We start from the raw sequence: 57,154 nt of genomic DNA on the forward strand, positions 1-57,154 counted from the left end.
AAGTTGGGTGTATTTCTTCATTGTGTGCTTTCCAATTGCGAGTTGAAAAAGTCTAATGATTCTATGAATACACCTAACTTTTTCAACTAACTACAAATGTGTCGCACTTGGGATTTGAATCTGCGTTTTTATAAAATGATATTTCTGCCCAGAATCGCGATAAAGCAGACAATAAAAAACCCATCACTCGGATGGGTCATTTAATATCTTTAAAGCTTAAAGGCCAGCAGCCGCTTTTAAGATATCGACTTTGTCGGTTTTTTCCCAGGTAAAGGCAGTGTCTGAACCTTCGCGGCCAAAGTGACCGTAGGCAGCAGTCTGCTTGTACATTGGTTGTAACAGGTCCAGCATACGGGTAATGCCGTATGGACGCAGGTCAAAGTGTTCACGAACCAGCTGAACAATCAGTTCATCAGCCACTTTACCGGTGTTAAAGGTGTTAATTGAAATTGAGGTTGGCTCAGCCACACCAATTGCATAAGACACCTGAATTTCACATTTGTCAGCAAGGCCAGCAGCCACGATGTTTTTCGCCACATAACGACCCGCATAAGCAGCAGAGCGGTCTACTTTCGATGGGTCTTTACCAGAGAAGGCACCACCACCATGACGCGCCATACCACCGTAGGTATCTACAATAATTTTACGGCCAGTCAGACCACAGTCACCCACTGGGCCACCAATCACAAACATCCCGGTCGGGTTGATGTGGAATTTGGTGTCAGCATGGAACATGTCAGCTGGGATGATCTTTTTCACGATTTCTTCAATCACGGCTTCTTTCAGCTGTGCTTGACTAATTTCAGGATCATGCTGGGTTGACAGCACCACCGCATCTAAACGTACTGGTTTGCCATTTTCATAGGCAAAAGTCACCTGGCTTTTCGCATCTGGACGTAACCAAGGCAGGGCACCGCTACGACGCAGTTCAGCCTGTTTTTCCATTAAGCGATGCGCATAAGAAATTGGCGCAGGCATCAGCACATCCGTTTCACGGCTGGCATAACCAAACATCAAGCCCTGGTCGCCAGCACCCTGATCTTCAGGTTTTTGACGGTCTACACCTTGGGCAATTTCCGGTGACTGCTTACCAATCATGTTAATTACGGCACAGGTTGAACCATCGAAGCCGAGGTCAGAATGATGATAGCCAATACCATTGACAGTTTGACGTACAATCGCTTCAAAATCCACATTGGCTGTGGTAGTGATTTCACCCGCAAGTACGACCGCACCGGTTTTTACAAGCGTTTCACAAGCAACCCGCGCATATGGGTCTTCTTTTAAGATTGCATCCAAAATGGCATCACTGATTTGGTCAGCCATTTTATCTGGATGGCCTTCGCTTACAGATTCCGAGGTAAATACAGCGTACTCGCGCATAAGTCCTATCACAGTTATTTCAAAAGACGCAATATGTTACATCGAGTTAGACTTTAGGACTAGCTCAATACGACCAAATTGGCTGAATTTATTTCAATTCAATGACTTTTTATCTGATATAGGCATTTAAAAAACTGATATAAAATCCAAAACGGTATAGATTCATCATCCGGATAAACTTGAGTTTTAATTCAATAAATCACTATTTTAAAAGCGGCTGTATTCTTATAATTTATATTAGGAATCAAACAATTATCTTGTTTTTAGAGTTTTGGGAAAATGCTGTCTGTCATCTTTTGGTCGGTATCATGCTCTAAAATGAAGTCTGTTGCTGTTGAGCAGGATTGTGCAGTTTTGAATTAAATTGAATGAATTTCACAATGAGCGCTTTTTTGTATAAAAAACCATCCAAAAAGGTCAGTTATGTAACATGAAAATCTGGATAAGCCACCCGGTTATTCGCCAGAAATTCAATTTTCTCATGCCTCTAGCCAGGAATTGTACGAAAATGCGCAGGCAAACGAATAAATACCGAAAAATTACCACTGAGGCTTTACCCCATACGCTTTTTTTAAGACAATAGACGTGTTTTGAATTCCTATTCATCTTCCTTTATTAAACGATTTATTTGGACTCTGACCTATGACGACCCCGCTTAATGAACGTCGTATTGCAAACGCAATTCGTGTATTGGCTATGGATGCCGTGCAAAAAGCAAATTCCGGACATCCAGGTGCGCCGATGGGGATGGCAGACATCGCTGACGTGGTGTGGCGTGAATTTTTAAATCATAACCCGACGAACCCGCAATGGGCTAACCGCGACCGTTTTGTTTTATCCAATGGTCATGGTTCTATGCTGCATTATGCGCTGTTACATTTAACCGGTTATGATCTTTCAATTGAAGATTTAAAAGCATTCCGTCAACTACACTCTAAAACACCAGGTCACCCGGAATACGGCTATGCACCAGGGGTTGAAACCACCACTGGTCCACTTGGTCAGGGTATTGCCAATGCGGTTGGTTTTGCTCTGGCTGAAAAGACACTGGCAGCGCAGTTCAATAAAGATGATATGCAAGTGGTTGACCATTACACCTACTGTTTCCTGGGTGATGGCTGCCTGATGGAAGGTATTTCTCACGAAGTATGTTCACTGGCCGGTACTTTAGGTCTGGGTAAACTGGTGGTTTACTATGATGACAACGGTATTTCAATTGATGGTGAAGTTGAAGGCTGGTTCTCTGATGACACTGAACAGCGCTTCCTGTCTTATGGCTGGCAAGTACTGAAAGTTGATGGTCATGATGCAGATGCTATTCGTGAAGCAACTGTGGCTGCCAAAGCTGAAACCGCTAAACCAACCATTATTATCTGTAAAACCATTATCGGTTTAGGTTCACCAAACAAACAGGGTAAAGAAGATTGCCACGGTGCACCGCTGGGTAATGATGAAATCGTGTTAACCCGCGAAGCGCTGGGCTGGACCGATGAAGCGTTTGTAATTCCTGAAGATGTGTATGCTGCTTGGGATGCGAAAACCAAAGGTGCTGAAACTGAAGCTGCCTGGAATGCTACTTTTGCTGCCTATGCAGCAAAATATCCTGCAGAAGCGGCTGAATTAAAACGCCGTTTAAGCGGTGAATTACCAGCAGAATTCCTGGCACAGGCCGATGCCTATATTGCTGAAGTGAACGCGAAAGCAGAAACCATTGCGACCCGTAAAGCCAGCCAGAATACGCTACAGGCTTTTGGTCCATTATTACCTGAATTATTGGGTGGTTCTGCGGACCTGGCTGGTTCAAACCTGACGCTTTGGAAAGGTTGCCAGGGCGTACAAGACAATGCCGCAGGTAACTATGTACACTACGGCGTACGTGAATTTGGTATGACCGCGATTGCCAACGGTGTGGCGCTGCACGGCGGTTTCATTCCTTATGTAGCAACATTCTTAATGTTCATGGAATATGCGCGTAATGCCGTGCGTATGTCTGCGTTAATGAAGCAACGCGTAATTCATGTTTATACCCATGATTCGATCGGTCTGGGTGAAGATGGTCCTACGCACCAGCCAATTGAGCAGATTGCATCGTTACGTGGTACGCCAAACCTGAACACATGGCGTCCATGTGACACGGTTGAAGCTGCGATTTCCTGGAAATCTGCTTTAAGCCGTGCGGAAGGTCCATCTGCGTTAATCTTCTCTCGTCAAAACCTGCCATTCCAGGCGCGTACTCAAGCACAAATTGAAAACGCGGCCAAAGGTGGTTATGTGCTGGCTGAAGAAAAAGGTGAATTGAAAGCAATCATCATTGCGACTGGTTCTGAAGTGACCTTGGCGATGGAAGCACATGCACAGCTTGAAGGTGTACGTGTGGTATCTATGCCATGTGCTGAAGAATTCATGCAGCAAGATGCGGCGTATCGTGAAGCAGTTCTGCCATCGAATATCCGTGCCCGTGTTGCGGTTGAAGCAGCGCATGTCGATTACTGGTGGAAATTTGTGGGTCTGGACGGCCGCGTGATTGGTATGACCACTTACGGCGAATCTGCACCAGCCAAAGATTTGTTCCAGCACTTTGGTATTACCACGGAAGCAGTGGTTGCTGCAGTGAAAGAACTGACGGCTTAATCGCTCAGACATTTCAAAAAGACGCTCCGAATGGGGCGTTTTTTTATGCTAGTTTAAAAGGCTGAATGATATAAAAGAAGACCCACATGACAGCAATTAGTATTGTGCCTTTGGCACAGACCAGTCAGCCGCAATGGCAAGCACTTTGGGTCGGTTATCAGGCCTTTTATCAAACCAAGTTATCAGATGAATTGAGTGTCCATACCTGGCAGCGTCTGACATCAGCTGAGTCTGCGCATATGTATGGTTTTGCGGCACTGCTTGAACAGCAGATGGTGGGCTTTGTACATGTGATTGAACATGACAGCTGCTGGACGTTCAAGCCTTATGCCTATTTGCAGGATTTATTTACCCACCCCGATTATCGCGGGCAGGGTGTGGCCAGATTACTGATTGAACAGGTCTATATGGAAGCCAAAAAACGCCAGTGCGACCGGGTTTACTGGCTGACACAAGAAGCCAATCAAACTGCACAAATATTGTATGATAAAGTGGCCCACAAGACCGGATTTATTCAATATAAACAAAGTCTGTAACGGCATCCATGCGTTAATCGTTTCATTGCTGCAACAGAACGTTTTATCTGTAGCAATGAACTCTAACAAGAAATCTATACACTAATAAGCATTCAAAAAGCGAGATAAAAGCATGAACTTTAAAGCACTTGTACTTGGTTTGGCGGTTACTTCAGTAGCAACAGCTGCGTTGGCAAAACCAGTGGCGTATCAAATTGACCCGACCCATACTGCAACTGTATTTAGCTGGGATCACTTCGGTTTCTCTACGCCATCAGGTAACTTCTCAAACATTCAAGGCACCATTAATGTTGATGAGAAACAGCCAGAAAAATCATCTGTCAACGTGACTATTCCATTAAACAGCCTGAACACCAACGTCAAAGCGCTGGATGAGCACTTAATGGCAGCAGACTGGTTTGATGCAGCAAAATATCCAACTATTACTTTCAAAAGTACCAAAGTTGAAACTCAGGACAAAAAGAACTTTAAAATCACAGGTGATTTAACTGTGAAAGGTGTAACGAAACCTGTAGTTCTGGATGCGGTACTGAACAAACAAGGTCCACATCCAATGACCAAAGCGGCAACTGTTGGTTTTAATGCCACCACGTCATTTGACCGTTCAGCATTTGGTATCGCCGGTTTTGTACCAAATGTAGGTGATAAAATTACTGTAAACATCACCACTGAAGCTTCTGTTGCTGCGAAAAAATAATCGCAAGAACAGCACAAAAAGCACCCGCTTCAGGGTGCTTTTTTTATGACGATGATAAATGTAAGGACAATTTAAAGCTTTCCGGTCAGCTTTGAGATTTTAAGCCGGCTAGAAACTGACCAAGAACCGTCGCGCTAACCTGTTGCAGTTGCGGCGCGTATTGCTGATGAGCGGCGCGTAAGGTGGGAATATCAATCTGGGCCTGACGTAATTCACAGGTATGGCCAATCAGCCATTTTTCTAAACTGTCTGCTGCAACTTCAGCATGAAACTGTAGTGCCAGAATATGTGGTCCGACCCGGAATGCCTGATTCGGATACAAGTCGGAGCTGGCCAGTAATTCAGCCTGTGCTGGTAAATCAAAAGTATCGCCGTGCCAATGCAAGACCGGTGTGTTGGCTAATGCCGCCAGTGGGTTATGCGCTGCATCTGCCAGACTGAGGCGGCTCCAGCCAATTTCTTTGGCATGGCCAGCATAGACTTTGGCACCCAAGGCATGAGCAATGAGCTGTGCACCCAAACAAATACCAATAGTGGGTAAATTCCTCTCTAAACGTACTTTTAGTAAGTCTATTTCTTGTTGTAAGAAAGGGTAGTCTGTGGTTTCATAAATGCCAATTGGGCCACCCAAAATAATCACTAATCCTTCATGCGCAAACGCCTTTTCTAGATTTTCCACACCAGCTTCAAAATACCGTACTCGTAAACCTTGTTCATACAGGACATCTTCCCACGCGCCGAGGTCTTCAAACGCAAGATGTTGAATGGCATAGACAGTGTCGGGTAAATCGAACATGGCAGATACTTCAGGCTGAAAGGGAGATTTAATGTAACGTGAAATACACTCGAACTAAAGCGTAGCGTATGAATAAAGGATAGATTTTTAACTTGATCTCCCGGTTTATACAACGCTGAAAGAGCGTGCTGCGAAAGTCATAGCATTCCATATTGCAATAAAAACGCCCGATGCAAATACATCGGGCGCAGGTTGAAACGGTAACTTCAACGCTGTTGGAATCCTAAAGACGAGTCTTTAGAAGAAGCCAGCAGGTTTAGTTGAGTAGCTCACCAACAAGTTTTTGGTTTGTTGATAATGTTCTAACATCATCTTGTGGTTTTCACGGCCAATACCTGATTTTTTATAACCACCGAAAGCGGCATGCGCAGGGTAGATGTGGTAACAGTTCGTCCAAACGCGACCCGCCTGAATAGCACGGCCTGCACGGTAAGAAGTGTGCGCAGAACGTGACCAAACACCTGCACCTAAACCGTAAATGGTGTCATTGGCAATTTTAATGGCTTCATCAAAGTCTTTAAATGTAGTCACAGAAAGCACTGGGCCGAAAATTTCTTCCTGGAAAATCTTCATGTCATTGCGGCCTTTAAAGATGGTCGGCTCGATATAAAAACCTTGACCAACTTCATGACGTGCTTCACCACCTGTGAGGACTTCGGCACCTTCGGCACGGCCGGTGGCAATGCAGCCCAGAATTTTATCCTGCTGTTCCTGGGAAGCCTGCGCACCAATCATAGTTTCAGTATCAAGCGGGTGACCTGTTTTAATACGTTTAACACGTTCGATGGCTTTTTCAAGGAAACGGTCAGCAATACTTTCCTGTACGAGCGCACGTGATGGACAAGTACAAATTTCACCCTGATTCAGCGCAAACATAGCAAAGCCTTCGAGTGCTTTGTCTAAGTAGTCGTCATCTTGCGCCATAATATCTTCAAAGAAAATATTTGGAGATTTACCACCAAGCTCCAAAGTCACTGGAATGATGTTTTCAGTGGCGTATTGCATGATCAATTGACCGACCTGGGTCGAACCTGTGAATGCAATTTTGGCAATACGTGGATTGGTTGCCAATGGGCGACCCACTTCTACACCGTAACCATTGACTACGTTTAATACGCCTGCTGGCAATAAATCTTGAATCAGTTCAACCAAAACTAAAATGCTGGCAGGGGTTTGTTCTGCAGGTTTAAGTACGATACAGTTACCCGCAGCCAAAGCAGGTGCAAGTTTCCATGTTGCCATTAAAATTGGGAAGTTCCATGGAATAATTTGCCCCACAACGCCCAACGGCTCATGAAAGTGATAGGCAATGGTATCTTCATCAATTTCAGAAATTCCGCCTTCTTGGGCACGAATACAGCCTGCAAAATAACGGAAATGGTCAATCGCCAATGGAATGTCGGCAGCCAATGTTTCCCGAACAGGCTTACCATTGTCCCAGGTTTCAGCCACAGCCAGAACTTCCAGATTTTCTTCCAGACGGTCGGCAATTTTGAGCAGCAGGTTGGAGCGGGTAGTCGGTGAAGCAGTATTCCAGCTGGCCTTGGCTTTATGGGCTGCATCTAAAGCCAGTTCAATGTCTTCTGCCGATGAGCGTGGGACTTTGGTAAATACTTTGCCATCTACAGGAGAGATATTTTCAAAGTATTCGCCTTTTACAGGGGCGACCCACTCGCCACCAATAAAGTTTTCGTATTGTGCTTTAAATTGAACTTTTGAACCGGGTTGATTGGGATCTACGTAACGCATAATTCTCTTCCTTTGATGGTTTTTTATAATCTGCGGTCTATTTACCGTTTACAATAATCCTGTGTTTAAATCAGGTTAAATTTACGGCTAAGGTATAAGGTACTTTAGTACGTTATTTGTTTAGCATACCAATATAAGGTTGGAAAAAGGTTGGAAAGTTGCAGGTTTACAAGCAGCGAACAAATCCTTACAAAAGTAAGCAGTACAATGGATGTAATGCCCACAGGATTGTGAGAGTCAATAATGATGAAAAAACAAGACCTATTGGAAAAAAGGGTGCATATTGAACAGTTTAGACAAAGTAGCAGTTTATCGCCGCTGCATGCTCAGCAAATTCAGCAGAGTATTTTAAAATCTTGGCAACGCTCTCAAATTGCTGAAATTCCTGTTGATCGGTTGGCAGCCCCGTTAAATTATAGTCTAACGCATACACATAGTGGTTCGGCCTTACAACGTGCTGTGCAAAACTGTGCAGAAGATTTAAGACATATAGCACAGCAGTCCGACATGGTGGCAGCCGTGGGCGATGTGGGCAGTACAATTATTTGGACGGCAGCGAGCGCGCAAATGCGTAATGTGGCGGAACAGGTGCATTTTGTAGAGGGCGGGCAGTGGCGTGAGGAGTTGGTAGGTACCAATGCTTTGGCTTTGTCACTTAAAACTCAGCAAGCAAGTTGTGTGTTTTCCAGTGAACACTTTATGTCATCATTACATGACTGGGTTTGTTATGCAGCGCCTATTTTAGACCCTTATTCCAAACAAGTATTGGGCGTAATTGATTTATCGACTACTTGGAAAAACCATAACAGTTTGGGGGTGTTGGCAGCAGAACGCTGTGCTTCTTTGATTCAAAATGCACTGCTTGATCAGCAAAAACAGCAGCTTTATATTCGCGCGTTTCGCGTGCCACAAGTGTTATTTAATGGCAAAGTGGTGGTGATGACACCGCGTCAAATTGAAATATTGGTGATTTTAGCACTTTGTCCACAAGGCATGAGTTTAGATACTTTACACCAAGCTCTATATGGTGAGCGTAAAGTCAGTATGGGCACGCTTAAAGCTGAGATGTCTCAATTACGTGATATTCTAGGCGGGATGCTTGGTTCGCGTCCTTACCGAATTTTGGCGCATATAGAAGCCGATTTTTTACAAGCCGAGCAGGCTTTAGATGCTGGTTATGTGCAGTCTGCCTTACAAACGTGTGCAGGGGTGTTTTTGGCGAAAACTGAAAGTCCATTTTTATGTGCATGGCGAGATTGCTTAGAATCTCGCCTGAGTGATGCCATTTTTAATGCACAAGATACCGATGTATTGCTAAAACATTTGGCACGCAGCCCTGAAGCGATTGACGCAGTGGAGCGTTTAATTGAATTGATGCCAAAGGGGCATCCTGCACATCAAATTTTATTAAAATACACAGCCTAAGGGATGCATCAAGTCATTTAGCCGTTAATTCACTTCCTTTAGTTCTTGTTTTTAGTTTTATAGCTCTTTGCGGTTTAACCAGTCAAACAAGGACTGATACACGTCCGCACGGACTTCGGGCGCAGAAAGTACTAAATCATGCACGCCATTTTCAATTTGGCAAAGCTGAATATCGCCATGCATGTGATGCCCATATTTTTGCATATCTGCAACATTTAAAATTACGTCAGTGCGTTGCGCAATCTCATTCCATTGGCGTGGATAACTACTTTGACTCGCATGCATAATTAAGGTGGGTACACCCAAATGCACACTGGCATGAATTTCTTTTTGCGCTTCATGAATTGCACGTACAAAACTTAATCGCACTTTTGGATAACGCGGTTTCTTCCATTCCAAATTAAATAACCATTCACCATGATATTGTTTGTGTAGACTTGGTACATAAAATGGATTAAGGCGGCTTGGAAATTTCATTTCTGGCAGCAATTTGCCCAATTGGCTCAAACGAGGAATGCCGAATTTTTTCTCAATCTCGCTCATATTGAAATCATAAAAAGGGCTGTTGCACCATAAACCACGAATCAGTGGATGATTGGGATGATGTGCCACATATAACGTGGTGATTAATCCACCTGTTGAATGTCCCGCCAAAATTACCGAGTCATGTTCTTCTGTGGCAATTTGCTCAAGTGCAGCGGAAATTTCTGCATCATATTCAGACAAGCTGCGCACATTGTACCAATGTTGATGTGACAAATGCGAACGCCCATATTTACGTAAATCTAGGGCATAAAAGTCATAACCGTGCTGATTAAACTGGTCTGCCATTTCTGTTTGAAAAAAATAGTCAATAAAACCATGAATATAAAGTACGGCTTTACGGGTTTCCTGTTCGGCTTTTTTGCGTACCAAGGTAGCAATCACTTTGCCTTCATAATCCGAAGGAAAATCCAGCGTCATTTGTTGGTAATCGGCACCCAAAATATCGGGTTGATAGCTTGGTGTTGTTTTTTGTTTTTTGCTTAACAGCATAAGGTGTTCGTCATCCATTTTATTTTGACTATATCCTTGATGAGCTGTGCGCATTTGTCAAATTGAATTATGCAAATCCTCTGCATCTACATCGCTTTAGTTTTATGCTGCGAGTTCATTTTGTTCTAAACAGCAAAAAAAAAGCAGAACGCATCTGAGATGGTTCTGCCAAAGGGAAGGATAAAAATAAAACAGCAAAAGAGGAAAATTGAAAAAAAATGGGAGATGCTGAGCAAATCGTGATTCACTCAGCAGGAGATTCAAATTACATCGCGGCTTTAAAAATTTCGACCACTTGTGCATGATTGGCTTTACGTGGGTTGGTGAGCATGCAGGCATCTTTTTGTGCATTTTCAGCCATAATAGCCAAGTCATTTTCTTTCACGCCTAACTCTGCTAAACCTGTTGGAATACCAATCGAGCTAGATAGTTCACGAATTGCATCAATCGCGGCATAGGCGGCTTCTGTGGTGGTTAATCCGTCAGTATTGACTCCCATCAATTCTGCAATATCTGCATAACGCTCAGGGCAGGCAATCAGGTTAAATTCGCAAACATGCGGCAATAAAATTGCATTACAGACGCCGTGCGGCAAGTTGTAGAAACCACCGAGTTGATGCGCCATGGCATGCACATAGCCCAATGAGGCATTGTTAAATGCCATACCTGCCAAATATTGCGCATAGCTCATGGCATCACGCGCTTCAATATTTTCACCATTTGCCACGGCAGGGCTGAGCCACTGACTAATCATACGGATAGCTTTTTCAGCACAGGCATCGGTAATAGGATTGGCTGCGGTTGAAACGTAGGCTTCTACAGCATGGGTTAAGGCATCCATGCCTGTTGCTGCGGTTAAACCTGCAGGTTTGGCAATCATGAGTTTTGGATCATCAATGGCGATGAGTGGTGTACAGCGCCAATCGACAATTGCCATTTTAACGTGCGTGTCTGTATTGGTAATAATACAGAAACGGGTCATTTCCGAAGCTGTACCTGCAGTGGTGTTAATGGCAATAAGTGGGGTCATTGGCACGGTACTTTTATCAATGCCTTCATAATCACGAATATGCCCACCACCTGCGGTCACTAAGCCAATGCCTTTGGCACAGTCGTGGGAAGAACCACCACCTAAGGACACAATGAAGTCGCAGTGATTGGCATTGTAGGCATCAACACCGTTATGCACGTTAATATCGGTCGGATTTGGCTCTGCACCAGCAAAGATATGGCTGGCAACGCCTGCTTCGGTGAGATAGCCTGCAATGGTATCGGCAACGCCAAATTTAAACAGTCCTTCATCAGTCACAATTAGGGCTTTTTTGGCGCCTAAATTTTGTGCTCTTACGCCAATTTCTTTGGCACAACCAGGGCCGAAGAGTGACACACAAGGAATATAAAAACCGTTGGTTTGATCTGCAATATTTTTAAAAGCCATGCTCAGATTCCTTCTTGCATTGGATATTGGAATAATGTGTTGTTATCGCGGTGTTGAACCGTAATTTGAGTATCCATTGCTTTGTTGTGAAATCCTACCTACCAAATACCAACCCTAGTTGCTGATCAAAGAGTGTAAAATAATCACTTGAAAATTATGGATTTTTAATTTGTTTTATTATCTGAAGTAGTGCGCAGTCTATAGGCAAGAGCACAAATCTTGTTTATAGTATTTTTTGTATCTCTAATTTTAAGGTGTGAATACAGCACACACATATTTAAAATGTAATTCAATTAATAAGTGGCTTAAGCTAGATTGAAGAATTGTCCACTTTTTGCGGATGGGAAATAAAAAACAAAAAATAGGGATGTATCACGTGATGGGTCTATTCGGTGTAATCAAATAAAAATAAGATGACACTTAGATAGACCGCACTTAAGCATGAGGAGCGTATATGCAGCCAAGTCGCCAGCATAGCCAGTTGCATGCCGTTGCACAGCAATTGGTTCGTATTTCCAGTGTGGCCGCAGAAATCTATCAAGATCAAATGGATCTGATTGGGCATTTTACAGCACAAAATATGTTTCGAATTGATCCTTTGCAGCATCGGGTCGAATTGTTGAATGGTCTGTTTAGCCTTGAATTTTATTCGCCAAAATCGCATACAAATTTAATAGAAACCCACTTTGAATTTGCGGGGCAACAGCAAGAAGCGTTTGAAGATTTTTTCTTACATGATCTGCATTTTTTGACAGGGGATTTAAAACCGCAGCATTCCTTATTTTTGCGTAAGCAGGCGCAGCAATTGCGGCAATTGATTCTGCAGCAAGTTTATCTTTGGGTAGATGGTGCAGCACGGGTTAAGCAATTGTTGTTGCATTTAGATGCCATGCAGGCACAAATTTTAGATCAGGCATTAATGCAGGTAGACGATCAGTATCAACCAGTATTGACCAAATTTGTGCAGCAAGGGCAGCCGGTTCCTGAAGATGTTTTAACTGCTTTATCGACACTATGCGCTTTGGAATTTGTAGAGGGTGAAACCTTTTTGCCAGTGCAAGCACTGATGCTAAGTTATGATGATTTTTGTTTTAGTGCAGCAGAATTTCTGCCTAAAGCCATGTATCGTATTTTAAGTATCTCATTTCCAGAGCGATTTAATTTACAGGATTTAATCGATCATCAGGACGATATTCGGCTGTTGTATCGACACTCGGTAGAGCAGAGCCATTTATTGGGCTTTGTGCGGATTATGAACCGTGCGGTCTGGGCCGAAGATAATATTCTGGCCAAGCGGCATTTTCTGGAAAAAAATACCCGCATCTGGCAGACCAAAGTTGCGCGTTTGCCACTGTTTGATTATCCACGCGCAGTCAACTGGCTGTTTCGGCAATCGAAACTGGTGCTGGACTGGCTCAGTGACAATATTCATCATTCCAGTGTCCGTGTGGCGGTGGTGGCGCTAAGTTTTGTCGATTGCAGCCAGATTCATCCACGGATTATTCTGGCCACCTTGCAGTATTTCCAATATGCCTCGGCGCGGCTGTTTATTCAGAGCTGTGATCATTTCGCGCTGCAACATCAATGGTTTGAACATCAGCATAATTCCCGGGTGGTGCAAAAAGGCCAGCGCCAGTCGCTGGAAGACCCGCGCATTAGCATCAGCCCGTCTATTTTGTATTTAGATGAATGGATGAATTTGCTGGCGATTGTCTCGGCACAGGATGAACTGCAGGTGAAACAGGTTTATGCACGTTTAAGCCGGGTGATGCAGGCCTATATGCTGCATCTGCATAAGGTCACGGCAGAACTGCCGGCTGAATTAATGCAGTTTATTCATCCGGAGAGTCAGCAATCGCGTGACTTTATGCACTGTTTACGCCGTCATCAGTTGACGCTGGAGCAATTCCGGCAGCTGTTTTATTTAAAGGCCGGGCCGGTGCGTGAATCGGTATTTGATGCCTATGTGCGCGATTATCTGGTCGATTATTTTAATGAAAAAAATTACACCCCGAAAAATGTCAGCTGGAGCAGTATTTTTCAGCGTGCGGTGCGCTGGCATCATGAGGTGCATAAAGCCGAAATTCTGGCTAAGCTGAAAAAACAGTTAAACGTCCGCCACTGGCCGCCCGTATCGCTACAAGGCAGAACCCAGTATCTGGGCTGGTGCTTTGAGGAACTGAACAGTCTGGACCGGATTATTCAGGAGTCGCGCAGTTTTCATCATTGTCTGGCAGTGAGTTATAGCCAGAAAATTATTGAAGGCGAATATGTGGCTTTTCATATGTCATCGCCGTGTTATCGCCAGTCCTTAACGCTGGGTTGTCATCTGCTCGATGGACAGCTGCGCTTTGATCAGCTGGAATATCCGAACAATCATAAAGCGGAGCAGTTGCTGGTCAATATTGCGGAACAGTTTATTCAATGGCTGAACAGCCGCTTAAAACCGGACCCATCTGCCGGAACTTTATGACAAGTGATGTCGCCAGATGTGGTTTTTGCCTTAACTTTTTGCTGAAAAATGGGTAGGCTATAGCCGTTCATCTACGGTATAGGTCTTATGAAACAGGAAACTGCACTCAAACTCTTAAAAGCGGGCGAAAATGTATTTTTAACAGGCTCGGCCGGTGCAGGGAAAACCTATACGCTCAATCAGTACATCAACTATTTAAAAGCACGTAAAGTGCCGGTGGCGATTACGGCCTCGACCGGAATTGCCGCCACACATATGAATGGTATGACCATTCACACCTGGGCCGGCATTGGTATTAAAGATGTCTTGTCTGATGCCGACCTGAAAAATATGAAAGAGCGCAAATACCTGAAAGAACATCTGGAAAATGCGCAGGTCTTGATTATTGACGAAATTTCGATGCTGCATGCCAAGCAGTTGAATCTGGTCAATCAGGTGCTGAAATATTTTAAGGAAAGCGATGAAGCCTTTGGTGGTATTCAGGTGATTGTCGCCGGTGATTTCTTCCAGTTACCGCCAGTGGGCAGAAATGATGAACGTAATCGTGATAAATTCTGCTTTATGTCAGAGGCCTGGGTCGAGGCTAAATTCCGGGTCTGCTATTTGACCGAGCAGCATCGTCAGGGCAATGACTTTTTAAATGATATTCTCAATGCGATTCGTCGTCAGGATATTGGCCCGCAGCATCTGCAGGCGCTGCAAAATACCCGTCAGCAGGATATTGGCGAGACCTTTACCCGTTTGTATACCCACAATATGGATGTCGATACCATCAACTTTAAGCATTTAAATGAAATTGATGCTGAAAGTCGCCAGTTCGATGCCAGCTGTGATGGGAATGACAAACTGATTGAAACCTTAAAATCTTCGGTGCGTGCGCCTGAAACCTTGACCCTGAAAAAACATGCCAAAGTGATGTTTGTTAAAAACAACTTTGATATGGGCTATATCAACGGCAGTCTGGGCGAGGTGATTGGCTTTGAAGAAGATGATGAATATGGCTGCCTGCCGAAAGTCAAATTAACCGATGGCACGGTGCTGCTGGTCGAACCGGAAACCTGGTCGATTGATAATGAAGCGGGTAAAACTATTGCCAGTTTCCAGCAAATTCCATTGCGTCTGGCCTGGGCAATTACCATTCATAAATCACAAGGCATGACCTTGGAAGCGGCAGAAATTAACCTGAGCCATACCTTTGAAAAAGGTCAGGGCTATGTGGCACTGTCACGTTTAAAAACCTTAGATGGTCTGCGTTTATTGGGCTTTAACGAGCAGGCGCTGGAGCTGGACAGTCTGGCAATTAAAGCTGATCGCCGTTTTCAGGAACTGTCAGAGGAAGCAGAACAGAATTTTGCCGAGATTGACCTGACCGCACAGCATAAAGCCTTTATTCGGCATTGTGGCGGTACCTTGAATGAGGTTGAAATTGAACGCAATGAACGGAAAATCGCACGCAGTGGCGGCAAGCAGAATTATGCCTCGGCAACGCTGGATGAAACCCGGGCCTTGTTTGAGGAAGGTTATGAGATTGATGATATTGCCCATGAACGCGGCCTGACTCCAGCGACGATTATTAACCATCTGGCGCGTTTGCATAAGGAACAGGGACTAGATATTTCGGTGGCGCATCCGGGTGAGGAAGTGGTGGAGCAAATCCGCAAAATTTATAAACGCCTGCAAAAACGTCAGCAAAGTGATCATTTTAATGATGATGGCACGATCAAGCTGCGCCCGATTGTCGAGCTGACCAGCCCGCGCATGGGCTATGATCAGGTGCGTCTGGCTTTGTTATATGTAGAATAAACTTTTCATCTTTCCATCATCAAAGAGCATCTTAAAGATGCTCTTTTTTATGCTTATTCGGTATTTAGACGTATTTTAACTCATCTTCATCTTGCTTAAAAACAGCGCCATCTCTTAAAAGCTGCCTTATTTAGAATAATGAAACCAACTCATGGAATTTATGCTAAGATGAATTTAATTCATATTTTTATTTTTTAAGGCGACATTGTGTTCCGCGCAGTGCATCTCCTGATTTTGAGATACTTCATTTCCCATGCTTGAAATTCGTCATTTAAAAACCTTATTGGCCTTACGCGAACATGGTTCACTGGTGGCCGCGGCCAATGATTTATGTCTGACTCCATCTGCCATTTCCCATCAGTTGAAAGAGCTGGATCACTGGTATGGGGTGGAAGTGGTTAATCGTCGCTCGCGTCCGGTGACGTTTTCCAATGTGGGGCAGCGTTTACTGAAACTGGCAGATGACATTTTGCCGCAGATCCAGATTGCCCAAACCGATATTACCCGGATTGTGCATGGGCAAACCGGCCGGATTATTTTTTCTTCGGAATGTCATAGCTGTTTTGACTGGCTGATGCCGCTGTTAAATCAGTACCGTCAGCAATATCCCGATGTCGATTTGGACTTTGCTTCCGGTTTTGAAGCCAATCCGCATGAATTATTACAACATGCCGAATTTGATCTGCTGATTACTGCTGACCCGATTGCCTTAAAAGGCATCGAATATTTCCCAATTTTTGAATATGAGTCGCGTCTGGTACTGTCCAATACCCATCCACTGGTACGTGTTGCGGACATTTCGGTGCAGGACCTGGCCGAAGAAACCTTAATTACCTATCCGGTGGATAAACACCGCCTGGATATTATGGCCAAGCTGTTTATTCCGGCCAATATCTATCCGAAAGCCATTCGCACCACAGATTTAACCCAGATGTTAATCCAGCTGGTGGCCAGCGGTCGGGGGGTGGCGGCCTTACCGGACTGGGTGGTAAATGAATATGAACAAAAAGGTTGGGTCACTTCACGCCGTCTGCATTGTGTTTCGGCAGAAGGGTTACGCCGTACGCTGTATGCCGGTTATCGCAGTGAAGAAAAAGAAAAAAGCTATTTTGAAGGCTTCCTGAAACAGCTGGAAAAATTTTCGCAAAAGCGTAGTCATTACTATGCACAATAACATCCGCACAAATAGCATAATTTTTGAGTAAATAATGGTGATGCTTCAGGTCGCTGAAGCATCAGCCAGCTACGCTATTTACTCAGGAAAAACATAAGCTGAGATGTTTTTTCAATAAATGGCAGTTACTGAACTTGATAAGCTCAAGTCACAAGATTGAAGTGAGTAAGGGTATGTCCAAAGTACAATGGTTCAGCAGGGATATTTGGATTATTTGTGCAGGTTTTGTCGCGGCGATGCATGTCGGTAAATTACCGCCAGCGGTGCCGGTATTACAGCAGGAACTGGGGATCGGGCTGGTAAAAGCTGGTTTGTTGCTGTCGCTGGTGCAAGGGGCTGGTATGCTGTTTGCACTGACCTTGGGCAGTTATGTCGAAAAAATTGGACTGAAACGCTGTGTCTTGCTTGGACTGGGCTTACTAAGCGCAGCCAGTTTGCTCGGTGGGTTTAGCCAAAGCGTCAGCAGTTTGCTGCTGCTGCGGGTAGTGGAAGGATTTGGCTTTTTACTGGTGACCTTAAGTGGTCCGGCCTATATTCGCCAGCTGGTGCCGGCAGAAGAAATTTCCGCCAAAATGGGCTTGTGGAGTGCCTATATGGGCGGCGGCATGGGGATTTCCTTATTACTGACGCCGTGGCTAATCACCATGATGGGCTGGCAAGGGGTATGGCTGATGCTAACACTACTGACCTTAAGCCTGTTTGCGCTGGTCGCCACCCGAGTGCCGAAACCGCAACAATCAACCCAGAAAATTGAAGTGTATCAGCTGATCAAAACCACGCTCAAACATCCACCAGCGTGGATGCTGGCATTGATGTTCGGCACCTATGCCGGACAATGGTTTAGTCTGGTCGGTTTCTTGCCAACCATCTATCAGCAAAACGAGATTTCCTTGACGCTGGCAGGTGCATTAACTGCGTCGGTGGCGATTGCCAATGCAGTCGGGACCTTTGCCTGCGGCATCATGTTGCAGCGCGGTTTGTTGCCTAAAACTTTAGTCCAAACCGGTTTTATCATCTTGATGCTGTGTGCCTTAAGTTTCTATATCTTTCAGGCCCAGTTACCATTTTTACTGCAGTTTGCCTGCGTGTTTAGCTTTTCGTTATTTGGTGGTCTGGTCGCCGCGGTGGTCTTTGCTCAAGCCTTGCGTTTTGCGCCTAGTCCGGTGGCCATTAGTGCGACCATTGGCATGATTTTACAGTGCTCAGCGACATCGCAGTTTCTGTTGCCACCAGCAATTGCTGCGATTGTTTCTGCCACCGGAGACTGGTTCTGGGTCGGTATTGTGATGGCTGCGTTCTCGGCAATGGGCTGGCTATTATGCCAAAAGCTGTTTCAGGCCGATGTACGTGCCTAATCGTGTATCCGTATCTCTTTAAAGCCGTGTCTGTATGAAGCGGCTATTTAGAACCAATCAATAACGATAAAATGCCGGCGGCAATTAATGGTCCGACCGGCACACCGCGCAGCAAGGCCACACCGGCAACCGTACCAATCAGCAGGCCAGCGACAATATTCGGTTGATGGCTCATCAGCTGTACCCCACGTGCACCGAGCCAGGCCACAAACAGGCCTATGCCAATCGCGAGTATGGATTTCCAGTGCATAAATGATTTCAGGATTTCATCACCGGGGATTTTACCGCTGGCAATGGGCGTTAGTACGCCAATGGTCAAAATGATAATGCCAATATTTAAACCATGCTGTTGCAAGAGCGGAAAATATACTTCCAGTGGTGTGATGCGAAACACGATTAACACCGCGGCGGCAATGGTGACGGCAGTATTGTGACTAAAAATACCGCAGGCCAATAAAATAAGCAGAACAATCAGGTTTAAATCGAGGTGTGACATACAGGCTGAACACGGTGGCATGGGAGAAAAAGAGGCCATTATTGTAGCCTTTTTCAGCGGGGCCTGCTGATAGATTCCAACTCCAGCGCGGTTTCAGTATAAAATACGCCATCTTCCATATTGATACAGCTTTCACTCCACAGGTAATTCGATGACTTTAGAAAAAATGTTGCAATCGCAAGGCTTTGGTTCACGCAAACACTGCCAGCAGCTGATTCAAAATGGTGCGATTGCCATTGAGGGTGAAGTCATCACCCAACCCAAACAGAAACTGCAGTTGCAGGGTTTAAAATTTTCGGTCTATGGGCAGGACTATACCTATCGGGAGAAGGTCTATATCGCGTTAAACAAACCGCAAGGTTATGAGTGTTCACATCAGGCCACCCATCATTTTAGTGTGTTTGATCTGTTTGACGATATTTTGCTGAATCGTGGCCTGCAATGTGTGGGACGTTTAGATCAGGACACCACCGGTTTGTTATTGCTAACTGATGATGGCCAGTTTTTACAGGCGCTGACCCATCCGAAAAAGCATGTGGCCAAAGTCTATCGCATGTACACCGCAGATCCGGTCACAGATGCGCAAATCCAGCAACTGGCAGATGGAGTCGAACTGCGCAATGAAAGCGGCATTTTTGCTGCCACCGATATTTGCCGTCTGGCCGAGCACGAGCTGGAAATGACCATTCATCAGGGTGTCTATCATCAGGTAAAGCGGATGCTAGCAGCAGTTGGCAATAAGGTGGAAAAGCTGCATCGTCAGCAAATTGGCGCTTTAAACCTGCCAGAACTCGAGTTGGGGCAGTGGATCTATTTAGATGACGCCCAGGTACAGCAGGCGCGTACCCGGATGCAGGATTAAACCGGCTTTTAATAGATTGGGCTATTTTAAGAAACAGTGGTAGGTCTGAAACTCATTGTCTTTAATAAAGCCCATCTGTTCATACAGTTGATGCGATTGATAGTTGTTGTTCTGGGTTTGCAGACTAATCCGTAGTGCATTGTTATGACGGGCAAAATGAATTGCGGTATCAATCAGCTGTTTGGCCGAGCCTTGACGACGATAGACCGGCGTCACATAGACATCATCCAGAATATAATAGGTGGTACAGGCCACCGAAGAAAAGCCTAAATACAGCAGGATAAAACCGGTAATCACCTCATCTTTCACATGAATAAAAATCACACTTTCATGATTTTCAAAACGCTGTTGTAAAAACTGGTGTGAAAGCTTCAGGTTAGAAGATGCACCATAAAATTGACGATATTCATCAAATAATACGGCCAGCTGCTCGAGATCTGCTACGGTTGCGCGTCTGACAATCATCCATGACTCCCTGCATATCTTATTGTTGTCTATGCAGCATAACCAAGTTTTTAGCAGATTAAATTAAAATATTGTTTATAAATACAACACTGTTAACTTTTGTCAGTTTCACCCAAGAGGGCATTTAATTCGGCAAACAGGTCCAGATCTTCATCGTCCAGTGGGGAAGTGTCGGTGCTGACGGGCGCAGGTGTGGGTGTGGCCTGAGTATTTTGCTGTTCTTGCTTGAGCTTTCTTAACTTGATCAGCTGCTCCAGATTAATATTCTGGTTTTCGATAGAAAAAGGAATAGATTTGGTCAGAACGACCTGTTTAAAGAACAGACGAACCGCTTGTGCCGGTGTAATCCCCAACTGTTTAAACACGGCAAAAGCCTGTTTCTTTTCCTGAGAATCCAGGCGAATTTGATAAACTTCAGTTTTTCTCATGATTTTAATTAATTTAAGTGCACTTAACTGTGTAGACACATTTTAATCTAACCATTTGTAATTTCAATATTCATACACAGGAAAAATTGAAATAAATGTAATGACAATTAGATTACAGTGTCAGGTCAAATTGGGAGCTAAACGCCATTGCTGCTTTGCTGATTGGGTCCTGAAAGCAAATATCTTTGGCCAGAAGCTGTAAAGGCGCAGAAAAATCATCTTCCGTTTTATGCTGCACCTGCGGATAAAATGGATCGTTTAAAATAGCAATTCCAAGCTGATTTAAATGCACCCGCAATTGATGCTGCTTACCGGTGACAGGTTTAAGCAAATACTTTGCCAAATGACCGTTATGCGCTAACAGCTCAATATCGGTTTCGCTGTTGGGTACTCCATCCACCACCTGCATGGTATAAAACGGCTGACCTTTTTCCATGCGGTAACGGGTGGTGCAAGGAAAACTTAAATCGGCACGAAAAGGTGCAATCGCATGATAGGTCTTGCGGACCTGACGTTCGGCAAACATTTGCTGATAAAGACCACGACTGGCCGGCTGTTTGGAAAATAGCACCACGCCGGCAGTTTCCCGGTCTAAACGGTGAATCGGGGTCAGCTGTTCATTGCCAGTTTGCTGTTTCAAACGCACCAGTAAGGTTTGCTGCACATATTGTCCGGTTGGGCTCATGGTCAGAAAATGTGGTTTATCTACCACCAGCAAATCTTCATTTTCAAATAAAATCTGATGCTGAAACGGCACCGTTACTTCATGGGCCAAAAAACGATAGTAAAAACAGTGCGTATGCGCCTGAAAAGGACTGTCGATGTGTAGACGCTGACCGTGCGCATCATAGACCAGCCCATCCTGAAAGCGCGACTGCCATTCAGCAGCGGAAATATGCGGAAACTGCTGGCACAGGTAGGCATACACTGTACGTGCCGATGATAGCTGCAAATAAACTTTGCTGGCGCTAACGCCATTAATCATCGGGGGAATAAAATCGGCAGTGGAGCTCATGAACGGGTGCACATCTCAAATTAGGTAACAAATGCTGTGAAAAAATACAGATTCTGACGCAGTCGAATAGGCTTTTAAACGGCTGCGATGCTATCATAATTGCTGTTTTGAATCATGTCGCGAGTATTATGCAGTATTCATTTTGTCTGAACCTGAACAATGAACAAGAGACCCAAAATCTGGCTCAGGTTTTGGCGGCGCATTTCCCGCGCGGGGTGATTTATCTGATTGGGGATTTGGGCGCAGGGAAAACCACGCTAACCCGTTATCTGTTACAAAGCTTAGGTCATCAGGGATCGGTAAAAAGTCCCACCTATACCCTGGTGGAGCCGTATCAGGTCAATGGTCAGGATATTTTCCACTTTGACCTGTATCGCCTGAATGACCCGTATGAACTGGAGCTGATGGGCATCCGCGATTATCTGGATACAGCAAACGCCTTATTTTTATTTGAATGGCCATCAAAAGGTGGGGATGAAATTCCAGCACCGGACCTGATTATTAATATTCTAAAGTCTGAAGATGAACTGAGCCGCACCGCAACTCTCAACTCGTCTTCTGCCGCTTTGCAACACGCTCTGGAGCAGAATTTTACCCATGTCGGCTGATTTAAGTACACGTCGTATCCGCGCGCTTGATCCGGCACTGGCCAACCAGATTGCCGCCGGAGAAGTTATTGAGCGTCCGGCTTCTGTGGTCAAAGAATTATTAGAAAATGCGATTGATGCCGGTGCGACCGAACTGATTATCCGGGTGGAACAGGGCGGCAGTACCCTGATTGAAATTATTGACAATGGGCGCGGCATTCATCCTGAAGATCTGCCCTTGGCAGTGATGCGTCATGCCACCAGTAAAATTCAAACTGCCGATGATCTGCATGCCATTGTCAGCCTCGGTTTTCGTGGTGAAGCACTGGCATCCATTGCCGCAGTATCGCGTTTAAGCCTGATCAGCAGCCAGACAGATGAAGGGGTGGGCTATCAGGTTGAAGTGAATGGCACGGCTTTTGATCATCAGGAGATTGTGCCGGTGGCTGCGTCGAAAGGAACCCATATTCGGGTGCAGGATCTGTTTTTTAATGTGCCGGCACGCCGTAAATTTTTAAAAAAGCCGGGTACCGAATTTGGCCATATTGAAGAAATTGTGCGCCGTCTGGCACTGACGCATTTTGATATCCGTTTTGTGCTGGAACATAATAACAGCATCAAGCTGAACCTGCCGGTTGCTGACAGCGGCGAGCTGCGTTTTCAGCGTGTACAGCAATTGCTGGGACGACAGTTTACCGAAAATGCTTACTGGATTGATGCCGATAGTATCAGCATGCGTCTGTCGGGCTGGTTGGGCCATCCTTCCGATGCGCGGGCACAGGCCGATTTACAATATGTCTATGTAAATGGCCGGATTGTTAAAGACAAGACCATCTCACATGCGCTGCGCATGGCCTATGATGGTATTTTGCATGGTCATCAGCATGCGGCGTATTTGCTGTTTCTGGAAGTTGAACCTGAAAATATTGATGTCAATGTGCATCCAACCAAGCATGAAATCCGCTTTTTAAACCAGCGTGAAGTGCATGAGTTTGTGCGTCATTATGGCAAAGAAACCCTGGCACAGTTCCAAACCGCCAGTGCCGACTTGGCCACGGCCATGAAAACTGAAACCTCGGAGCCGGTGTTTGCGGCGCAGCCACGTTATCAGGAACAGTTCCAGCTGCATAAAGCAGCCGAAGCCATCGTGCCAGGATCTAATCAGGCGGCACCAGAATTACTGACAGATTTTAGCGATGCCCGCCCGCAAAGTGTGGATTATGCATTGCCACAAGGCCAGAAAATGGCCAGTGGTCAGAATACCGGTTATAGCAATGGCTATACCGGCTCACAGCAGCTGAACAATGCGCTAAAAAGCTATCTGGCACCGTTACGTGAGCTGGATGAATCTGCATTGTCCAGCCCACAGTCGGCCGCAGGTGATACGCAGCCAGCTCCGGTAGATGAACATCCGCTTGGGATTGCCATTGCCCAGTTACACGGAATTTATATTCTGGCGCAAAATACCGAAGGCTTGATTATTGTCGATATGCACGCGGCGCATGAGCGGATTTTATTACAGCAAATGAAATCGGCTTGGGATAAGCCGGAATTCTGGACCTCACAGCAGCTGCTAATTCCTAAAGTGATTAGCATTAGCCGGATGCAGGCGATGCGGATTGAAGAGCTAAAACCGCAGCTGGCACGTTTAGGGCTGGATCTGGATCAATATGGTGATGAGCAGGTGATTGTGCGTGGGGTGCCGGCGATTTTGCATAAGGCCAATTTTGATGCGCTGATTCCTGAATTGTTGAATGATCTGGACCCGGCCGATGAAGCACAAGCGCTGCTACAAAAACGTGATCAGATTCTGGCCGGCATGGCCTGTCATGGTGCCGTGCGTGCGCATCGTATGCTCAGCCTGTCTGAAATGAACGCCTTGCTGCGCCAGATGGAACAAACCGAATTTGCCAGCCAATGTAATCATGGCCGCCCGACCTGGCGTGCCTTTCCATTGGCTCAATTAGATAAACTTTTTGCTCGAGGAGAGTAGTGGTACATGTCAAATCAATTGCCGGTCATCAATTTAATGGGACCTACTGCAAGCGGTAAAACTGCTTTGGCGTGTGAACTCTATGAACTGGGGCATTTTGAGCTGATTTCAGTCGATTCCGCTTTGGTGTATCAGGATATGGATATTGGCACCGCCAAACCAAGCAAAGCCGAGCAGGCGCGTTATCCGCATCATCTGATTGATATTATTACCCCTTTAGAGGTGTATTCTGCTGCGCAGTTTGTAGAAGATGCCTGTGCTTTAATTGATGATATGCATGCGCGTGGCAAAACCCCGATTCTGGTGGGCGGAACTATGCTGTATTTCAAGGCCTTGCTGGAAGGGTTGTCCAGTAATTTGCCAAGTGCAGATTATGCGGTGCGTGCTGAAATTGAAGATAAGGCGGCACGTGAGGGCTGGGAAGCCGTGTATGCCGAATTGTGCGCAGTAGATGCTTTAGCCGGACAGAAATTTAAAGTCAGCGATAAGCAGCGGATTATCCGGGCCTTGGAAGTGTTCAAGTTAACCGGCCAGCCCATTACCAAACTACAAGCAGAACAACCCAAAAATGTACCATATCGTTACACTTTTCATAATCACGCCTTGCTGCCAGATCGGGTAGAATTACATCAACGTATAGAAAAACGATTAGAAATAATGTGGTCAATGGGTTTTTTGAATGAAGTAGAAAAACTTATTGAAAAATACGATTTAGATGAGAATTTACCCTCTATGCGCTCTGTTGGATACCGACAAGTTTTAGAATTTCTAAAGAAAAGTGATAAAAGTCTCAATAAAAAGCACGAAATGGAGGATAAGGCCCTATTTGCAACACGACAACTTGCAAAACGTCAATATACTTGGCTCAGATCGTTGCAGGAGTCGCATAAAATTCAAACATATTTTACGATAAAGCAGGCTCAAGAAGACTTGCGAAACTGTTACGGATAAAGCAAAATTTATGAACTGTCTTTTTTATAAATTTTAATTGAAAAATAAAGATAGTTTTTGCGCTGATTTTTAATTATTTTTGGAGTTATAACATGTCTAAAGGTCAAACTTTACAAGATCCGTTCTTGAATTCTCTCCGTAAAGAACGTATTCCAGTTTCTATTTTCCTTGTAAACGGTATTAAATTACAGGGTCATATCGAATCTTTTGACCAGTATGTGGTGCTATTAAAAAATACAGTAAGCCAAATGGTTTACAAACACGCGATTTCTACAGTTGTACCTGCACGTAATCCACGTCCTGCTGGTGCACCTGCTGGTGCTCAAGGCGCTGGTGGCTTCGGTGGTCAAGGCGGTGGCTTCGGCGGCGGTCAAGGTGGTGGCTTTGGCGGTCAAGGCGGCTTCGGTGGTCAAGGCGGCGGCTTCGGTGGTCAAGGTGGCTTCGGTGGTCAAGGCGGCTTCGGCGGTCAAGGTGGTTTCGGTGGTCAAGGTGCTGGCTTCGGTGGTCAAGGCGGCTTTGGCGGTCAAGGCGCTGGCTTCGGTAGTCAAGCTTCTGGTTTTGACAACGACTCTAAATTTGAAGATTCTCAAGAAGATGACAACAACCGTTAATCAATATTAAGGGCTTAAGTTCTCTTATAAAAAAACCGCTGAATTCAGCGGTTTTTTTATTGCTATTGATGGCAAGATGAAAAGCCAGAATTAAAAAAACCAGTGCAGGCACTGGTTTTTCATTTTTAAGACCTAGTTGTTTTTACGGTCCAGGTTTGGATCTTTAATATCGACAAAGGCATTGCTGCGAATTTCACGTAACCAGCTGTCCAGTTCGGTATCAAACTGACGTTCACCTAAAATCTGGCGTGCCATACGTTCCTGATATTCGCGGGTCATATCCTGCTGACGTGTATCTGTCACCTGTAGAATATGCCAGCCAAACTGGGTTTGAAACGGCTGGCTGATTTCACCTACCGGGGTGCTTTTCATTTGCTGTTCAAATTCAGGCACCATCACCCCTGGGCTAACCCAGCCCAAGCTACCGCCATCACGGGCAGAGCCAGTATCGGTTGAGAAAGTACCGGCCAACACTGCAAAATCTTCACCGGCTTTGAGGCGGTTATACAAACTGTCAATCATGTGCTTGGCATTTTCTGGGCTCACCACTTCTGTTGGCTGAATCAGAATATGACGGGTTTGATATTGTGGGACCAGCGCGCGCTGTTCACCGGCTTTACGATCGACCAGTTTCAGCACATGAATACCATCATTGACTGCAATCAGCTCAGTGGTCTGACCGACGTCAAGTGCACTTACACGTGCAGCCAGTTCAGCCGGAATTTCAGAAAGGCTGCGGAAACCCATATCAGCCGATTCAACTTTGGTGGCAGCTGTGCTGAACTGCTTGTTAATGGCATTGAGGTCATTGCTGTTATTCAGTGCAGTTTTAACCTGTTCCGCGGTGGCCTGTGCATTTTCACCGGATACGCGCACATGCAACACATGCGCCTGACTGCCTAAAGCGGCCTGACCTTGCGGGGTTTTCAGGAAGTTATCGACATCCTGATCGCTAATTTTAATTCGCGACATCACGACTTGCTGACGCAGACGGTTAATTGCCAAATCTTCAGCAATACGGTTGCGTAAAGAGGCATAGGTCCCCGGTGCAATACGGTCGACTTTCTGCTGGAAATCTTCCAGACTTTTGCTGCCATTTTGCTGGGCCACACGCATCACCGCTTCATTTAATGCTTTTTCATCAGGTTTGATGTTGTAACGTTTGACCTGTTCCAGCTGTGCCTGACGCACGATCAGTTGTTCTAAGGCTTGTTGTTGTAAATATTGGGCCGGTGGCACGGTTTTGTTTTGTGCCTGTAATTGTTGCTGCATTTCGGCAGCGGTTTGCGCTAAATCACTTTGTAGGATGACACTGTTATCCACCACGGCCACGACCTGATCTACAGTTTGTGCAAAAGCAGGTGCAGCTGAAGAAATACATAAAGCTAAGGCAGTGGCTTTAAAAAATTGTTTTAACTGTGGTGTCTTCATTAACGTTGTGTCCAAGTTTGATTAGTTCTATTAAACCCTAAAATACGGTTTTCAAGTAAAGATGCAAGTTTATTGTTGAAACTGCCGAGGCCTTTCAGGTTTAATTCGGCCATGATGGCGCGTTTCGGCTTGACGTTGTGATCGGAGACATCATCCAGATCATTATAATAAGAGCGGCCGTAGACCGAGATGCCCCAGCAGCAGGATTCATAGTTCACACCGAGTAAATATTCACGGGCGACGCTATTGTCCAAATCGTATTGGGCATGACCCAGAATACGCCAGTTGTTGTAGACCGGTTGAATGAACGAGGCCACCACCTGATCATAATGATCCTGACGGTTTGGAATATGACGACGGTTAATATAGCCGACATTGTATAAATTGCCTTGTTCACCGGTATAGAACAGGTGCAGATCGCGCTGGGCATTGTCACCGTTTGACATCCAGGCGGCATTGGCACCAATATTCAGGTTTTCGGTTAACTGGCTGGCCAGACTCACTACCGGGCCGGTGCGGCTTTCGGTATCAAAGCTGTCTGCAGTATTTTCCAAGGTCACACGGCGATCTTCAAAGAAGAAGCTTTGACCCAGGCTGGCACGAATCCGCTCTAAACCTACTTCATCAAACAGGCTGTAGCTTAAACCGAGTGACAGGAAGTTGTTGTCTTCCAGGCGGTCATGACCATAGAAACGGTACGGACTAAACAGCTGGTCATAGTTAATGGAAGCGGTGGCTGAATCAAAGTTTGGATGGCCATCCTGATTCTGATACGGTGCATAGGCATAGAAGGCACGCGGGGTAATGGTTTGCAGGAAGCGGCCTTCTTTTTCAAAGGTCAGGCCGGCGTCCAGGGTAAACTGCGGTACTGTTACCGATTTATTTTCACTTGAGCTATTGGTCAGAGTACCGCTGTTATTGTCATAAAACGCGATGGTGTCTTTATCAAAGAAAGTATTGACGTTGCGAAGTGACACTTCTGGAATTACAAAAGACCACGGGTTGCGGTAATTATAACGTACTTTAAAATCGTTATAGATACGGGTACCGCTTGGCTCATACGTATTTAGATCATTGGTATGACCTTCAAGATGGTTGATATCTTTTTTGAAATAAGCAGTATCGTGATTGAATTCAAGCTGGAAACCTTGAGGATTCCCGGTTTTATAGTTCAATAAGAACTGTGGTAAACGCGCATACGGACGGTCTTCATCTGGAATAGTTGGGTCCAGCGTCTGGAAATCTTCAACTTTTAGCTGCGCTCTTAAACCCGGAATGCCATTGCGATAATTTAGTTCCCAGGCGCGGCGTAAGTTCAGGTCGGTTCTGGAGTTCGGGTTGTTGTTTAAGTCAGCAAAATAGTCTTTATCTGAAGCGTAGTTATATTCCAGATTGGTATTGAACTGCTCGTTAATCTGCCAGTTATGCAGAAAGTGAAAATCCTTACGATCTTCATCATTGTATTTATTGTCAGAGGCCAGGTAGCCGCCCCAGATCTGACCCTGACCAAAATTCTCGGTCAGATAGCGGAATTCACCTTCCAGCATCGGGCCGCGGTCACCAATATAGCGTGGTGTCACGGTGGCATCATAGTTTGGAGCCAGGTTCAGGTAGACCGGTACCGCCAGTTCAACCCCACCATCATTGGTAAAGCCAAAGCTTGGGGTCAAAATACCGGTAGTACGACGGTCATCAATCGGAAAGTTAAAATATGGCACCGCCAGCACCGGTACATCTTTTACATACAGCTTGGTGCTACGGGTTTCACCGCGACCGGTTTCCTGATTTAGCTTGATTTCATCGGCCTGAATTTTCCAAGTCGGTGCCTGTTCAGGCGGGCAGGTGCTATAGGTGGCATTGTTCAATACCAAGGTATTGGTTGAAGTGCGGGCAATCTTTTCCGCCATGCCATGTGCGTGCTGTTCTTCTGCAATATAGAAGCTGTTGTGTAAATCGCCTTGCTGGGTTTTCAGGTTGTAATTGATCTGGTCGCTTTGCGCCAGTAAACCGGCTTGCGCCATTTGTACCCGGCCTTCGGCACTGGCATAGGTCTGGGTCTGGTCAATGGTAATTTTATCGGCACGAATCTGGCGGCCTTGCTGGTCAATGACCACATTGCCTTCTAAAACCGAATCCCCATTAGGATTATAGTGACCATAATCAGCGGTAACGGTCGAGGTGGCTTCTTCAGCAGCAACGGCCACGGTGTCCGGGCTAATTGGCGTGACCCAGGCGCCTTGACAATAGGCTGAACTCAGCTCTTGTCCAAAACGCTGCTGGGCTTCCGGCGCGGTTTTATCGACATAATACTGTTCAAAAAACGACTGGCCCGGATAAGCATCCTGAATGCTCTGTTTGAGTTGTTGATTGGTGATGGATGAAGCGGGCTCTGTGGTCTCTGCATGACTGCTCATCGCGTGTCCACATAACAGGGTCAAGATCGCAGTCGCTAAAGGATTAAATTTAAACTGATGCTTCATTTGTCTCATTAACCAAGAGTGCTTAATCGCAATTAATTATTGTCGCATCATAGAGAAAAAGCGCAGAAGTAGCTACACTTAGCACTTTAAAAACTCAGCCTGTATTAGAATTTATTGCAAATGAATACACAACGTGAACAATTGATACAAACATGGATTACATCTGTACTCGGTTCAGATCAATTTGAAACTCATTTTTTAGCAGGCGATGCAAGCTTCCGTCGTTATGCACGAATCAAATTGAATAATAAAACATTTATGCTGATGGATGCACCACCAGAAAAAGAAGATTGTGGTCCTTTTGTGACGATTGATGAATTTTTTGATGCGCATGGTGTACGCGTGCCGCATATCATCGCCAAAGATCTGCAGCAGGGCTTTTTGCTACTGGAAGATTTTGGTGATGTATTGCTCTCGACCCTGTTAAATGAACAGACTGTCGATGACTACTATGCACAAAGCTTTAAGCAGCTGATCCAATTGCAGTCCATTGCTGGCGAAGGCCATTTCCCGGACTATTCCTATGAAAAACTGATCAGTGAAATGGAGCTGCTCACCGACTGGATGTTGCCCTCATTACAGATTCAGCCAACCGCAGAAGAGAGCGCGTTAATCAAGCGTACCTTTGCTATTCTGGCCAATGCGGCTTTGGCCCAGCCACAAGTGATTGTACATCGTGATTTTCACAGCCGGAACCTGATGAAAATTGCAGGTGAAACCGAACTTGGGGTGATTGATTTTCAGGATGCGGTAATTGGCGCCGATACCTATGATCTGATTTCAATTACCCGCGATGCCTATGTGCAGTGGAATGCAGATCGTGTCTATCGCTGGTTTAAAACCTTTTATGATTTGTTGCCAGAAAGCGCCAAGCAGGAGCGTGATTTTGAGCAGTTCAAGAAAGACGCCGACCTGATGGCGATTCAGCGTCATATCAAGATTCTGGGTATTTTTGTGCGCCTGTTCGAGCGTGATGGCAAATCGGGTTACTTAAAAGATTTGCCGCGCGTGATGTGGTATCTACTGGAAGAATCGCAGCCTTATGCCGAATTGCAGCCTTTTATGCAGTTTATTCGTGAAAAAGTTATGCCGGCATTTGAAGCCAAATATGGCCGTTATGAGGTAGCTGCCTGATGAAAGCCATGATTCTTGCTGCCGGTTTAGGTAACCGGATGCGTCCTTTAACCTTGCATACGCCTAAACCCTTGCTGGAAGTGGGCGGTAAGCCGCTGATTGTTTGGCATATCGAAAAACTGCAGCGCATTGGCGTAACCGAAATTGTGATCAATACCGCCTGGCTGGGTGAAAAACTGGCTCAGGCTTTGGGGGATGGCAGCCAGTTTGACGTTAATATTCTCTGGTCGCATGAAGGCGAAGGTCTGGAAACCGCAGGCGGGATTATTAACGCGCTGCCGCTGCTCGGCAATGAGCCCTTTATTCTGGTCAATGGCGATGTCTGGACCACCATGGATTTTGCGCCATTATTGTCGGTACAGCTAGAGAGTCAGCTGGCGCATCTGGTGCTGGTAGAGAATCCGGCACAGCATCCGCAAGGCGATTTCACCTTATCGGAACAAAAAGCCTATACCTTTGATCAGGGTAAATCGGGTGAAAATCTGACCTATAGCGGTATTGCCGTGATTGATCCGCAGATGTTCCAGGGCCTGGAAGGTGGCAAGCGTCCACTGGCACCGTTATTGAAACAGGCCATGCAGGATGAAAAAATTGCCGCCAGCAAATTGCAGGGTGTCTGGGTAGATGTTGGCACTCCTGAGCGATTAAATGCACTGGATCAACAAATTCAGCAAGGTGTGTACGCTTAAGTGCATATTCACTAAGCACTCGCTGCTGTGACTTGGCAGATAAATCGGTATACTTTCAGCTAACTTTTTCGAGACGTTCATTGTTTATGCATACGTTTTTTCAGGAACTCAAGCAGGGTAGTCAGGCCTTGGGTTTAGAGCTCAGCGATGAGACTTTAAATTTATTACTCCAATATCAAGATGCTTTGGTGCTATGGAACAAAGCGTATAACTTGACCGCAATTCGTGATCCGAAAGAAATGCTGGTCAAGCATTTGCTCGACAGCCTGAGTATTCTCAACGATTTACCTGCCGGCCGTTTGCTGGACATTGGTACCGGTGGCGGTATGCCGGGCATGATCATTGCCTTATGTCAGCCGGAACGTCAGTGCGTGTTGCTGGACTCGAATGGCAAAAAAATCCGTTTCTTGAAGCAGTTTATTGCCGATCTGAAACTGCAAAACGTGGTGGCGGTCCAAACCCGAGTCGAAAATGAAGACAGTATCCGTGAGTTAGGCCAGTTTGATGTCATCACCAGCCGTGCCTTTGCATCTCTGACCGATTTTGTGGCGGCATCAAAACCGTTTATGCATGGACAGAGTATTATTGCTTCCATGAAAGGTCTGATTCCGGCCGATGAGGTTGAAGCATTGAAAGATGAGTTCAGCTGTGAAATTATCGAGCTAAAAGTTCCACGTCTGGACGAACAGCGTCATCTACTTTTATTAAAACATATTTAATTCATTCTAAGGATTGGGGTTACCATGGCACAAATTATTGCGATTGCGAACCAGAAAGGTGGTGTCGGTAAAACTACAACCGCAGTAAATTTGGCAGCATCGTTAGCTGTTTTGAAAAAGCGCGTTTTACTTGTGGATATGGATTCACAGGGAAATGCCACGATGGGTTCTGGTATCCAAAAAAACGACCTTCTATATTCCATTACCGATGTGTTGCTGGGCGAAGTGCCAATTGAAACGGCCATTACCAAATCGGAAGTGGGTTATAAGGTTTTAGGTGCAAACCGTGATTTGTCCGGTGTGGAACTGGCTATTGCCGAGCAGGAAGGGCGCGAGTTTATTCTGCGTGATGCACTGGGCGAAATTGAAAAAAGTTTTGACTACATTATTGTCGATTGTGCGCCAAGCTTAAGCTTAATTACCGTGAATGCGCTGGCTGCGGTACAGGGCGTGATGATTCCAATGCAATGTGAATACTATGCGCTGGAAGGTCTGGCCGATTTAACCCAGACCATCGACCGGATTCAGCAGGCGTTGAACCCAGAGCTGGAAATTATTGGCGTGCTGCGGACCATGTACGATGCGCGTAATGCATTAACCCGTGATGTGTCTGAAGAGCTGCAGCAGTATTTTGGCAAAAAACTGTATGACACCGTGATTCCACGTAATGTGCGTCTGGCCGAAGCACCGGCGCATGGTTTGCCTGTAATTTATTTTGAGAAAAGTTCAAAGGGTGCAGTTGCTTACCTGAATCTGGCAGCTGAAATGTTAAAGAAAAGCAAAGTGAAAAAAGGAAGTAAAGCATGACCACAAAAAAACGCGGACTCGCCAAAGGTCGTGGTTTGGATGCCTTACTTGGGTCGATCCAGAAAGAAAAATTACAACTTGAAGCCCAGTCTTTGGATCATGGTCAGCTAAAACAGATTGATGTGCATTTATTAAAACGGGGTGAATATCAGCCACGCCGTTTTATCCATGAACAGGACTTACAGGAGCTTGCCGCCTCGATTGAAAAACACGGGGTCATGCAACCTATTGTGATTCGTCCGATTGATGACGAACAGCATCCGTATGAAATTATTGCTGGTGAACGTCGCTGGCGTGCCGCACAGCTGGCGGGACTCACCGAAGTTCCGGCAATTGTCCGTGACCTGACCGATCAGGTGGCGATTGCACTGGCTTTAATTGAAAATATTCAGCGTCAGGATCTGAATCCGATTGATCAGGCCATGGCCTTGCAGCGCTTCCATGACGAGTTTGGTCTGAGCCATCAGGAAATTGCCGACACCGTCGGTAAGGCACGAACTACGGTCAGTAACCTGTTGCGTTTGTTGACTTTAACTGAAGAAGTTAAAGACCTGATGCAGCAAGGGCTGCTGGATATGGGCCATGCGCGCGCCATTTTGACCTTAAAAGCCAAAGATCAGCTGAAAGTGGCTGAACTGGTGATTGAAAAGAGTTTGTCGGTCCGTCAGACCGAACAGCTGGTGCGTGACTGGAGCGCACCAAAAACAGAAAAACCAAAAGCAGAACCGGCACCGGATATTCAGCAACTGACACAACGTCTGTCAGAGCGTTTCAGTGCCAATGTCAAAATTGATCATAACAAGCAGGGTAAGGGGAAGCTGGTGATCAGCTATCACTCCTTAGAAGAACTAGATGGTATTTTAAATATCTGCTTGGCTGATTAATTTTTATTGTAGATTTATTGGGGAAAATCGAATGTGGGAATTGGTAAAAGCAGGCGGCTGGCTGATGCTGCCGTTACTGTTGTGCTCTGTGTTTACGCTGGCCATCAGTATTGAGCGTTTTTTACGTCTTAAGCGTGCCGGTGTGGTGCCGAAAGCCTTGCAATTACAAACCGGACAGCCGGTGCAAGGCGTGTTACAGCAGTTGCAGCAATCGGAAAATTTACAGCACAGTACTTTGGGCCGAATCTTTATGGCTGGTGCGCAAAATAAACACCAGTCTGAACAGTTTGCGCGTGCGCAGATGGAAGCGACAGCCTCTCAGGAAATTGGGTATCTGGAAAAAAATATTAATTTCCTCGGGACTTTAAGTGCTGTAGCACCGCTGCTCGGCTTATTGGGGACCGTTCTGGGGATTATTGAATCTTTCCTGATGATTGATATCAGTTCAAGCAACCCGACTTTAATGATTCCGGGGATTTCCAAGGCGCTGATTACCACCGCAGCGGGTATGCTGATTGCGGTGCCGGCCTTATTTGCTTACCGTTATTTCCAGCGTCTGGTACAGGAATATGTGGCCGAGCTGGAACAGCAGGCGACATTGTTTCATGCTGCGCTGTTTCATCAAACCCAGATTGTTGATGAAGACATTAAAAAAGCAGGCTAAGGTGACCTATGAAATTCAAACGCTCGCAAGTGGAAGATATTCATATTAACCTGACGCCAATGATTGACTGTTTGCTATTTATTCTGGTGTTCCTGTTGCTGTCTACCAGTTTTAACCAGTTTAGCCGGATGAACCTGACCTTGCCGGAAGCGCAAGGGGTGCCACCGAAAGCCTATGACCAGAAAGTCGAGGTGGTGGTCGATGCCTCCGGGCATTATTCGGTCAACGGGCAGGCGCTTTCCAGCAAGGAAGTTGCTGATTTAAATACAGCAATTAAACAAATTTCCAATGATCGACGTGATTTAATGTTTATCATTGCGGCAGACGCGAAAGCTTCTCATCAGGATGTGATTCGTGTCATGGATGTTGCGGGACAACTGGGTTTCGTCAACATTAACATCAGTACGAAAGTACCAACTCGAGGCTATTAGTGAATCCGGATTATAAAGTCTACCTGCGTCTACTCGGTTATTTAAAACCTTTCTGGGGAATCGCAATTCTGGTTGTGTTGGGTTTTGCCATCAATGCGGCGACTGAAGTTTCAGTGGCCAAGTTGCTGGAAAAAATTATTACGGCAATTCAGGAAAAAGACTACACCTTCACCCACCTGTTTCCTTTTCTGGTGGTGTTGCTGATGTTTTTCCGTGGTGTCGGCCTGTTTCTGGGCGGCTACTATACCGCGGTCATTTCACGTAATCTGGTGTTTAATGTGCGCCAGGAAGTATTTGCCAAATTGCTGCGCTTACCGTCGCAGTATTATCTGGACAATACCAGTGGCCACATTACTGCCAAAATCATGTATAACGTGGAGCAGCTGACAGCGGCTTCCACCGAATCTTTGCGTACCTTGCTGCAACAGGGTTTAATTACTATCGCCTTACTTGGTTACCTGTTTTATAGCAACTGGCGTTTGACCATTTGTATTCTGATTTTCGCGCCGCTGATTGGCCTGTTAATCCGGAAAGCCGCCAAGCGTATGCGTAAGCTGTCAATTCAGGTGCAGGATACCATGGGTGATGTGAACCACGTGGTGCAGGAAACTGTAAACGGCAATCTGGTGGTGAAAGGTTTTGCCGGTCATCAATACGAGCAGGAACGCTTTAAACAGAACTCACTGGAAAACTTGCGCCGCGGCCTGAAAATGGTAGCTGTGCAGCAGCTCAACAGTCCGGTGGTACAGCTGATCATGTCGATTGCACTTTCCATTGTGATCTGGATTGCACTGCGCCCGGAAATTTTACGCGATACCTCAGCTGGTGAATTTGTGGCTTATATTACTGCTGCCGGGATGCTGAGCAAACCAATTAAAGCGCTAACCGATATCAACGAAAAACTGCAACGCGGTATGGCGGCGGCGCATTCAGTATTTGAACTGCTGGATATGCCGGAAGAAAAAAATACTGGTACCTTAACTCCAGCCTTAAAAGGCAATATTGAATTTGATCAGGCCAATCTGGTCTATGCCGATGGCCATCATGCCATTCATGACTTTAGCCTGAATGTTAAAGCCGGTGAAACCGTGGCACTGGTCGGACGTTCAGGGGCGGGCAAAAGCTCACTGGTTAATTTGCTGGTGCGTTTTCAGGAATTATCTTCAGGCCAGATCAAGCTGGATGGGCTGGATATTCATCAGATTGAACTGAATAGCCTGCGTACCCAAATTGCCATGGTCAATCAGCAGGTGGTGCTGTTTAACCGTACCGTGCGTGAAAATATTGCGTATGGTCAGCTGGAAGGTGCGTCGGATGAAGAGATCATCGCGGCGGCCAAAGCGGCGTATGCGCATGATTTTATTATGGCCTTACCACAAGGTTATGACACACCACTCGGTGCGCAGGGTTTAAACCTGTCCGGTGGTCAGCGTCAGCGTATCGCGATTGCCCGTGCCATTTTGAAAAATGCGCCGATCCTGATTTTGGATGAGGCGACCAGTGCATTAGACAATGAATCTGAATACTTTATTCAACGTGCCTTTGATGCAGCGATGCAGAATCGTACCACCATTGTCATTGCACACCGTTTATCTACCATTGAAAATGCCGACCGTATTGTGGTGATGGATCAGGGGCGTATTATTGAGCAGGGTACCCATCAGGAACTGTTAAACCAGCAGGGTGCTTATTATCAGTTGCATCAGCGCAATTTCGAGGAATAATCAGCCATGTCATTTGCACAATTCATTCAGGACGCTTGGAACAAGCAAGCCAAATGGTTGGTTGTGCTACGGCCGTTGGCGCTGTTATATCGTGGTGGCAGTGTGCTGAATCAGAAGCTGTATGCTTCGGGGATGAAAGCAGCCTATACCGCACCAGTGCCGGTGATGGTGATTGGCAACATTACCGTAGGCGGTAGCGGCAAAACGCCGCTGCTGATTCATCTGGTTAATTATCTGCATAGCCTGAATGTGCGTGTTGGCGTAATTAGCCGCGGCTATGGCGGCAAAGGCCCATTCCCGGCCTATGTTGATTTTGAATCGACGCCAGATATGGTCGGCGATGAACCCTGTCTGATTGTACAATCTACCGGTGCGCCAATGGCGGTCGGTGCCAATCGTCAGCAGAGTATTGAATTGCTGCTGTCCAGACATGAACTGGACCTGATTATCAGTGATGATGGTTTGCAACATCTGGCGCTCAATCGCCAATTGGAATGGATTGTGCTGGATAATAATCGCGGTCTGGGCAATGAAAAAATTCTGCCTGAAGGTTATTTGCGAGAGCCGAAAAGCCGCCTGAATACAGCAACCGTGATTGAACATGCGGCACAGCCAAGTTCAGCGCTGAATATGCATCTGGAAGTGGCTGAGCCTTATTTACTTAATGCCATAGAGGGTAAGGTGTTTAATCCGCAAGATGCTTTTTATGCCGTGGTTGGGATTGGTTTTCCGCAGCGTTTTTATCGCACCTTAGAGTCGATGGGCATCCAGCAATTCCAGTGCCACGAATTTCCAGATCATCATGATTATGAAATTGATGACTTGCAGTTTGAAGATCATCAACCGATTATTACCACCGAAAAAGATGCGGTGAAAATTTTGCCCTTGCTGAAACAGTATCCTGATTTTAACCGGGAAATCTGGGTGGTGCCGGTTGAAGCGGTATTGTCACCCGCCTGTTATCAGGTTTTGCATCAACAGTTAGCGCAGCTGGGTTTGACCCTGAATGAAGGACAGTTATGAAACACATCGTTATTCCTGCACGTTTTGCCAGTTCACGCTTACCGGGTAAGCCCTTACTTGAAATTCATGGCCGTCCCATGATTTTACGGGTGGTGGATCAGGCCAAAAAAGTTGAAGGTTTTGATGACTTATGTGTGGCGACAGATGATGTGCGTATTGCCGATGTCTGCCGCGCTGAAGGGGTGGATGTGGTCTTGACTTCAGCGGATCATCCTTCTGGGACTGACCGTTTAAGTGAAGTAGCGCGGATTAAAGGCTGGGCCAGTGATGACATTATTGTCAATGTGCAAGGTGATGAACCTTTGTTGCCCGCGCAGCTGGTGAAACAGGTGGCGCAGCTCTTGGTCGATCAGCCTGGCTGTTCGATGTCGACACTGTGTGAACCGATTCATGCGCTGGATGAGTTTCAGCGTGATAGCATTGTCAAAGTGGTGATGTCCAAGCACAATCAGGCTTTGTATTTTAGCCGTGCGACCATTCCTTATGATCGTGACGGGGCGAAAAATGCCGTGCCGCAATTGCATGATCAGGCTTATCGTCATTTGGGCCTGTATGCCTATCGGGTAAAACTGTTACAGGAATATGTGACTTGGGAGATGGGTCTGCTGGAGCGTCTGGAAAGTCTGGAGCAGCTGCGGGTGCTGGAAAATGGACATCGGATTGCGATTGCCGTGGCTGAAGCCAATTTACCGCCGGGTGTCGATACCCAGGAAGATCTGGATCGTTTGAATGCGCTTGATCTTGCACATTTTGAATCGTAGAGCTGGCCATGCAGAATGAAGTGACTGCGCAGATTTATCCCTGGCAGCAAACAGTTTGGGATACACTAACGGGCAGATTTCCCCAGTTGGGCCATGGACTGCTGTTTTATGGTAAAAAAGGCTGTGGCAAAGAAGCTTTTGCGCAGCAGTTTCTGGCCTGGATTTTGTGCCAGCATCGTCATGAGCGCAATCTGCCCTGTGGCGAGTGCGGCAGTTGTCAATGGTTAAAATCAGATACGCATCCGAATTATGTTTATGTCACGATCGATGAAGAGAATAAAAAACAAAACGCGAAAATTAAGATCGAGAAGATCCGTGATTTATTACCATTTGTGCAACAAACCGTAGATGGCTGGCGGGTTATTGTGATTGAGCCGGCAGAAGCCTTGAATATTGCTTCTGCCAATGCCTTGCTAAAAACACTGGAAGAGCCGGGCGAGCGGGTGGTGATTATCCTGCTGGCCGATCATTACCTAAAGCTGCCCGCGACTATTCGCAGTCGTTTACAGCATTTTGCCCTTGACCGGATTGCTCCGGAACTGGCCCATGATTTTTTAAGCCAGCACTTGCCGGAAAGCAGCGAGCAGCAAAAACAGCTGCTGATGAACCTGTCCAATCAGATGCCGCTGCAAGCCATTCAGGTGGCCGAGCAGGACTGGTTCTTTAAGCGCGCTGACTTTGTGCAAGACTGGCAAAAATTGGTCAGTCAAAAAAATATGCCGATGGCAATTGCGACCAAGTGGAATAAAGAGCTGAGTTTTGGTGAATTTGGTCAGATGTTTGAATACTTGTTGTCAGATTTGATTTGTGTCAAGCTAAATCAACCGGTGAAAAACATCGACCTGACACTAAGCGCGCTGGCCGAGCAGTATTCGCTGGAAGCATTATTTGATATTTATAGTGATATACAACAATCAAAACAGATGACAGAGCAGAATGTTCAAAGCAATCTGATTCTTGATCAGCTGTGTATAAAATTGATGAATCTTTAAGGGGAAACAGTATGCAGCCACGTATGGGCGGAATTATCCAGGCCAATATTCCAGATCTAGAAACGCTCTATTTAAGTTATATGCCCTATGTGGTCGATGGCGGACTGTTTATTCCTTCCAAGCAACCGGTGCAGATGGGCGAAGAAATCTTTGTACTGGCGACCTTGCCGGAACAATCACAAAAAATTCCACTGACCGGTAAAGTAATCTGGATTTCACAAAAACAGAATGGGGTGAAATTACAGGGCTTTGGTATTCAACTCAGTGGTGAAAAGGGTCTGTATTACAAAGCAGAAGCAGAAAGACTACTGGCAGGACTTAAGTCTTCAAATCGAAACAGTTACACTATGTAGTCTGTTCTAAGTTGTTGTAGGAAACGCCTGTGTTTGTAGATACGCATTGTCATTTAACCATGCTCGATTTAACTCCGTATGATGGAAATCTGGATCTGGCATTGGCGCAGGCGCGAGAAGCCGGCGTATCTAAATTTATGAGTATTTCGGTCGATCTGGATGACCATATCGAACTGGCAAAAATTGCCGCACGTCATGCAGATGTCGGTTATACCGTGGGTGTGCATCCTTGTGAAGATGCGGCCACCATGGCGCGTGCCACCACTGACTATCTGGTCGAGCTGGCACAACCGGAAAAAGTCTGGGCGCTGGGGGAAACCGGGCTGGATTATTATCACAGTACCGATTTTATTGCCGAGCAGAAAGACTGTTTTGCCCGCCATATCCATGCCTCGCAAATCGTAAAAAAACCGGTGGTGGTGCATACCCGTTCAGCCAAGCAGGATACGGTTGATATTATCCGCGCAGAAAAATCAACCCATGGGATTTTGCACTGTTTTACCGAAGATTGGGAAACCGCCAAAGCGGTACTGGACTGCGGTTACTATGTCTCTTTCTCGGGTATTGTGTCTTTTAAAAATGCCCAGGATTTACGGGATGTGGCCAAGCAGGTGCCACTAGATCGCGTTCTGATTGAAACCGATTCACCGTATCTGGCACCAATGCCATATCGTGGTAAATCAAATGAACCAAAATATGTCCCATATGTAGCCAAAGCCCTGAGTGATGTATATGATAAGTCACTGGAAGAGATGGCTTTCATAACCATGCAGAATTTTGAAAACCTCTTGAACCAAAAGTAAAAATCTAGAAATTTTTAAAACTGACCGATAAGTGCATAAGAGAGAGTTTATAGGGTGAAGATGGATCGTCAGGCTCAATTTCGAGCAAGAGAAACCTTAATTTTTCAAGTGGCAGAGCAGTTGCTATTAGAAAATGGCGAAGCAGGGATGACGCTTGATGCCTTGGCCGCAGAATTAGACCTGGCCAAAGGCACGCTTTATAAACATTTCCAGAGTAAAGACGAGCTGTACATGTTGCTGATTATTCGTAATGAGAACATGCTGCTCGAAATGATCAAGGATGCTGAGAAAAAGTTTCCTGAACATTTGGCCTTCTTTATGCTGCATCACTTGCATCATCCAGAGCGCACGGTACTGTTCCATCAGATTGAAGAGCGCCTGTCGACTACCGGTATGGGCATCAACCATCTGTTTAACGAACTGTATCAGGTGCGTAAACAGCGCCTGCGTCTGATTATTCGCATGACCGAGCATTATCTGGAATCAATTCAGAGCAAAATGTCAGTGCGTGATTATCTGGCCTCGATCTGGTCATTGACGCACGGTGCGGCGGCCATTCTAAATTCCAGTTTTTACCAGCGTTATCTGGGTTCACGTGACACCTTGCGCGTGGCCTATATCGATCAGGCACTGGCCTTGCCGAAACAAGTTCAACATCTCGAACAGATCGTCTAAATCTCATGACTAGATCGCATCACTTCTCATCTGTTCGTGGTTTTACACTCATTGAATTGATGGTGGTGATTGTGGTCATGGCCATTGCCGCCTCACTGGTGCTGATGAATATTGGCGGGGTGGACCAGCGCAGCGCCATGCAGGCACGTGAAGTGTTTTTGATGGATGTGAAGAAGCTGCAACGCGAAGCGGACGATCAATCGCGTGTGCTGGCTCTAAATGTTCAAAATGCCACCGATGTGTCACCATTTCGTTATGAAGTTCTGGAATATTTGCCAGCAACCACCGCTACCGACAGTTCAAGCGTCATGCTCAGTCAAACCGCGACCCGCTGGCAAAAATATGCCGAATTTGAGATGCAAAGTTTGCCCGATGGAGTGAGCTTTCAGATCCAGCCTTTACAACACGGCTTTGAGAATGCGCAGAATGCCGCCTTGCTGCAAGGCGATGCGCCGAAACTGATCTGGCTCGGTAATGGCGAAATTAAACCGGTACGGATTCAGTTTTATTTCGAGCAGCGTCCGGTTGGGGCTGAAATCGAAATTGATCATCTGGGTAAGATCGTGAATGAAGAATAGATTATTTTCAGCCTTCTTATCGCCTGATCTGCAAAAACTGAGCCGGCTTTTTTCCAGCTGTTCAACATCCGCGTACCGATTACGAGCATATCCGCATCAGACCCGATTCAAGCGTATTGCCGGTTTTACCTTATTAGAAGTGATGGTGGCACTGGCGATTTTCGCTACAGCTGCCATGGCGCTGACTCAAGTGGCCATGCAATATACCCAGTCGACCTCTCATGCCATTTTAAGAACCAAAGCGCAGTTTGTGGCCTTAAACGAACAGGCTCTAATGGAAATCCAGCAGGACTGGCTGACGGGTACGCAATCAAAACAGGTCACCCTGCAAGGTGAAAGCTGGCAAATTGATAAAAGCGCACAGCCGACCATTAGCCCGAATGTGCAGCGGGTAGAAGTGCAGGTCAGCTTATTTAACCCCGATACCGGTCAGGTTGAAGCCGGCATCACCCATTTGGTGTTTTTTAATCATCGGGTGGCGCAATGATTAAGGCTAAACGCGGATTTACTCTGGTCGAGCTGCTGGTGGCCATTGCCATCTTTGCGGTGCTGTCTGCCTTGGGTTGGAAAGTATTTGATTATCTGGTCAAGGTCAAAGACCGTAACCAGTGGCATGAACAGCAGTTAGAAGGATTGCAGGGTGCCTATCAGCAAATCTTGCGTGACAGCATTCAGATTGTACCGCTGACGGCCAACATCAATAATGATATTCAGCCAGCTTTGGTATTACAAAACGGCCGTTTTAATTTTAGCAAGACCGGTGTGACCGATCCTTTGCAGCAGGGCATTGCCCCCACTGAACGGATTGAATATCAGTACCGGGCCGACGAACAAAAACTGTATCGTCTGAAATATGCCAATTTGCATCAATCCGGGCAGGATCAGCCGGTTTCCAGCGTATTATTGGACAATGTTAGCCAGTTTCAGGTCAGTGTGCTGAATCCGCAGGAGCTGAGTAACTGGCCAGACAGCAGTATTGACTTAAATGATAATCAACAAAAACGCAAACTGCCAAAAGGCATTAAAATAAATTTAACCGTACAAGATGTACAATATGAATGGATTTTTAGCCTGTTAAATACTGACTTCCTGAAATCAGACAATAAAACCACATCATAAAACAGGCACTAAAGACAGGCAGTGAATGGGGCAATGAGACAGAACATAAAACAGCAACAGGGTATTGCGCTAATCACCATTTTAATGATGGTGGCATTGGCCACCATTTTGGCGGCGACCATTGCCAAACGTCAGGCCTATACAGCAGAAAGTACTGCTTATTTAATGCGGCAGAACCAGTCCTTGCTCTATGCCAAAAGTGCCGAAGCCTTCTTCGCTGAATTGCTCAAAGATGATGCTGAAAATGCTGCCGAGGTCGATCATCTGCAAGAAAACTGGGCCCAGCCGATGCCAGCCTTTCCTGTCGAAGATGGTTTTGTGGCGGGTGTGTTGAGTGATGAATCGGGGAAGTTCAATTTAAATGCCTTGCTGAATGACAATGGCAATGTTAATGAAAATGCCAAACTGTATTTTGAACGGCTGCTGGTGCGTGTTGGCTTGCCTGCCCAAATCAGTGAAGCGGTAATTGACTGGCAAGATGCCGATGATTTACCCATCGGGCCGATGGGTGCCGAGAGTAGCTATTATCAGGGCCTACCTAATGGTTATTTACCTTCAAATTCCTTGTTTTATAGTGTCGAAGAACTGAAACAGGTACGCGGCTTTGAAGAAGGTCAATATCAGCTGTTACTGCCTTATGTCAGTGCTTTGCCGAACCGCAGTACCAGTATCAACATCAATACGGCACCGGCTTTGGTGCTGGCCAGTATTGATGACAAGCTGGATGTGAACCAGATTCAGCAGGTGCTGGAACAGCGTCAGGCCAATCTGGAGCATTTTGCCAATACGCAGGAACTGTGGGAGCTGGATGCCTTTAAACAGGTGGATGCCGCCCTGAAAGCTCAGGTCGGTGCTTTACTGGGGGTACAGTCCAATTACTTTAAGGCAAAAATTGAAGTGATGCTGAGTGAACGCAAACGCCAGTTTAGTAGTGATCTGGTGCGCGATAAAAAAACGGTTTATGTGGCCTATCGCAGCATGGCACCATTTTAAAACACAGCCTTTCAGCGCAATTTTCACTGTGCATAAAGCGAGATAGGTTTTAGCTATCAAGTTAAACAGCAAATTTAATGCTTATTCCTTTAATTTTGCTTTATAATTAATAGTCGATTCACAAATAATCTGGCCTGATCGGGACACATGTTAATTCGTAAGTTATTTAAGTTTGAAAATGCTCATATTGTGCGTAACTGCACTTCAGACCGCTGTAAACGTTCAATACACGGCCATAGCTATAAAGTTGAGCTGTTACTTAAGGCAACGAAATTAGATCATGGTCAAATGGTCTATGATTTTGGCTTGCTAAAAGGTGTGATTAAAGAAATTTTTGATTCTTTCGATCATGCGATCTGTTTCTGGCAACAGGACAATCCGGATTATATTCAGGCCTGCCAAAACTTCAGTGCACGCTGGGTCTCTTTACCGGTGTCGCCATCTGCCGAGCAGTTTTCCCGTATTTTCTTCTTTTTGGCACAGCAGGTGCTGGCCTCAACCATCACCCAGAATGGTGAAGGTGATGTTGAAGTCTATTCGGTAATTGTGCATGAAACCGATACCGGTTATGCGCAAAGCTTTTTGGAAGATATTGAAAATGAACAAATGGGACGGCTTGCCTTGGATCAGATCGAGTTTTCAGCGCAGGTGCGCGCGGAATGGTCAGATCCAGAGATGTATGAAAAATTGAAACAGGGTATTAAATTCCAAAACCCAAGCGTAGATTTACAGGTTAAACTCTAATACACACATCCTGACATGGATATAAAGGATTTAATACAGGTATGTCTTTAACTGAACAGCAACACGCGCAACTGGAGAAGGTTCAGTTAGATGCGAGCTGGAAATATGCCCTGAGCGATTTTTTGCTGGGTGAGAAAATGGATGCCTTAAAAGCGTTCCTACTCGAAGAAAAACAAGCCAATAAAGTGATTTATCCACCAAGTGGCTTAATTTTTAATGCACTAAATGCCACGCCGCTGGAGCAGGTCAAAGTCGTTATTCTGGGCCAGGATCCTTATCATGGTCCAAATCAGGCACATGGCCTGAGCTTTTCTGTACAGAGAGGGGTTGCATTACCGCCATCTTTACGTAATATTTTCCATGAGTTACATACCGACTTGGGGCTAGATATTCCCAAGCATGGCGATTTAACCCGTTGGGCGGAACAGGGTGTGCTGCTGTTAAACAGTGTCCTGACTGTTGAGGCTGCACAGCCAACATCGCATCAGAAGCGGGGCTGGGAAGAATTTACAGATCATGTGATTGATGTCCTAAATGAACAGCGTGAGCATATTGTGTTCATTTTATGGGGTGCCTATGCACAGCGTAAGGGACAACGCATTGATCCGAATAAACACTTAATCTTGAAAGCCGCACATCCGTCGCCGCTGGCGGCAAACCGTGGTGGTTTTTTTGGATGTAAAGTGTTTTCAAAAACAAATAATTACCTGAAACAACATGGCATTGAGCCTATAGACTGGCAGCTGGACGCATGACACAAACTCCCGTATTGAAACAGTATCATCCCGATTTAATTGTTGAAGAAGCACAAAATGGCTGGCGTATTGTTCGTTTGAATCGCCCAAAGTCGTTGCATGCACTGGATGAATCTATCGTGACTGCTTTACTGGAAGTCTTTCAGGACTTTCATACGGATGAGCAGGTGAAAGCCATTTGGCTCGATTCCACTACACCAAAAGCCTTCTGTGCCGGTGGTGATGTGCGCAAACTGCGTCAACTGGTGATTAATGACGAAGTTGAGGCCGCCAATAAATTCTTTGAACAGGAATATGCGCTGGATTTGTTGCTGCATAACTATGCCAAGCCGGTGCTGGTTTGGGGTGAAGGTTATGTGATGGGCGGTGGTTTGGGTCTGTTTATGGCAGCACCATTCCGTCTGGTAACCCCACATTCACGTCTGGCGATGCCGGAAATTAATATTGGTCTTTATCCAGATGTAGGTGCATCGCGCTTTCTGGCAGATCGGGGTGCTATTGGTCTGTTCACTGGTTTAACCGGTTCGATTATGACTGCCGCCGGCGCTTACGGAATTGGCTGGGCCACACATATCTGTGATGTCGCACGTGATGTGGTGTTGGACCGGATGATTAATATTGACTGGGATCATTATCCGGCCGGGGATTTCCGTGCTATTGATGATACCTTAAACAGTATGCACCGTCCGGTTGGACCGGGGCCATTACAGAATTCGTTGGATGTGATTCATAGCGTGTGTCGTGGTGTCAACTTTGAACATGACTATGAAGCAATTGTCGGTCTAAGTGATGCGCGTAGTGACTGGTTGCGTCAGGCCAGTGAAAACCTGCAAAAAGGTTCACTGACAACTGCAGCCCTAAGCTGGTTATTATGGCAATGGGGCAAACAGGTGCATTCATGGAATGAAGTGTTTGAACTGGAAACCCAGATTTCGGCCTGGAAAATCAATCATCCTGACTTTGTTGAGGGTGTGCGTGCCCGTCTGGTCGATAAGGATTTATCTCCAGAGTGGAAGCAGGGCGCTGATCGCAGTCTGAAAGGTATTCTGGCTGATGATCCACCGGTGACGTCAATTCAAAGCTGGAATGATCTACTGAAACGTCATGGTGTTATCAGCTGATTTATGTCTGATGTAGAAGCTTATTCTGATGAATACTGGATGCAGCATGCTGTTGAGCAGGCTGCATTAGCGGCCTCGCAGGGAGAAATTCCTGTCGGGGCAATTTTAGTCAGTCGGAACCAGATTATTGGGTCAGGCTATAATGCGCCCATTTCCTTGAATGATCCTACTGCGCATGCTGAAATTCTGGCGATTCGTCAGGCCTGTAGCCACATTGCAAATTACCGTTTGCCGGAAGATACCACGCTCTATGTCACGCTAGAGCCGTGTACCATGTGTGTGGGTGCGCTGATTCATGCCCGGGTAAAACGGGTAGTATTTGGTACCACCGAGCCGAAAGCCGGTTCTCTGGTTAGTACACGCCAATTGCTGGACAGTGGCTATTATAACCATCTGTTTGAGTTTGAATCGGGCTGTTTACAAACCCAGTGTGCAGCCCAGTTGAGAGATTTTTTCAAGCTGCGTCGTGAGCAGAAAAGACAGCAAAAATTACAACAAAAGTCCTTAAATGATCAGAATCTTTAAAGCATTTTCCTCTACACTAAGCCGTGTACGTGATTGAATCCCTTTAGGAACAATAAAATGAACGCTATTCAAATTAAAAAAGAATTTAATGCGCCTGTAGCACAGGTATTTGAATTAATGTCGAAACATGCCACCTATAACACCGCTTTTGCACCTTTGCAGGTTAAGCGTGTCAAGGATTCCGCTGATCCTGAACGCCCGGATGGTGTGGGTTCAGTGCGCCGGATGGGTTTTGGCCCGGTTAAGCCTTTGCAGGAGCAGATTACGGTGCTTGAGCCAAATCAAAGGATTGAATATAAAATTATTAAAAATCCGTTGGTGAAACATCATTTGGGCGTGATTGAATTTGAGCCTGTGGCAGAAGATAAAACCCTGGTGACCTACCGGATTGAGCTGCAGGCACGCGCGCCTTTTGTCAGTAAACTCATTCTTGCTCAGTTGAAAACTGGAATTAAAATCGGTTTAAGTAAACTGGCTAAATCTGTATAAAAATCTGTAAATATGTCTGGAAACGCAATGACAGTTCAAATTATTACCATTGATGGGCCAAGTGGCTCGGGTAAAGGTACGCTTGCCGCCAAACTGGCTGCACATTATCAATTTCACTTGCTGGACTCAGGCGCGTTGTATCGTCTGCTCGGGCTGTCATTGCATAAGGCAGATTTGCTGGAAAGTCTGGGTAGCGAACTGGGCAAATGCATCGAAATTGCAACAAATTTAGACATCAAATTTCAGAGCACAGCAACCGGCACTCAGGTCATGCTGGATGGCGAAGATGTCAGCCAGACCATCCGTACCGAACGTGTCGGAGAATATGCTTCAAAAGTAGCAGCAATTCCGGAACTTAGAACGGCATTGTTGGCCCGTCAGCGTGCTTTTGCCCAAGTGCCGGGGCTGGTAGCCGATGGTCGTGACATGGCCACCTCCATTTTTCCTGAGGCACAAGCCAAAATTTATCTGACTGCATCGGCAGAGTCGCGCGCGCAAAGACGTGTAAAACAGTTGCAGGGTATGGGGCTGGATGCTAAAATAAACGACATTTTAGCTAATATCGAAGCTCGCGACAAACGAGATATGGAGCGCGAAGTTGCTCCACTCAAGCCAGCGGTTGATGCTTACATCATTGACAGTTCAGATTTGAACATCGATGAAGTCTTTCAACTGATGACACGTTATGTCGATCAGCAGTTAGCAAACTAAATTTATTCAGCGAATGCATAGCTTGATCAGTTTTATACGGACTATGTAAACGCTTAACTAAACCGGCCTTGTCTGATCCAAGACCGCTGACTTTATCGGAAATATCATGACCGAATCTTTTGCAGCCCTCTTTGAAGAAAGCGAATTAAACCTCAACGTTGAAAAGGGTGCTGTCATCCAAGGCGTTGTAGTAAGCATCGACTCTGATTGGGTAACAGTTGACACTGGCCTTAAATCTGAAGGTATTGTTGACCGTGCTGAATTCTTAAATGAACAACGTGAACTTGAAGTTCAAGTTGGTGATACTGTTGATGTTGTTGTTGAAGCTCTCGACAACGGTATGGGTCAAACAGTTTTATCACGTGAAAAAGCGAAACGTGCTGAAACTTGGACTAAACTTGAAAAAATCTTTGAAGACGGCGAAATCGTTACTGGTGTTATCTCTGGTAAAGTTAAAGGCGGTTTCACTGTTGACATCGGTCCAGTTCGTGCGTTCTTACCAGGTTCTTTGGTAGACACTCGTCCTATCCGTGACACAACTCACCTTGAAGGTAAAGAGTTAGAATTCAAAGTTATCAAGCTTGACGCTAAACGTAACAACGTTGTTGTTTCTCGTCGTGCTGTTATGGAAGCTGAATCTTCAGCTGACCGTGAAGCGCTTCTTGCTCAGCTTGAAGAAGGTCAAACAGTTACAGGTACGATCAAGAACCTTACTGATTACGGCGCGTTCGTTGACCTTGGCGGTATCGACGGTCTTCTTCACATCACTGACATGGCTTGGAAACGTATCAAGCACCCATCAGAAGTTGTTGAAGTTGGTCAAGAAGTTACTGTTAAAGTACTTAAGTTTGACAAAGAACGTAACCGCGTATCTTTAGGCCTGAAACAATTAGGCGAAGATCCATGGTTAGCGATCATGAGCCGTTATCCTAAAGGTTCTATCGTTAAAGCTCGCGTAACTAACTTAACTGACTACGGTTGCTTCGCTGAAATCGCTGAAGGCGTTGAAGGCTTAGTACACGTTTCAGAAATGGACCACACAAACAAAAACATCCACCCATCTAAAGTTGTTCAGATCGGTGACGAAGTTGACGTTATGGTTCTTGAAGTTGATGAAGAGCGTCGTCGTATTTCTCTTGGTATCAAACAAACTCGTGCTAACCCATGGGAAGAGTTTGCTAAGAACCACGACAAAGGTGAAAAAGTTTCAGGTACAATCAAGTCAATCACTGACTTCGGTATCTTCATCGGTTTACCAGGCGGTATCGATGGTCTAGTTCACTTGTCTGACATCTCTTGGAACGAACAAGGCGAAGAAGCGATTCGTCGTTACAAGAAAGGTGACACTGTTGAAGCGGTTATCCTGTCTGTAGATGCTGAAGGCAACCGTATCAGCCTTGGTATCAAGCAATTGAACAGCGATCCATTCAACGATTTCTTAGCTGCTAACGAACGCGGTGCGCTGGTTAAAGGTACTGTAACTGCAGTTGACGCGAAAGGCGCGACTGTTAAGTTAGCTGACGAAGTTGAAGCAACTCTGAAAGCATCTGAAATCAACCGTGATCGCGTTGAAGATGCAACTAAGTTCTTAGAAGTTGGTCAAGAAGTTGAAGCGAAAATCATCAACGTTGACCGTAAGTCTCGCTCTATCAACTTGTCTATCAAAGCGAAAGACGAAGCTGAAGAGAAAGAAGCAGTAGCTAACTTACGTCAAGCAACAGCTTCTCAAGACAATGGTCCTAAGACTATTGGTGATCTGATCAAAGCTCAGATGAACCACTAAGTAGCTGTGGAAAAGTATGATTAATGTAATTTAACTCTTACTTTTTACACAAATACTGTAAACGGTAGCGTAGTATTAACTTATTGCGCTACCGTTTTGTATTTAAACAGGTTATTATCGGTTTTAAGTTAAAGTAGCTTGATAATTAAAGAGGTCGCAGATGACTACTGAAGCACTTAATAAGTCTGACTTAATAGAGCGAATTTCCCTAAAAAATCCACATTTAGCGGAACCTTTAGTTGAAGAAGCTGTTAAGATTATGATTGATCAAATGATTGAATCACTGTCTGCAGATAACCGAATTGAAATTCGTGGATTTGGTAGCTTTGCATTACATCATCGTGAGCCACGTGTAGGTCGTAACCCGAAAACGGGCAAGTCAGTTAAAGTGGCGGCAAAAGCGGTACCTCATTTTAAACCAGGTAAAGCATTGCGCGATGCAGTGAACGCATCTGCAGAGAAATAATTAATTTATATCCTGAGGTGTGTTTATGCGTTACGTCTTAGTCGCATTATTGATTGTACTGTTTGGCTATTCATTGGCTCTGGTTTTACAAAACGGGACCGAGCTGTCGGTTGACCTTTTGTTCACTCAAGTTCCAGCCATGCGTTTGGGGTTATTGTTATTACTGACCCTGGCACTGGGTGTTGTTGTTGGACTTTTACTGGGTGTGCAGATTTTCCGCGTATTCCAGACCAACTGGGAAATCAAGCGACTGCGTAAAGATATTGACCATCTGCGCAAAGAGCAAATTCATACGGCACAGTTGGCAGCGGCTGAGGCGGCTGCAAATACACGCCATGAAAAAACGGTAGTCGATATTCATCCGAATGATCGTTCATCTACACCTTTATAGTGGACGCTTGAATAAAGTTGAATGGCTTTTTTGAGGTCTGCAACTTGAAATATTTAACGCTTAAGAGCTGATCTCCTAAGCGTTTTTTTATGCAGCCATGTTTTGAAACGCTTAGTTTAATCCATAAGGTTTTATAAATAAGCAGTTTAATTTAACTGCTTTGCTTATATTCAATAAAATTCACTTGGTTGCCAGATTTGAAATTCGTATAATGCTTTAATTTTGTCAGTTTTAAGGGTCTTCTCATGAGTATTATCGTTGCTTTAGATGCAAAAAGTCATTACGACGCAATGACAATTGCCGAGCAGCTAGACCCAGCCTTATGTCGGGTTAAGGTCGGTAAAGAGCTGTTTACCCATGAAGGGCCAGCAGTGGTCAAAGCACTGCAAGATAAAGGCTTTGAAGTTTTTCTGGATTTAAAATTCCACGATATTCCTAATACCACAGCTCAGGCTGTATGTGCGGCAGCAGACTTAGGGGTGTGGATGGTGAATGTGCATGCCTCTGGCGGCCGAAAAATGATGGAAACCTGTGTAGAGCGCTTAAAAGCAGGGAATTACAATACCCAGCTTATTGCTGTGACTGTTTTGACCTCAATGGGTCGTGAAGATTTACGTGATATCGGTTTAGATATTGAGCCATTTGAACAGGTGAAGCGTTTAGCTGCCTTAACCAAAGACAGTGGTTTAGATGGTGTGGTTTGTTCAGCGCAAGAAGCCAAGATGCTACGTGAAAGCTTGGGTCAGGAGTTTGCTCTGGTAACGCCGGGGATTCGCCCTGAAGGTTCAGCTGCAGATGACCAGAAGCGTATCGTCACGCCTAAACAGGCGATGCTGGATGGTTCTACACATCTGGTGATTGGTCGCCCAATTACCAAGGCGGAACATCCTCGTCAAATGCTTAAAGATATTCTAGCGACGTTGTAATCTCCCTAAACCCCCCTTTTCCAAAGGGGGACTCCTCCCTTTGTAAAGGGAGGTTGGAAGAGGTTAAATCTAAATCACTGCCAGAATACTGACCACGATAGGTGCCAATACTGACAACACAAAACCACTGACCATGGCATGAGGAATAAAGTCATTGCCACAGGCCTGTTTCACCATTGGTAAGGTCACATCCATCGCTGTAGCGCCGGCAGAAGAAATGGCCGCACGCGGATAACGCCAACCAATCAGATACATCAGCACAATCGCAAAGATTTCGCGGAATAAATCATTCATCAGGGCAATACTGCCCAGTTCAGCTGTACGCAGTTCACTAATTACAATCCCGCTCATGGAATAAAAGCCATAGCCTTGCGACAGCATGATCAGATCTTTTAGGGAAATGTGTGATAGCCAGAATAAGCAGAACAGCGCCCCTAAAATCGAGCCAACAATACAGCCCACTGGCACCAGCAGGATGTTCCAGTTTAACCAGGAACGGTCAAGCGGTGCGCGTGCGAGATCAAAGCCAATCATCAGCATAAAGACCAGCAATAAATGCCAGGTACTAATATGTAAATTGAGCTGCCAATATTCACTGCCCAGATAAAGCAGATAACCAGCGGCTAAAGCAATGAAGGCATAACTGATATTGAGTAAGGATTGTAGTACCAGACTAAAGGATACGCGTCCTTGGCTGGGCTGAAAGCCGGCCCATTTAAACAGGCCATAACAGCAGGCGAAAGCACCGAGACTGGTGCTAAATGAAATCAGCATTGCGCTGGTTAAAATACGTTCCGGTTGAGGGATTTGGTTTAAAGTCTGGGCAAATTCAAGTGAAATGGCGATCAGTAGAATATAGCTGAAATAAGGTAACAGTTTCAGCATAAGCTGTTGCAGCCAGCGGGGAAACCGGGCTGCAAAGGCATAGCCGAGATAGAGACAAAATAGTAGCTGGAAAATAAGCCAAAAGGATTGCATCTATACTCGCCTAAAATCAATTCCTGCTTATTATGCCTGAATTAGCTGGCCAGCTGTTGTTTTGCACGTTTATTCAGTAAGCGATAATCAGCCGGATTCACTTTCTGGGTTTTTAACCAGTATTTCCAGGTATAGGTCGGCCAGAGGGCAAAGTTTTTACCGCCATCTTGCTGATACCAGCTGACACAACCGGATTGCCAGATGGTCCCGGCCAGCATCTCCTGAACATAACGGTTATAGTCATCATGAACCTGATCTTTAATGACTATGGCATCGGTCTGGGTACGTTCGACCAGCTTGATCATCTGCAAAATATAGTCAACCTGTGCCTCAATCATAAACACTACGGAATTATGCGCCAGCACGGTATTGGGGCCTAGCAGCTGGAACAGGTTGGGAAAGCCTTTGGTGCAAATGCCATAATAACTTTCGGCGCCATCTTTCCAGGCCTGTTTCAGCTCCACGCCATGTTCACCGACACAATCAAACGATTTCAGATAAATGCGCGGATCGGTAATAAAACCGGTGCCATAAATCAGACAATCAATTGGGCGTTCTTTGCCATCTTTGGTGATGATGCTGTGTTCAGTCAGCTCCTGAATGGCATCAGTCACCAGTTCGACATTGGTGCGATTAAAGGTCGGATAATATTTATTGGAGACCAGAATACGTTTACAACCCATAATATAGTCAGGAATCAGCTTGGCGGCGATGCGTTTGTCCTTGACCTGATATTTTAAAAAGGCTTCGGCCAGTTTCTGGGTATATTTCATTACCCCTGGTTTTACAATCGGCACCACGCGGGATTCATTGGACCAGTACAGGCGGGCGCGGTGCAGTTTTCTAAACCAGTCAAACTTTTTAAACAGCTTTTTTTCAAGCTGGCTATAGAGTCGTTCATCGCGTGGAATCACCCAGGCGGCGGTACGCTGAAATACATACAGCTGTCTGGTTTGTGGGGCAATTTCCGGAATATATTGAATGGCACTGCCGCCAGTACCAATTGAGGCGACATTTTTACCGTTTAAGTCGTATTGATGATCCCACTGCGATGAATGAAAGACCTTGCCTTTAAATTTTTCGATCCCCGGAATATGTGGAATTTGCGGCACATGCAAGGGTCCGGAGGCAAATACCACGTATTGGGCAATTAGCTTGCGCTGCTGATTGAGCTGTAAATGCCATTCGCAGTCCTGTTCCTGATAATGCGCAGACAGGACTTCAGTCTGAAACTGGCAATAATCTCTGAGCTGGAACTGATCGGTCAGGCCCTGAATATAGGCAAAAATCTCTGGCGCTTCGGCATAGCGTTTTGACCAGTCGGTTTTGGGCGCAAATGACAGGGAATACATATGCGATTGCACATCACAGGCCGCACCCGGATACTGGTTTTCCCGCCAGGTACCACCAACCTCATTGGCTTTTTCCAGAATAATAAAATCGGTGATCTGTTGCTGCAGCAGGCGAATGGCCATCGCCAAGCCACCAAAACCGGCACCAATAATGGCAATTTTAGTTTTTTGAACGGCATGATTTGTAGAAAAATCATGATTTGACAATGCATCATGCATAGTTGTATATCCTTTTCTTTTTATTTCTATGATTAGCATATAAGCGGATCAGTGCAGATGCCATGATAGCACTGACAAAAAAATTGATATTTTCGGCAATTTAAAAATAGTGAATGATATAGTAAAACAGATACACAGACGTGACTCAAGCGCCCCTATGAAACGATCCATTCTCGGTCTCATGTACTTAATTCAAGGTATGCGAAATGCCGGAATTGATGTGGATGAGCGTTTGCAAAGTATCGGGCTGCATGCAGATGCGTTAGATGCCAGTTCGGTGATTCATCCGCGACTGGAACTGGATATTCTGAAGATTATTGGCGCCGGGGTGCGACCTGAGCAGGGTATTTTTATTGGTCAGCATTATGCACTGGCCGGTTATGGTCCCTTGCTGATGTTACTGGTAACCTCTGACACCATTGCGACCGCGATTGAAAAAGGCATTCAGTATCAGGGGTTGACTCATCTGACGGGGCAGCTAAAGCTGAAACATGAAGCAGATCGGGTGGCGCTGCAATATCTGCCGAATGATCTGGATAGCGATTTGGGTATGCTGCGGGCGCAATGTGAAATTTCCGGGACTTTCAAGTTTATTCAGGATCTTTACAAGATGATGAGCCTGAATGTGCCGCAAATCCGTATTGAACTGCCATTTGCACGGCCAGATCAGGCACAGGCCCTGGCGGCTTATCATGACTATTATGGTCATGACTTGTGTTTTGGCCATGACCATGCAGCGTTCTGGTTCGAGCAGTCGGTGCTGGAAGTGAAAATTCCATCCGCTGATTCAATTACCTTCAAGACCTTTGAAGAAAAGTGTATTGAAGAGCTGCAGCGCTTAAAACTGGAAGATCAGGCACCGACCTTGGTGCAGCGGGTCAAAGATTATCTGGAATTGCAGCAGGGCGTGATGCCGACTATGGCAGAAACCGCGCAGGCCTTACAGATTCCAGAACGTACCTTGCGGCATCAGTTGCAGCAGTTGAACACCAGTTATAAACAGATTCGTGAAGATTTAATTAAAGACAAGGCATTGAGATTAATTGAATATCAAGCTTATTCAATTGAAATGATTGCAGAGTTACTGGGTTATTCAGAACCTGCAGCTTTTAATCATGCCTTTAAACGCTGGTTTGGACAAAGTCCGCGCCAGTATGGGAAATAGCCTAAGCATTTTAAACCCAAAGTGGTATATTGTGCGGCGGTTATCTTCGTTATCATTTATTAACCCCAAAAGTACTGAATAATATGTCTGACTTCAACTCATCCCACAACACAGCATATACTCCATTGTCTCCGGCAGAACGCTATGCACAGGCGTTGGCGTCGGGGCAGTTCATGCCAGATGAAGCACAGGCCGAAGCGGTACACGAGCTGGATCGGGTGTGGCAAGAGTTAATTCAGCGTTATAAAGCCTCGAAAAAGGCCTTTCGCCGTTTTCGTCGTCAGACATCTCCGCGCGGTGTGTATATGTGGGGTGGGGTTGGACGCGGTAAAACCTGGCTGATGGACCAGTTCTATGAATCAATTCCGTTTCGCCGCAAAATCCGTATGCACTTCCATCACTTTATGCAGCATGTGCATCGTGAACTGAACAAACTGTCAGGGCAGCGTAACCCGCTCGATACAGTGGCTGACCAGATTTATAAAGATGCGGTGATCATCTGTTTTGATGAATTCTTTGTATCTAACGTGACCGATGCCATGATTCTCAGCGACCTGTTCCAGAAGCTGTTTAATCGCGGTATTACTTTGGTGGCCACCTCAAACATCGCGCCAGATGGCTTGTATAAAAATGGTATTCACCGTGACCGCTTTATTCCAACCATTGAAATGGTGAAAAAGAACTGTGCCATTTTAAATGTCGATGCAGGAGTGGATTACCGTTTACGCGTGTTAAAACAGGCGCAACTGTTTAAATCACCGCTGACACATGATCATAATGTCTGGATGGCGCAGCGTTTTGATGCGCTGACTCATACCCAAACCCATTCGGATGAGCCCATTACCATCAACAACCGTTTAATTGAAACGGTGGCGCATACTGAAGATGTGTTGTGGTGTGAATTCTCGGAAATGTGCCTGAAACCGCGTAGCCCAGCTGACTATATTGAAATTGCCAACCTGTACAATACCGTGCTGGTCAGTAATGTGCCGCATTTAACCGATTATCTGGCCGATGGTACACGCCGTTTTATTTATCTGGTCGATGAGTTTTATGATCGTGGCGTAAAGCTGCTATTAACCTCAGAAGATTCGATTATTGAACTTTACCAAGGTGAAAAACTGGCCTTTGAAATTGAACGGACGCGTTCACGTTTGCTGGAAATGCAGTCAGATGATTATTTACATGCAGCGCATCGTCAGATTTCAGCTGCGGGTGCATCGACTGAAGCGTCTTAATTGTGTGATTCATAGAGATCGTTTCAATTTAGCGATCTCTAAATCCATCTTGTAATTGGCGTGTTGAATCCGTTCATTGGATGGGTTGTATTGCTTCTGGACCTCATCAGAGAAAGGGGTTTCTTCAC

At 45.7% G+C, this 57,154-nt stretch carries 56 protein-coding genes; 43 read left to right on the forward strand and 13 right to left on the reverse strand.

Translation table 11 applies throughout. The annotated features are described in order from the left end of the window. Positions 1-216 precede the first annotated feature (216 nt). The gene (metK, locus tag FTU50_RS09090) at positions 217-1,383 is read right to left on the reverse strand and encodes a methionine adenosyltransferase (protein WP_005177421.1); all 1,167 of its coding nucleotides are present in this window, start codon (positions 1,381-1,383) and stop codon (positions 217-219) included. Positions 1,384-2,025: 642 nt separating this feature from the next. Here metK and tkt point away from each other — a divergent pair. From tkt to FTU50_RS09105, 3 genes are all read left to right on the forward strand, one after another. Further along, the gene (gene tkt, locus FTU50_RS09095) at positions 2,026-4,014 is read left to right on the forward strand and encodes a transketolase (RefSeq protein ID WP_180046283.1); all 1,989 of its coding nucleotides are present in this window, start codon (positions 2,026-2,028) and stop codon (positions 4,012-4,014) included. 86 nt (positions 4,015-4,100) lie between these two features. After that, positions 4,101-4,550 carry an N-acetyltransferase gene (locus FTU50_RS09100; RefSeq protein ID WP_180046281.1) on the forward strand — a complete coding sequence of 150 codons (450 nt, stop codon included), beginning with the start codon at positions 4,101-4,103 and terminating at the stop codon, positions 4,548-4,550. A 112-nt stretch (positions 4,551-4,662) separates the two neighbouring features. Continuing rightward, on the forward strand, positions 4,663-5,247 hold the full coding sequence (locus FTU50_RS09105) for a YceI family protein (protein WP_005177424.1): 585 nt from the start codon (positions 4,663-4,665) through the stop codon (positions 5,245-5,247). Positions 5,248-5,332: 85 nt separating this feature from the next. On the opposite strand, the gene FTU50_RS09110 is transcribed toward FTU50_RS09105, so the two are convergent. Further along, complete coding sequence (locus FTU50_RS09110; protein WP_180046279.1) at positions 5,333-6,043, reverse strand: glutamine amidotransferase; 711 nt, start codon at positions 6,041-6,043, stop codon at positions 5,333-5,335. A gap of 237 nt (positions 6,044-6,280) precedes the next feature. Next, positions 6,281-7,792, reverse strand: a complete 1,512-nt coding sequence (locus tag FTU50_RS09115) for an aldehyde dehydrogenase family protein (RefSeq protein WP_180046278.1) — start codon at positions 7,790-7,792, stop codon at positions 6,281-6,283. A gap of 243 nt (positions 7,793-8,035) precedes the next feature. On the opposite strand from FTU50_RS09115, the gene FTU50_RS09120 reads away from it, so the two are divergent. After that, the gene (locus FTU50_RS09120; RefSeq protein WP_180046276.1) at positions 8,036-9,217 is read left to right on the forward strand and encodes a transcriptional regulator; all 1,182 of its coding nucleotides are present in this window, start codon (positions 8,036-8,038) and stop codon (positions 9,215-9,217) included. Between the two features lie 57 nt (positions 9,218-9,274). On the opposite strand, the gene FTU50_RS09125 is transcribed toward FTU50_RS09120, so the two are convergent. Both FTU50_RS09125 and FTU50_RS09130 read right to left on the reverse strand, forming a co-directional pair. Continuing rightward, positions 9,275-10,270, reverse strand: coding sequence for an alpha/beta hydrolase (locus tag FTU50_RS09125; RefSeq protein WP_168391384.1), 996 nt, complete (start codon positions 10,268-10,270; stop codon positions 9,275-9,277). A 247-nt stretch (positions 10,271-10,517) separates the two neighbouring features. Continuing rightward, positions 10,518-11,690: an iron-containing alcohol dehydrogenase gene (locus FTU50_RS09130; RefSeq protein WP_104491824.1), complete on the reverse strand. Its 1,173-nt coding sequence runs from the start codon at positions 11,688-11,690 to the stop codon at positions 10,518-10,520. A 454-nt stretch (positions 11,691-12,144) separates the two neighbouring features. Between FTU50_RS09130 and FTU50_RS09135 the strand changes: the two genes are divergently transcribed. The 4 genes from FTU50_RS09135 to FTU50_RS09150 all read left to right on the forward strand — a co-directional run bounded on the left by FTU50_RS09135 (position 12,145) and on the right by FTU50_RS09150 (position 18,495). Then, the gene (locus FTU50_RS09135) at positions 12,145-14,163 is read left to right on the forward strand and encodes a hypothetical protein (protein WP_180054552.1); all 2,019 of its coding nucleotides are present in this window, start codon (positions 12,145-12,147) and stop codon (positions 14,161-14,163) included. Between the two features lie 87 nt (positions 14,164-14,250). Continuing rightward, positions 14,251-15,966, forward strand: coding sequence for an AAA family ATPase (locus FTU50_RS09140; protein ID WP_127801731.1), 1,716 nt, complete (start codon positions 14,251-14,253; stop codon positions 15,964-15,966). A 253-nt stretch (positions 15,967-16,219) separates the two neighbouring features. Then, positions 16,220-17,140, forward strand: a complete 921-nt coding sequence (locus FTU50_RS09145) for a LysR family transcriptional regulator (RefSeq protein ID WP_104470102.1) — start codon at positions 16,220-16,222, stop codon at positions 17,138-17,140. Positions 17,141-17,313: 173 nt separating this feature from the next. Further along, positions 17,314-18,495, forward strand: a complete 1,182-nt coding sequence (locus tag FTU50_RS09150; RefSeq protein ID WP_257222799.1) for a CynX/NimT family MFS transporter — start codon at positions 17,314-17,316, stop codon at positions 18,493-18,495. A 43-nt stretch (positions 18,496-18,538) separates the two neighbouring features. Here the strand turns inward: FTU50_RS09150 and FTU50_RS09155 are convergent, their stop codons facing one another. Continuing rightward, on the reverse strand, positions 18,539-18,991 hold the full coding sequence (locus tag FTU50_RS09155) for a DUF441 domain-containing protein (protein ID WP_034597660.1): 453 nt from the start codon (positions 18,989-18,991) through the stop codon (positions 18,539-18,541). 151 nt (positions 18,992-19,142) lie between these two features. Between FTU50_RS09155 and FTU50_RS09160 the strand changes: the two genes are divergently transcribed. Continuing rightward, complete coding sequence (locus FTU50_RS09160; protein ID WP_005177444.1) at positions 19,143-19,853, forward strand: pseudouridine synthase; 711 nt, start codon at positions 19,143-19,145, stop codon at positions 19,851-19,853. Between the two features lie 21 nt (positions 19,854-19,874). Here FTU50_RS09160 and FTU50_RS09165 read toward each other — a convergent pair whose 3' ends face one another. From FTU50_RS09165 to FTU50_RS09175, 3 genes are all read right to left on the reverse strand, one after another. After that, positions 19,875-20,318, reverse strand: a complete 444-nt coding sequence (locus tag FTU50_RS09165) for a GNAT family N-acetyltransferase (protein WP_005177446.1) — start codon at positions 20,316-20,318, stop codon at positions 19,875-19,877. Between the two features lie 92 nt (positions 20,319-20,410). Further along, positions 20,411-20,746: a type II toxin-antitoxin system RelB/DinJ family antitoxin gene (locus FTU50_RS09170; protein ID WP_005177448.1), complete on the reverse strand. Its 336-nt coding sequence runs from the start codon at positions 20,744-20,746 to the stop codon at positions 20,411-20,413. Between the two features lie 112 nt (positions 20,747-20,858). Further along, complete coding sequence (locus FTU50_RS09175; protein ID WP_180054550.1) at positions 20,859-21,761, reverse strand: RluA family pseudouridine synthase; 903 nt, start codon at positions 21,759-21,761, stop codon at positions 20,859-20,861. Positions 21,762-21,889: 128 nt separating this feature from the next. Here FTU50_RS09175 and tsaE point away from each other — a divergent pair, with 128 nt between their 5' ends. The 4 genes from tsaE to hfq all read left to right on the forward strand — a co-directional run bounded on the left by tsaE (position 21,890) and on the right by hfq (position 25,903). Beyond that, positions 21,890-22,369, forward strand: coding sequence for a tRNA (adenosine(37)-N6)-threonylcarbamoyltransferase complex ATPase subunit type 1 TsaE (gene tsaE, locus FTU50_RS09180; RefSeq protein WP_075166770.1), 480 nt, complete (start codon positions 21,890-21,892; stop codon positions 22,367-22,369). Next, positions 22,359-24,341, forward strand: a complete 1,983-nt coding sequence (gene mutL / locus FTU50_RS09185) for a DNA mismatch repair endonuclease MutL (RefSeq protein WP_180046270.1) — start codon at positions 22,359-22,361, stop codon at positions 24,339-24,341. Before tsaE ends, mutL begins: the two co-directional genes overlap by 11 nt. 6 nt (positions 24,342-24,347) lie before the next feature. Continuing rightward, on the forward strand, positions 24,348-25,292 hold the full coding sequence (gene miaA, locus FTU50_RS09190) for a tRNA (adenosine(37)-N6)-dimethylallyltransferase MiaA (protein WP_163145865.1): 945 nt from the start codon (positions 24,348-24,350) through the stop codon (positions 25,290-25,292). 92 nt (positions 25,293-25,384) lie between these two features. Then, positions 25,385-25,903: an RNA chaperone Hfq gene (gene hfq / locus FTU50_RS09195; protein WP_104472242.1), complete on the forward strand. Its 519-nt coding sequence runs from the start codon at positions 25,385-25,387 to the stop codon at positions 25,901-25,903. A gap of 132 nt (positions 25,904-26,035) precedes the next feature. Here hfq and FTU50_RS09200 read toward each other — a convergent pair whose 3' ends face one another. Both FTU50_RS09200 and FTU50_RS09205 read right to left on the reverse strand, forming a co-directional pair. Further along, positions 26,036-27,334 (reverse strand): peptidylprolyl isomerase, encoded by a 1,299-nt coding sequence (locus FTU50_RS09200; protein ID WP_016658233.1) that lies wholly within the window; start codon positions 27,332-27,334, stop codon positions 26,036-26,038. Beyond that, positions 27,334-29,814 (reverse strand): LPS-assembly protein LptD, encoded by a 2,481-nt coding sequence (locus FTU50_RS09205; RefSeq protein ID WP_180046264.1) that lies wholly within the window; start codon positions 29,812-29,814, stop codon positions 27,334-27,336. The genes FTU50_RS09200 and FTU50_RS09205 overlap by 1 nt, the downstream gene beginning before the upstream one ends. Before the next feature lie 120 nt (positions 29,815-29,934). Between FTU50_RS09205 and FTU50_RS09210 the strand changes: the two genes are divergently transcribed. The 28 genes from FTU50_RS09210 to pyrF all read left to right on the forward strand — a co-directional run bounded on the left by FTU50_RS09210 (position 29,935) and on the right by pyrF (position 52,074). Then, positions 29,935-30,948, forward strand: coding sequence for an aminoglycoside phosphotransferase family protein (locus tag FTU50_RS09210; protein ID WP_005177470.1), 1,014 nt, complete (start codon positions 29,935-29,937; stop codon positions 30,946-30,948). Then, positions 30,948-31,637 (forward strand): N-acetylmuramate alpha-1-phosphate uridylyltransferase MurU, encoded by a 690-nt coding sequence (gene murU, locus FTU50_RS09215; RefSeq protein WP_168381355.1) that lies wholly within the window; start codon positions 30,948-30,950, stop codon positions 31,635-31,637. Before FTU50_RS09210 ends, murU begins: the two co-directional genes overlap by 1 nt. A gap of 86 nt (positions 31,638-31,723) precedes the next feature. Further along, entirely contained in the window at positions 31,724-32,356 is a 633-nt protein-coding gene (gene rsmG, locus FTU50_RS09220) for a 16S rRNA (guanine(527)-N(7))-methyltransferase RsmG (RefSeq protein WP_016658229.1), read from the forward strand. A 24-nt stretch (positions 32,357-32,380) separates the two neighbouring features. Beyond that, on the forward strand, positions 32,381-33,163 hold the full coding sequence (locus FTU50_RS09225) for a ParA family protein (protein ID WP_005177476.1): 783 nt from the start codon (positions 32,381-32,383) through the stop codon (positions 33,161-33,163). Beyond that, on the forward strand, positions 33,160-34,047 hold the full coding sequence (locus tag FTU50_RS09230; protein WP_180046262.1) for a ParB/RepB/Spo0J family partition protein: 888 nt from the start codon (positions 33,160-33,162) through the stop codon (positions 34,045-34,047). Before FTU50_RS09225 ends, FTU50_RS09230 begins: the two co-directional genes overlap by 4 nt. 31 nt (positions 34,048-34,078) lie before the next feature. Further along, entirely contained in the window at positions 34,079-34,711 is a 633-nt protein-coding gene (locus FTU50_RS09235) for a MotA/TolQ/ExbB proton channel family protein (RefSeq protein ID WP_005177480.1), read from the forward strand. A gap of 8 nt (positions 34,712-34,719) precedes the next feature. Further along, a complete protein-coding gene (locus FTU50_RS09240; RefSeq protein ID WP_005177483.1) occupies positions 34,720-35,142 on the forward strand; it encodes a biopolymer transporter ExbD in 423 nt (140 codons plus the stop codon). Next, entirely contained in the window at positions 35,142-36,866 is a 1,725-nt protein-coding gene (gene msbA / locus FTU50_RS09245; protein WP_180046260.1) for a lipid A export permease/ATP-binding protein MsbA, read from the forward strand. Before FTU50_RS09240 ends, msbA begins: the two co-directional genes overlap by 1 nt. A 6-nt stretch (positions 36,867-36,872) precedes the next feature. Beyond that, positions 36,873-37,889 (forward strand): tetraacyldisaccharide 4'-kinase, encoded by a 1,017-nt coding sequence (gene lpxK / locus FTU50_RS09250; protein WP_075174512.1) that lies wholly within the window; start codon positions 36,873-36,875, stop codon positions 37,887-37,889. After that, positions 37,886-38,650 carry a 3-deoxy-manno-octulosonate cytidylyltransferase gene (gene kdsB, locus FTU50_RS09255; RefSeq protein ID WP_104488987.1) on the forward strand — a complete coding sequence of 255 codons (765 nt, stop codon included), beginning with the start codon at positions 37,886-37,888 and terminating at the stop codon, positions 38,648-38,650. The genes lpxK and kdsB overlap by 4 nt, the downstream gene beginning before the upstream one ends. A gap of 8 nt (positions 38,651-38,658) precedes the next feature. Then, positions 38,659-39,642 (forward strand): DNA polymerase III subunit delta', encoded by a 984-nt coding sequence (locus FTU50_RS09260; RefSeq protein ID WP_180054548.1) that lies wholly within the window; start codon positions 38,659-38,661, stop codon positions 39,640-39,642. 11 nt (positions 39,643-39,653) lie between these two features. Beyond that, positions 39,654-39,995, forward strand: coding sequence for a PilZ domain-containing protein (locus FTU50_RS09265; protein WP_005177501.1), 342 nt, complete (start codon positions 39,654-39,656; stop codon positions 39,993-39,995). Positions 39,996-40,024: 29 nt separating this feature from the next. Continuing rightward, positions 40,025-40,798 carry a TatD family hydrolase gene (locus tag FTU50_RS09270; protein ID WP_168381360.1) on the forward strand — a complete coding sequence of 258 codons (774 nt, stop codon included), beginning with the start codon at positions 40,025-40,027 and terminating at the stop codon, positions 40,796-40,798. 60 nt (positions 40,799-40,858) lie between these two features. Then, positions 40,859-41,473, forward strand: coding sequence for a TetR/AcrR family transcriptional regulator (locus tag FTU50_RS09275; protein ID WP_016658223.1), 615 nt, complete (start codon positions 40,859-40,861; stop codon positions 41,471-41,473). Between the two features lie 5 nt (positions 41,474-41,478). Next, the gene (locus FTU50_RS09280; protein WP_160241360.1) at positions 41,479-42,051 is read left to right on the forward strand and encodes a prepilin-type N-terminal cleavage/methylation domain-containing protein; all 573 of its coding nucleotides are present in this window, start codon (positions 41,479-41,481) and stop codon (positions 42,049-42,051) included. A gap of 115 nt (positions 42,052-42,166) precedes the next feature. Next, entirely contained in the window at positions 42,167-42,538 is a 372-nt protein-coding gene (gene gspI / locus FTU50_RS09285) for a type II secretion system minor pseudopilin GspI (protein WP_228288776.1), read from the forward strand. Further along, positions 42,535-43,170, forward strand: coding sequence for a type II secretion system minor pseudopilin GspJ (gspJ, locus tag FTU50_RS09290; protein WP_152342358.1), 636 nt, complete (start codon positions 42,535-42,537; stop codon positions 43,168-43,170). Before gspI ends, gspJ begins: the two co-directional genes overlap by 4 nt. Positions 43,171-43,203: 33 nt before the next feature. Continuing rightward, complete coding sequence (gene gspK, locus FTU50_RS09295; protein ID WP_171526201.1) at positions 43,204-44,163, forward strand: type II secretion system minor pseudopilin GspK; 960 nt, start codon at positions 43,204-43,206, stop codon at positions 44,161-44,163. Between the two features lie 147 nt (positions 44,164-44,310). Next, on the forward strand, positions 44,311-44,907 hold the full coding sequence (locus tag FTU50_RS09300; protein ID WP_005177512.1) for a 6-carboxytetrahydropterin synthase: 597 nt from the start codon (positions 44,311-44,313) through the stop codon (positions 44,905-44,907). A gap of 41 nt (positions 44,908-44,948) precedes the next feature. Continuing rightward, on the forward strand, positions 44,949-45,662 hold the full coding sequence (gene ung / locus FTU50_RS09305; RefSeq protein ID WP_180054546.1) for a uracil-DNA glycosylase: 714 nt from the start codon (positions 44,949-44,951) through the stop codon (positions 45,660-45,662). Next, a complete protein-coding gene (locus tag FTU50_RS09310) occupies positions 45,659-46,783 on the forward strand; it encodes an enoyl-CoA hydratase/isomerase family protein (protein ID WP_005177517.1) in 1,125 nt (374 codons plus the stop codon). The genes ung and FTU50_RS09310 overlap by 4 nt, the downstream gene beginning before the upstream one ends. Before the next feature lie 3 nt (positions 46,784-46,786). Continuing rightward, positions 46,787-47,308: a tRNA adenosine(34) deaminase TadA gene (gene tadA, locus FTU50_RS09315; protein WP_180054544.1), complete on the forward strand. Its 522-nt coding sequence runs from the start codon at positions 46,787-46,789 to the stop codon at positions 47,306-47,308. A 57-nt stretch (positions 47,309-47,365) separates the two neighbouring features. Then, the gene (locus tag FTU50_RS09320; RefSeq protein ID WP_180054542.1) at positions 47,366-47,797 is read left to right on the forward strand and encodes an SRPBCC family protein; all 432 of its coding nucleotides are present in this window, start codon (positions 47,366-47,368) and stop codon (positions 47,795-47,797) included. 27 nt (positions 47,798-47,824) lie between these two features. After that, a complete protein-coding gene (cmk, locus tag FTU50_RS09325) occupies positions 47,825-48,508 on the forward strand; it encodes a (d)CMP kinase (RefSeq protein WP_180046258.1) in 684 nt (227 codons plus the stop codon). Between the two features lie 106 nt (positions 48,509-48,614). After that, positions 48,615-50,291, forward strand: coding sequence for a 30S ribosomal protein S1 (rpsA, locus tag FTU50_RS09330; protein WP_005177527.1), 1,677 nt, complete (start codon positions 48,615-48,617; stop codon positions 50,289-50,291). A 160-nt stretch (positions 50,292-50,451) separates the two neighbouring features. Next, a complete protein-coding gene (locus FTU50_RS09335; protein WP_005177533.1) occupies positions 50,452-50,757 on the forward strand; it encodes an integration host factor subunit beta in 306 nt (101 codons plus the stop codon). Between the two features lie 25 nt (positions 50,758-50,782). After that, a complete protein-coding gene (locus FTU50_RS09340; protein WP_180054540.1) occupies positions 50,783-51,148 on the forward strand; it encodes a lipopolysaccharide assembly protein LapA domain-containing protein in 366 nt (121 codons plus the stop codon). A gap of 245 nt (positions 51,149-51,393) precedes the next feature. Further along, positions 51,394-52,074 (forward strand): orotidine-5'-phosphate decarboxylase, encoded by a 681-nt coding sequence (pyrF, locus tag FTU50_RS09345; protein WP_160243264.1) that lies wholly within the window; start codon positions 51,394-51,396, stop codon positions 52,072-52,074. Positions 52,075-52,143: 69 nt separating this feature from the next. Here the strand turns inward: pyrF and FTU50_RS09350 are convergent, their stop codons facing one another. Both FTU50_RS09350 and FTU50_RS09355 read right to left on the reverse strand, forming a co-directional pair. Further along, positions 52,144-53,052: a lysine exporter LysO family protein gene (locus FTU50_RS09350; RefSeq protein ID WP_180054538.1), complete on the reverse strand. Its 909-nt coding sequence runs from the start codon at positions 53,050-53,052 to the stop codon at positions 52,144-52,146. A gap of 41 nt (positions 53,053-53,093) precedes the next feature. Beyond that, positions 53,094-54,623 carry an NAD(P)/FAD-dependent oxidoreductase gene (locus tag FTU50_RS09355; protein WP_160241354.1) on the reverse strand — a complete coding sequence of 510 codons (1,530 nt, stop codon included), beginning with the start codon at positions 54,621-54,623 and terminating at the stop codon, positions 53,094-53,096. Positions 54,624-54,780: 157 nt separating this feature from the next. Between FTU50_RS09355 and FTU50_RS09360 the strand changes: the two genes are divergently transcribed. Both FTU50_RS09360 and zapE read left to right on the forward strand, forming a co-directional pair. Next, positions 54,781-55,788 (forward strand): AraC family transcriptional regulator, encoded by a 1,008-nt coding sequence (locus FTU50_RS09360; RefSeq protein WP_075166796.1) that lies wholly within the window; start codon positions 54,781-54,783, stop codon positions 55,786-55,788. A gap of 83 nt (positions 55,789-55,871) precedes the next feature. Further along, the gene (gene zapE / locus FTU50_RS09365; RefSeq protein WP_005177549.1) at positions 55,872-57,026 is read left to right on the forward strand and encodes a cell division protein ZapE; all 1,155 of its coding nucleotides are present in this window, start codon (positions 55,872-55,874) and stop codon (positions 57,024-57,026) included. Positions 57,027-57,154 lie beyond the last annotated feature (128 nt).

Source organism: Acinetobacter sp. YH12112, assembly GCF_013418945.1.
Taxonomy (GTDB): domain Bacteria; phylum Pseudomonadota; class Gammaproteobacteria; order Pseudomonadales; family Moraxellaceae; genus Acinetobacter; species Acinetobacter indicus.

Bases quoted from the DNA above. Each gene is read 5' to 3' on its own strand.
- metK (WP_005177421.1), bottom strand. From the start codon at position 1,383: ATGCGCGAGTACGCTGTATTTACCTCGGAATCTGTAAGCGAAGGCCAT.
- tkt (WP_180046283.1), top strand. From the start codon at position 2,026: ATGACGACCCCGCTTAATGAACGTCGTATTGCAAACGCAATTCGTGTA.
- FTU50_RS09100 (WP_180046281.1), top strand. From the start codon at position 4,101: ATGACAGCAATTAGTATTGTGCCTTTGGCACAGACCAGTCAGCCGCAA.
- FTU50_RS09105 (WP_005177424.1), top strand. From the start codon at position 4,663: ATGAACTTTAAAGCACTTGTACTTGGTTTGGCGGTTACTTCAGTAGCA.
- FTU50_RS09110 (WP_180046279.1), bottom strand. From the start codon at position 6,043: ATGTTCGATTTACCCGACACTGTCTATGCCATTCAACATCTTGCGTTT.
- FTU50_RS09115 (WP_180046278.1), bottom strand. From the start codon at position 7,792: ATGCGTTACGTAGATCCCAATCAACCCGGTTCAAAAGTTCAATTTAAA.
- FTU50_RS09120 (WP_180046276.1), top strand. From the start codon at position 8,036: ATGATGAAAAAACAAGACCTATTGGAAAAAAGGGTGCATATTGAACAG.
- FTU50_RS09125 (WP_168391384.1), bottom strand. From the start codon at position 10,270: ATGGATGACGAACACCTTATGCTGTTAAGCAAAAAACAAAAAACAACA.
- FTU50_RS09130 (WP_104491824.1), bottom strand. From the start codon at position 11,690: ATGGCTTTTAAAAATATTGCAGATCAAACCAACGGTTTTTATATTCCT.
- FTU50_RS09135 (WP_180054552.1), top strand. From the start codon at position 12,145: ATGCAGCCAAGTCGCCAGCATAGCCAGTTGCATGCCGTTGCACAGCAA.
- FTU50_RS09140 (WP_127801731.1), top strand. From the start codon at position 14,251: ATGAAACAGGAAACTGCACTCAAACTCTTAAAAGCGGGCGAAAATGTA.
- FTU50_RS09145 (WP_104470102.1), top strand. From the start codon at position 16,220: ATGCTTGAAATTCGTCATTTAAAAACCTTATTGGCCTTACGCGAACAT.
- FTU50_RS09150 (WP_257222799.1), top strand. From the start codon at position 17,314: ATGTCCAAAGTACAATGGTTCAGCAGGGATATTTGGATTATTTGTGCA.
- FTU50_RS09155 (WP_034597660.1), bottom strand. From the start codon at position 18,991: ATGTCACACCTCGATTTAAACCTGATTGTTCTGCTTATTTTATTGGCC.
- FTU50_RS09160 (WP_005177444.1), top strand. From the start codon at position 19,143: ATGACTTTAGAAAAAATGTTGCAATCGCAAGGCTTTGGTTCACGCAAA.
- FTU50_RS09165 (WP_005177446.1), bottom strand. From the start codon at position 20,318: ATGATTGTCAGACGCGCAACCGTAGCAGATCTCGAGCAGCTGGCCGTA.
- FTU50_RS09170 (WP_005177448.1), bottom strand. From the start codon at position 20,746: ATGAGAAAAACTGAAGTTTATCAAATTCGCCTGGATTCTCAGGAAAAG.
- FTU50_RS09175 (WP_180054550.1), bottom strand. From the start codon at position 21,761: ATGAGCTCCACTGCCGATTTTATTCCCCCGATGATTAATGGCGTTAGC.
- tsaE (WP_075166770.1), top strand. From the start codon at position 21,890: ATGCAGTATTCATTTTGTCTGAACCTGAACAATGAACAAGAGACCCAA.
- mutL (WP_180046270.1), top strand. From the start codon at position 22,359: ATGTCGGCTGATTTAAGTACACGTCGTATCCGCGCGCTTGATCCGGCA.
- miaA (WP_163145865.1), top strand. From the start codon at position 24,348: ATGTCAAATCAATTGCCGGTCATCAATTTAATGGGACCTACTGCAAGC.
- hfq (WP_104472242.1), top strand. From the start codon at position 25,385: ATGTCTAAAGGTCAAACTTTACAAGATCCGTTCTTGAATTCTCTCCGT.
- FTU50_RS09200 (WP_016658233.1), bottom strand. From the start codon at position 27,334: ATGAAGACACCACAGTTAAAACAATTTTTTAAAGCCACTGCCTTAGCT.
- FTU50_RS09205 (WP_180046264.1), bottom strand. From the start codon at position 29,814: ATGAAGCATCAGTTTAAATTTAATCCTTTAGCGACTGCGATCTTGACC.
- FTU50_RS09210 (WP_005177470.1), top strand. From the start codon at position 29,935: ATGAATACACAACGTGAACAATTGATACAAACATGGATTACATCTGTA.
- murU (WP_168381355.1), top strand. From the start codon at position 30,948: ATGAAAGCCATGATTCTTGCTGCCGGTTTAGGTAACCGGATGCGTCCT.
- rsmG (WP_016658229.1), top strand. From the start codon at position 31,724: ATGCATACGTTTTTTCAGGAACTCAAGCAGGGTAGTCAGGCCTTGGGT.
- FTU50_RS09225 (WP_005177476.1), top strand. From the start codon at position 32,381: ATGGCACAAATTATTGCGATTGCGAACCAGAAAGGTGGTGTCGGTAAA.
- FTU50_RS09230 (WP_180046262.1), top strand. From the start codon at position 33,160: ATGACCACAAAAAAACGCGGACTCGCCAAAGGTCGTGGTTTGGATGCC.
- FTU50_RS09235 (WP_005177480.1), top strand. From the start codon at position 34,079: ATGTGGGAATTGGTAAAAGCAGGCGGCTGGCTGATGCTGCCGTTACTG.
- FTU50_RS09240 (WP_005177483.1), top strand. From the start codon at position 34,720: ATGAAATTCAAACGCTCGCAAGTGGAAGATATTCATATTAACCTGACG.
- lpxK (WP_075174512.1), top strand. From the start codon at position 36,873: ATGTCATTTGCACAATTCATTCAGGACGCTTGGAACAAGCAAGCCAAA.
- kdsB (WP_104488987.1), top strand. From the start codon at position 37,886: ATGAAACACATCGTTATTCCTGCACGTTTTGCCAGTTCACGCTTACCG.
- FTU50_RS09260 (WP_180054548.1), top strand. From the start codon at position 38,659: ATGCAGAATGAAGTGACTGCGCAGATTTATCCCTGGCAGCAAACAGTT.
- FTU50_RS09265 (WP_005177501.1), top strand. From the start codon at position 39,654: ATGCAGCCACGTATGGGCGGAATTATCCAGGCCAATATTCCAGATCTA.
- FTU50_RS09275 (WP_016658223.1), top strand. From the start codon at position 40,859: ATGGATCGTCAGGCTCAATTTCGAGCAAGAGAAACCTTAATTTTTCAA.
- FTU50_RS09280 (WP_160241360.1), top strand. From the start codon at position 41,479: ATGACTAGATCGCATCACTTCTCATCTGTTCGTGGTTTTACACTCATT.
- gspJ (WP_152342358.1), top strand. From the start codon at position 42,535: ATGATTAAGGCTAAACGCGGATTTACTCTGGTCGAGCTGCTGGTGGCC.
- gspK (WP_171526201.1), top strand. From the start codon at position 43,204: ATGAGACAGAACATAAAACAGCAACAGGGTATTGCGCTAATCACCATT.
- FTU50_RS09300 (WP_005177512.1), top strand. From the start codon at position 44,311: ATGTTAATTCGTAAGTTATTTAAGTTTGAAAATGCTCATATTGTGCGT.
- ung (WP_180054546.1), top strand. From the start codon at position 44,949: ATGTCTTTAACTGAACAGCAACACGCGCAACTGGAGAAGGTTCAGTTA.
- FTU50_RS09310 (WP_005177517.1), top strand. From the start codon at position 45,659: ATGACACAAACTCCCGTATTGAAACAGTATCATCCCGATTTAATTGTT.
- tadA (WP_180054544.1), top strand. From the start codon at position 46,787: ATGTCTGATGTAGAAGCTTATTCTGATGAATACTGGATGCAGCATGCT.
- FTU50_RS09320 (WP_180054542.1), top strand. From the start codon at position 47,366: ATGAACGCTATTCAAATTAAAAAAGAATTTAATGCGCCTGTAGCACAG.
- cmk (WP_180046258.1), top strand. From the start codon at position 47,825: ATGACAGTTCAAATTATTACCATTGATGGGCCAAGTGGCTCGGGTAAA.
- rpsA (WP_005177527.1), top strand. From the start codon at position 48,615: ATGACCGAATCTTTTGCAGCCCTCTTTGAAGAAAGCGAATTAAACCTC.
- FTU50_RS09335 (WP_005177533.1), top strand. From the start codon at position 50,452: ATGACTACTGAAGCACTTAATAAGTCTGACTTAATAGAGCGAATTTCC.
- FTU50_RS09340 (WP_180054540.1), top strand. From the start codon at position 50,783: ATGCGTTACGTCTTAGTCGCATTATTGATTGTACTGTTTGGCTATTCA.
- pyrF (WP_160243264.1), top strand. From the start codon at position 51,394: ATGAGTATTATCGTTGCTTTAGATGCAAAAAGTCATTACGACGCAATG.
- FTU50_RS09350 (WP_180054538.1), bottom strand. From the start codon at position 53,052: ATGCAATCCTTTTGGCTTATTTTCCAGCTACTATTTTGTCTCTATCTC.
- FTU50_RS09355 (WP_160241354.1), bottom strand. From the start codon at position 54,623: ATGCATGATGCATTGTCAAATCATGATTTTTCTACAAATCATGCCGTT.
- FTU50_RS09360 (WP_075166796.1), top strand. From the start codon at position 54,781: ATGAAACGATCCATTCTCGGTCTCATGTACTTAATTCAAGGTATGCGA.
- zapE (WP_005177549.1), top strand. From the start codon at position 55,872: ATGTCTGACTTCAACTCATCCCACAACACAGCATATACTCCATTGTCT.